Origin of the sequence: Paenibacillus sp. FSL A5-0031, assembly GCF_001956295.1 — a bacterium.
Taxonomy (GTDB): domain Bacteria; phylum Bacillota; class Bacilli; order Paenibacillales; family Paenibacillaceae; genus Pristimantibacillus.
Genome location: NZ_MRTD01000014.1, coordinates 115344 through 173014 on the forward strand (window position 1 = coordinate 115344; position 57671 = coordinate 173014).

A 57671-nucleotide genomic window follows, 5' to 3' on the forward strand; every position below is an offset into this window, starting at 1 on the left:
CGTTTCGAAAGAACAATTCGTCCTTTTCGCTTTCCTGACGTACTTTCAGCCAAATTTAGGCCAGCTTTCCGTAATACCTGACGTCCATGCGCATACTGGCTCAAATCTCCTGTGCCTGCTAGTATGGCCGCGGTGAAGATCTTCCCGAGACCTTTTATGGTGCGAAGCTGCTGCGCCATAGGAATCTCAGAAAGCAGAGCTTCGATGTCCTTTTCAATCTGTTCAAGCATGGTGGTAACTCGTTCATATTCTTCAATGAGCCGTATTAAATCTGCCTTCGATTCTTCTACAGCGGTTCGATCTCCGACACTGCGTTTAGCATGAGCGATGAGCTGTGCAGCCTTCTCAATCCCCGTAGAACCCCCAGCGCGCTGCATATGAGTTCTCCAAGCACGGATTACATCCGGTATTGCATACGTCTCCAAATCCTGTGGGCAAGGGAATGTCTTGAGGGTCGCCAGTGATCGCTTACAGGTCCAGTCTTTGAATACGGATGGATACTCAGGAAAGCGAATGTCCAGCCAGCGTATGATTCGATTCTGCAAGCGTACACTGTTCGACACCCAGAATTCGCGATCACTCATTATGGTCCGTAAGCGTTGAAACACAAGCGATTGACGCGTGTACTCGTAGTAGAAGCCCCGACTTACTGAATCTGCGATGATAAGTGCATCTTTGGGATCATTTTTTGATGGACTGTTATCCCGGTTTTCTTTGTTTCTCTTGGTCGTAGCAGGGTTAACCATAACTATGTGTAATCCCTTATCTGCTAACCAGTTGGCCAGGTTAAACCAGTAATGGCCGGTTGGCTCCATGCCGATGATGAGCTTCTTTAATCGGTGTTTCTGCTGTAACTCCGTCATCCAGCGGTTCAATTTTTCAAAGCCTTCAATGCTATTTGAGAATGAGAGATGTCGTTTGGAAACCACGATCCCTCGGAAATTCGTAGCTTGTGCTACATGCGTTTCTTTGGCCATGTCGATCCCTACGACGATATGCGAGGTGGTAATTCGTTCAATCCGTTGATTTTGTGCGTCTGATTGCTTAAACTTCATAGTAAGAGCGCCTCCTTGATGTGTTGTAGACAAATCCATCATACCGAGGCGCTCCTTTTTTGACAAAGGCTATTTCTTAGCCTTAACAGGAATGTTTAGTTGAACGAACAATTTCATTTATCTTTTCATTGAAAACTTTATTATAGAATTCATATTTCTCTGGAAGTCGATTTCTTAAGTAATCCCAAAACCATTTTTCATCAAATTCATCTGGTCTGTTAACAATCAAATCAGGTAAGTTATGAAAAACATCGGCAATATTGTTTATTTCAATCACATTATTTTTAGCCTGGACCCAAGATGCAGGATTCCACCATTTAATACGATGAGTATAAGAAGCGCTCCGAATATCTAGAAGAACACAATACAATAAATATACGTAGGCTCTTTCTTTGAAAGTCTCCGTCTTCAATCACTCCCCAACCGCGCGGCGACAGCTCCCTAGTTGTTGTGCTATCGTTCCTCGTTAGTTCAATTTTTTTTTGTAACGAAACCCTTTAGTTTTAAGTAATTGTTCGTTGGGAAATCATAGTTAACCCACTTTTCTTTGTAGCCTTCCTTACCATGTAGACTCAACAATAAATCAAGCGCTTGTACTACTGCCTCTGAAAATTCCAATATCGAACAAGACTCATTCAGTTCAATAACCAGTTGTTTTTTGTTTCGCAAATTCTCAAATGACATAATCTGAACGTGCAATAAATCATCAATCTTTCTGAATTTCCAAACGGTTCCACCAGGTTCTTCATTCCATTCAAATTGTGAATTTGAAACAGGGAATGGACTGAGCTCTGGATTAAGTAAAATCAGAGCCTTTAACATCTCATCAAGAGCATCCGTGATATAACTTGTTGCAAAATAAAAGGTATTTGAGTTCATTTCAATGAATCCACTAGCCCAACCTCTTCCGGTAAGTTCATATTTGAACCTCAAAACTCCACCTCGCCTTTAACAAGAAATTCCCCTTCATTATTTCGGGGTTTCCTCCACGCATTCCTGCCAGTTAGCTTAACACCATGCAATACATCAGTATCAATCGTTTTTATTAAGAAGTTTAGGGAGCCGGCGCGTGACCGGTTCGAATCCGTAATTAGAAAAGGAGACTAATATATACTCTTTGAATAATATTAGAACCCCATATATAACTGATAAAAGTAGCACCTGAGATGATTGGCCCAAAGGGTAGAGTAGAGGTAGGTACTTTTCGACGTATTACTAAAAAGAAAATCCCAATAATGGTGCCAACGAAACAGAAGATGAGGAATGACAGCAGTGTGAGTTTTAATCCGAGTACTAAGCCCGTTAACAATAATAGTTTAATATCGCCATCGCCGAGTGCGTCTTCGTTTATAAGAAATCCACCAATAATTTTAATAAGGTAGAAAATTCCACCGCCAATTAATGCAGCAAGCAAATAGTCCCAATATGGGAGTGGGCCAATAAATATCCGTAGACCTGCAGCTATTACAATACCCGGTAAAATAATTTTATCTGGAATAATCAAATGGCGCCAATCGCATATGGAAATTGTGAGAAGAGCGGTGACGAATGGGATGGCGATGAACCATTCACTAGAAAGATCCATGAATATTGCAATGCTGCTGAAAGCTAACGCAGCTAAGACCCTCACTAGAAGAAAAGAATATATAGATTCAATGCCTTCATTTCCATAACGCCTTGAAATAGAGCTCATCCATCCACCTAGCCAAAAACCAATAGCTGCTGAGAAAATGTATAGGACAGTTGTAATCATAATTGAATTCCTTTCTGTATCTATTCCCTTAGTAAGCCTATAAGGTCCTGTAGGTGAATATCGCACGCAATCTTAATTATTGAGGGTAGTACATCTATTTGTTGTTCGTACCCATTTGATGTATATCGACAATGGATACCTTCTTTGGTTACAAGTTCAAGAATTTTTATCTTATGATTTTGCATTTGTTGGCGTGTAATTCTTTGTTCTTCCTCGATTTTAATAATAGTCTCAAAGTAGAGAGATATTGTGTTCATAGAGCTTATCTCCCTTAAGAACTATCGGCAATAAGAAACCAACTATATGTCGGATTACAATTTCACGTTCATTGTTATTAGATCTCATATTTAGTCTCTATCCTCATAACCAGGAATATCAACAAATTCACTGACATCATTTTCTTTTTTTATATCACGTGCGAGATAATTATCTTCTGTAGTACGGCTCGTAGAATGATCAAGTGTTTTAGCAATCTTATCTACTGAAGCTCCGCTGTTATAAGCGGAGCGGGCAAAATAATGTCGAAAATAATGAGCTGTCGTTTTTTGATTTCGCTCCGTCAATAGATTGGCTGCAGCCAATTTTTTCGTCACGATGGCGGACAAGCTAGTAAGTAGGTAACGCTTCCCATTCCGGTTCGGGTAAAATGGGGTTTCGTCATACGGATCGATGATAATGCTTAATCCTAGTCTTTTTCGATATTCCAATAATGCTTGTAATACATATTTCTTGATATGTGCATGACGTTCACCGCCACGTTTTGTATTAGTTCGTACATAATATTTTTTTCTAATAGAGTCGAAGTAAAGGTCTTTCCAGTCTGGTGTAATGATCTCATTAATTCGTAATCCTGTAGTGGCCAGGAGCAGCAGAAGGCTTAAGAACTTCGGATCGTTTTCATAAAAATGAATAGCTGCCTGCAGAGAAGAAGGGGATATTTCACGATCAGGAATTTGATTCTTATCTATGATAATACATGTTAGCCCACGACTTAGATCTCGCTTTAAGTAGTTCTCATCAAAACACCAAGTGAGAAAGGAGGAAAGAATAGCAATTTTTTTCGATTGAGTTTTTTTCTTTGGGTATTTAATTTCAATCCACTCTTGGTATGCCTCGATCTGCGATCGTTTAAGATGACGAATATCAGATATTGAGTTCCCAATGACCTGCCTTAAAAACTGAAGGAGCTCTCGAGCATACTCAATTAAGGTTCTTTTCTTTCGGCTCCCATTCTTCCTATGTAGGAACATGTAGACCATACCTACATTTGAAAGAGGTTCGTAATTGTATTCTCCATGTTCATTTTCTGAGTCTGTGATGGATGAATGAATCAGTGAATAGAAGTTGTGGTCTGTTAGCTTATGTATGAGTTGTGGATCACTTTAAGATTCATGTATTGGCATATTAATATTCGAATACTTAAATAGAGAGGGAGTGTCATTCAAATGGTGCACATCCTTTATAGTAAAATTCATAAAGATAGTATATCAAAGTCGTTTTACAAAAGTATTAGTATAAACAATTTAATATAAAAACAACTGTAAAGAAAAAATAATAGATAATTAGTTTTTGTTTAAATAGGTTTTCATATTTAGTAGAATATATTATCTTAAGTTCGAATATGTATATTCATCCAAGAAGAATTCAATAACATTTCCAAGTTAATAGGTATGAAGATTAGACCTTATATGATACAATTGACGTATATATACTAATTAATATATTACTATATATGTATCAATGTTCAAACTCCATTAATAAATATTAGCAAGAAGTAGATGAAGAGCAACTGCTCTCGAAAAAGGATAGAATAACGAAATCAGTGAATAGGGGGCATTAGAGGATTGTGCATTAACATTGAAGCCCTTTTAAGGATGATACCAATGAATAGGAGCGACCATTAATGGGTGTTTGGATTGTAAATGGTTCACTTACGATTATCGCATTAATTGTTCTCTTTTTAATTATTAAGAAAAAGATCAATTATAAATCTAAGTTTCAAAAAATTATCATCGTTTCTGTACTTGGATTGTCTGCATTTATGAATCTCATAGCTATTGTTGGTTATGTTACAACAGGAGATCCGCATTTAATATTTCCGTAGCTGTTGCATACTTAATAGCTCTGGACGAACCGCGATGCAGCGTCGCGTTACTTGGTGATATGATACAATACATTAAAATTCGTATATTGCCTTGTTAAAACCCTCATTTGAAAGGGGCGATACCAGGTTGTGGGCCCCCCAGCCGGCTGATCCGAGCTCCTGCAGGAGACCAGCAGGGGAATCTGGAAAGTAAAACAAGAATTTAAAAGGGGGGATTATTTGATGAAATTCTTAATGTACTTACATGGTATAGCAATGTTCGTAGCTATAGTTGATTTAATTGTAAATAGACGTCTTTTTAGTCAAGGAGAATATAGTAAACTTTTTATAAGAATAGCTATTTTAATGACGTTAGTATTTTTAATACCATATATATGGTATTGATGCTGTACTCCAAACGATGCAGCATATTGAATATTGTATTACTTCACAACTTCAATATGCACTTTAGCAATTATCCATGCTGTTATAACACATAGATACCCAATTATATAGGAAATGAATGTCCAACCTATATTCCATCCGTTTCCGTATGCTACGAATCCAAATAGAAGGGCCGTATATTCAAGGATAGTAGTGAGTAAGCAGAAAATCAAAAAAATGATAAATGGGTGGAGTCGAAAAGTTCTTTTAGAAAGTGTGTAAATTAATAAAGAACCTAAAACAGCGTATAAGCCTAAATCCATTGGTAAATCGGAAATAGTTTCAATTCTTTTGAAAGTAGGTTTAAAGTTCCAAAAACCAAAATAGATGCCGATTGTATTGATCGTTATTGAAATTATTGCCGTTACAGGACTAATGACAATAAATAAGATAGGTTGTTTTCGAACCATGGACGATGCTAAAACCCAAGGAATTATGAAGCCAAAAATAATATTGTAAAGCATTTTTAGTTTCACTCCGTAATTAAAGTTATTATATGAAGTTTCGTCATAAAAGCGTGTAGATATTCAATTAACTTTATGTTCAAGTCTGAATACTATGTAGCCTGTAACCTTGCAAAGAAATAAAAAAACCTCCTGGAGGTTGGAGGGTAAGTGAATTGAGATGTCAGAGAGTATGTATCCCCCAATTATATATCCATGAATGAATTTTTGGGGGAGGAAGGTTTTGAAATAATGCACACTAAATTATATGCGACTCTAACAAGTAACGTGTTTAAATAGCCACACAACTTTTGATAAATATTAAGTAACTTGGGAAAAAGGAGGGAGGACATACCTTAGTCCTCCGGCGTGCGGTCAAGGCGTGTGACTGAAGTTGAGTCGCCCTCTAGTACTTCTTTGTTTGTTGCTTTTTCTTCGAGTTCATCATGTGTATTCATACCTGGGGCGATTGTTTCATCGTCAAACTGATTTTTATCCATCACCTTCACCTCTAAGGATAGTATTGTCCAAATGGCATTTAGAAATACATGGGAGGGTTTTATATGAGCGTAAGCGCAATTGCATTCAAAGCCAAGAACAAATTTTGTGTGATGGTATCTAGTGTGGCGATTGGGACGATGATTGGCTGGACACATTGGTCATTTCAGATGCCACACTGATTATCCGTAACGATTTGAGCAAACCGGATGAAAAGGACATTGAGGATTTTTACAAGTTTATAGCGCCTCTCCCAATGAGTAACGACGTGGTCTTCATCAAACATACGATCCAGTAGCAGTTGAATTGACCGAAGAACAGCTTAACATCGTCCGTGAGAGAAACGATTGTTTGAATCAAAACAAAAAGACCGGACAGTTTTTTGTCCGATCCTATGGGAAATTAGATTAAATCAATCCATAGTCCCATGTAACTGCCAATAAAGCTGAACCAATTGCTTTTCATACATGAAATGCTTTTGGTAGAAATAAATATGTTTTTCTGGGTCCATATGTTCATAAAACTTTGCCAATGTTCCATACAGACTAGTTAATTGAAGAAGTTGTGCCAATCGTGGATCCACAAGCATCTCTCCCTCTGAATAGGTTTGAAATCAGCATATGTGGAGTAGGCATTTGGGGTGCATAGGTGGTTTAGTAACGGGCCCACTTGAATTAAATTGTTGTTTTATAACGTTAACGAGCTTTAACGATAGAACATATGTAGCATTTATGTTTTCTTCCTTTTAGTCGCTTCAAATTTTCACAATAAACACATTTCATGGCGTAGCTCACCTCCGTGTGATATTATGCCCGATGGTCGTAAATGAATATTCTTGAATAATGAGGAACCTCGAATGAAGAGGTTTGTAAAATGAAAATGGAGGTCATAAACAGTATGTTTAATGAAATAAGGAGGCTGTTCAAAAAAAAGCAAAAGCCTGTAGAACAGACAAAGAATCCAGTGTATATTCCTCCACGAATGAAAATGGATTGCGATTGTTCGGGAAAAGTGGAAATAAGGGATTTTGATAAAGGTCTTGGCTGCTGGTATGTCACTCGAGAGTGTGAACCCTGTGAGTATTATTGGGAAGGCCCGATATATATGTATGATGATCCTGCCCGATTTGGATCGACACAGGAATAGAAGTGTTGTAGTTGAAGTTATGAAAAAATATACGATAGAATGGCTACATTGGACAACGAAGAAAATAATGTTCTAGAATGACTGTTGATTCTACAAGGTTTTAGGGTGAAAAACAAAGGGGAGTTTCTTATGCTTAGTAAGAAAGTGAAATAGGCAATGTTAATTTTGTCCACTATGCTTTTCGTTATTTTGCTTGTTTCACAAACGAATAATTGGTTTGCTCTCAGTTCTCCAAGCGGTGAGGTGTTATCTTCATTGTTGGCCTTAGCTGTTACAATTTTAATTATTGATTTGGCATTTAAGGAAAAAAATAAATCTGAATTTGGCAGTCTACATACATTGATAAAAAGCCAAAAGCAATTGCGTATGCAGGCGTAGGTTTGATTGTAAATCTATCAGCAGTTTGTCTATTGATTCCACAAGTCTAGTCGCATAATTAAGAATCAGCATGTGAATGCGTTTTCCATTGTTGTATATTAGTATACTAATATATATGCAACTATTGTAGACGTTAACCATAGGTGATATCAAGATAGCTAACTAATTTCGTTTACTGAATATACTAATCATATATTCAGTAAAGGGAATTAGTTCTCTCGGACCGTAAATGTATGGGTCTGTAATTAAAAACACAGGAGGAAGTACAAGTGAGGAAACTAGTAAACATGGTTTTAGCTTTAACTCTTTTTTTGGGAGGAGTATTTGGTAGTTTGTCTGGAGGAAGCCTTGTAAGTGCTGCCGAAAGTTTGAATTTGGTAAGTTTGGGATTACCACCTGAAGTAACTCTCAATGGAACATTTGATAAGAGGATAACTTCTTACACGGCTACAGTCCCGAATAGCTATAAAGTAATAACTATAGCACCAATAGCTGAAAGTGCTTCTTCGACTGTAAAGTTAATAGGATTCCCAGTTTTTGAAACACCTTACGACTACACTGGACCTGCTATTGGGGCATTATCAAAGTATCTAAACGTGGGAGTTACTAGACTTGATATTGATGTAATCAACGGATCGCAAAAGCAAACTTACACAATAGATGTGAAAAGAGAGATAGGTCCAGACAGTGATTTGATAACACATAAAGTACCTTCCCAGATCGGAGCCAGCGCTAGTGTAACTTACTTTATTAACGGAGAGGGTAAACTTTTTGGTTTGGGAGATAACATCAATTTGGAACTCGGTTCCCAACCATCTCGCGATGTCTTGATCCCTGTATATACGGGGTTAAAAGATGTGGTAGGAATAACAGGTGGAATATCGAATGGTGTTGGGTATGCAATTGCAATGCTTTCAGGTGGGAGAGTAGCCGGTCTTGGAAAAAATGTAAACCAAAAAGCGTTTTCTGAAATGGAAGGAGTAATTGATACCGACGGAAAGGTATTTAAGTATCGTGACGGATCTGTGTCTATAGCCAATGCAAATGGAGTTTACAGGACTTTATTTGAGGGAAATGTTCGTGATGTTGTTACTGCATCAGGAGCTGTGGCCATTATGGAAGACGGATCTGTTAGAGTCTACACTGATATAAATAAATACAAAGTACTAACTGGTATTACTAACGCGGTCAAACTACTAAAGATAAGTTCGAGTGCCGCACTTATCTTGACCTCTGATAATGAGCTCTATAGATGGTACTTTAATAGTGCACAAAATGCTTATATTCATGAAAGAATCCCTGGTTATTTTAAGGATATGGCTTCTGGAGGAGGTAAAGCAGATTCTACTGCTAATCTAGGGCTCGCTACGGTATTGCAATCATTTTCAGATACCTACAGCACAATGGTTAATTACGGATACAGTACTAGTGATTGGGGAAAAGACATCGTTTCCTTCGATGCTGGGAGCAATAATGCATTTTATGTTAATAACAAAAATGAATTATGGGGGGTAGGTACTACAACTCATGGTGAGTTGGGCCTCAAATCTACTGATGCTTACGCTCTTGTCATACCAAAATCAAGAAAGATAGTAGACGATATCTATAGCTATACTACAGTAGATTCTGGACCTTGGAGCCCACCTATATCGGCACCTACAAACCTAGCAGTTAAAGTAACATCAAGTTCTGCAGATCTTTCCTGGAATGCCGTACTAGATGTTACAGGTTATCAAATTAAGAGAAATGGTTCATTACTGACAACAGTTACGGGAACATCTTTTAAAGATACAAATTTGACTGCAAATACAAAGTATGATTATGTTGTAGCTGCTGTAAAGGATACTAATGTAGGAAAACCTTCTGCAATCTCTGCGACAACACTTTCCTTACTAGCAGCTCCAGCAAATTTTGATGGTTCTGATATTACTGGATCTTCTATTACCATGTCTTGGAATTCTGTAGTAGGGGCAGACGAATATGTGCTGAAGCGCAATGACACTATTGTTGCTAAAGATACCGCGTTATCCTTTGTTGATTCGGGACTAACCCTTAATACATCGTATACTTACTCGGTGGTAGCTCTGTTGGATGGGAAAGAAATATCTGAGAAAGCAATAAAAACTGTAAGCACTCTTAATAAACTCGATGCAGTTACTAATTTTAGATCAACAAGCAAAAGCAATAACAGTATTACTTTAGGTTGGAATTCAGTGCCAGGTGCCACTTCTTACGAAATATTTGTTGGCAATGGAACAACACCTATTTATGTAGGTAATGCTACATCTTTTGCTCATAACAATTTAATTTCAAACACGGTTTATGAGTACCATATTATAGCGAAGAAAACTGGACTTATTAGCCAAGAAACAAATCTTTCGGTTGCTACCGATCTATTGATAATTCCAGCTCCCGCAAAGATCACTGTTACAGGTGCTACATATAATTCAGCCTCATTTAATTGGACTCCGGTGGATGATGCTGAGATTTATGTTATTACCAGAAATGGAAATCAAATAGCTAGCGGTATAAGCACTTCTTATACAGATACTGGTCTTGAGGAGCAGGTAATCTACACTTACCGTGTGGTTGCAAAAATAGGTAACTCTGCAGGTGCTTACGCAGAAGCTATGATTGTGACCCCTGTGAAACCTAACCCTGAAGACTTGAAACCTCAGATGCCTTCGGCAGACGTGGTACAGTTTAAAGCGAGTTCAGCAGGTATTACTACTTCTTCTATATCACTGTTCTGGAATACTATAACTAGTGCGGATACTTATACTGTTAAACGTGATGGTGTCACTGTCTACACTGGATCAGACACAACATTTACCGATACCGTATTGGAAGCAGACCACACTTATATTTATACACTTACTGCAAGTAATGTGTATGGGGAAAGTGCTTCTGTAAGTACTGAAGCAACCACCAAAACATTAGCTCCGGCTAAAGTGGAAAACCTCCGTGTAGCTAGAATTTATTCGGATGCTGCATCTATGCAATGGGGCATGGTCCCTGGAGCAAAATCTTATACTCTTGTGCGTGATGGAGACATTATTGTTTACAGCGGACCAGCAACAACGTTCCGTGATACGACTCTAAGCCCAACTCAATCTTATGAGTATAAAGTTATTGCAAGTAATGATGGAGGATCTTCGGTTTCCGATTCCTTGACTGTTACTACTATTGCCGAAGTAGCCCCAGTAGCTATTTCTCCGGCACCTGCAGTTGAGGGTACCGTAACTTTTACTTTCAGAGTTATTGAAACTGCATCTGCTTACTATGTTGAGCGTAACCCTCAGTGGGTTTACACAAGACAAGCTGATGGAACTTTTAAATTAACTTATACGAACACCTCTACTGGTGTCGTAGAGGATCATGGGACTGTTACTCCAGTTAATGGTAAACTTCCATTCGCGGAATATGGTGTTGCGGGTGGTGCTAACTATCATTATGATGTGACAGCAGTGGTTACGAATCCAGACGGTTCTGAGACTTCTATTGGGAAAAGTGAGGTAGAGGTAGTTACGCCGGCGGATGGTTCGGGTGCAGTAGTTGCTCCTGAGAATGTTAATGGTGGTAATGGTGGGTTCGAAACTTCAACGCCCACAACACCGACAACCCCTCCAGTAACTCCAACCAAGCCTCCAGTATCACCTACTCCGACACCAACTGTTCCGACACCAACCCCTACTCCTGGTGGAGATACAGGCTCTTCTGGTGGTTCTAATGGTGAATCGGGTGAAGGAATTAATTTCCCTGATACTAAAGGTCATTGGTCAGAGGAAGCTGTTCTTGAGCTAAGCAAGCTCGGGGTTGTTTCTGGTGATGGTAAAGGAAATTTCAATCCTAATGCTAAGATAACTAGAGCGGAGTTTACAGCTATGGTTGTCAGAGCATTAACCTCAATAGAAGTTAAAATAGATCAAATTTACTCAGATGTTATCCCGTCTTCTTGGTATTTTGGTGTTGTTAATACGGGCACTAAGTTAGGATTTGTTACTGGTATTGGTGGAGGTTTATTTAAACCTCATGCAACAGTAACAAGACAAGAAATGGCGACTATTCTTTCAAGAGTTCTTCTTGAGTACGATGAAAGCTTAGGAGTTGATGGGCGGAAAGTGAACGATATTCTAACTAAGTTTATAGATAGCAATAAAATATCTATGTGGGCTTGGTATGGTACTGCTGTTATGTTAGAAAATAAGTTACTGAGCGGAATTAATGAAGATATTTTAGCACCCCGCAAGGAAGGCACTCGTGCGGAAGCTGCTGTTTTGATTTATCGTTCTCTGCTAATGATTAAGAACAAAGCTATTGTTGGATAAAAATTACTACAAACCGCACTTCACTAAAGGGGAAGTGCGGTTTGTAGGATTAGACAAAGACAAGTGTGTATACGAGTATAAGTCAAGGGGCTATACGGCGTAGTAGGTGGAGGAAATCGTTATTTTTGTGGAGATTGTTTAGAGAAAATAAAGTTGTAGACTAAAGACCTTGTTATTACAGATTTTTACCTACGAAAATGCGGTAGCCTGCACCAAATAAGTTTTGATATTTCAATAAGAGATTTTAAGAAATAAAGTGCTAGACTAGAATTATTAATTAAGTGAATAGAGTAAAAATTGTAAGGAGGTTATCAAGCGTGAATTGGTTCCCAACACATATATTTACAAAACAAATAGATCAGAAACATGAAAGCATAGTATTCTCTACGGATAATACAACTTTGAAATTATCGACATTCCAGTGGATAAAGCATTATATGGCTTCAAAGATCAGTACGAATGCTCCTTTCCGACTTAAAATGAACGAAAAAGACTTTTTGTCTGAGTTTGATAAGGATATACTCAACAGATTTGGTTTAAGCCTGAGTAATGTTACTATTGGAAATGGTTTTGCATGTATTGAATTTAATCCGGAAAATGCTTCAAGTGTAGAGACAGCAGATGTAAGTAATGATATAGAAGGAACAAAGCGCTATATCATGAATAAATTGAATGAAAACGGTCCACTCTCTGTGAAAATGAAGGAAAAGCACTATGATCAAAACTTCATGCTATTTATAGATTCCCTAAGATCATTCCCTGTTAAGGTGCTATTTGAAAACGGCACAGCAACAATTACTAATAAATGAATCTTCAATACAACAACTCCTAATGAGGATGTGCGTCTAACACTTTATTTACTCAGTCTAGAACTTTATTTCTCAGTTTAATACTTCTTCTAACAGAGATTTCTGAAAATTTTAAATGTGTCTTGGTTTAGATGCAATATGAAATTATGTTGTAAAAAAGATAACTTTATAGAAAGATGTGAAGTTTTGTGGATACTCCAAAAATAACAATATCATCTGAATCTGTCAGATCTATTCTTACTGATCTTATTAATGAATATATAAGAATTGAAAAATCAATAAAAGGTGTAGCTTATCAACAAAACTCACATTTCATAAGAGGGCAAATAACACTAATGACTTCTTTCATGTATGAAACATGGGATTTGAAAAATGGCCAAAGTTATTTTGCATTTCTCAAATATATTGTTGAAAAATATGAACTAAATGGTGTATGGAGAATTAATGATTTATGAGATGCTTCCAGTTCACTTTGATAAGTTATGAAGTAGTATAATACCGCTCGGCTGGGAGTCCTTCCAAGATCGATTACCTGATTCCTTGCGTCCTTAGGCACATTCGGGCTGCTGGTCCAATCACTGCGCGTGGAATTTACCAGGTACGAATCTACCTGCACCGAGTAGCTTTAATAAAGATTAACATATGTTTGTGAAAACTGGTTGTCAGCAAACGAGTGTTTGGTTACTTCTCTACAGGAAAAACATTGTTGACAATGAAAGGACAGAATATATATGAGTGAGTATTTAGATACAATTCAAGCTGCTAGTTTATTGAATATAACTGTTGCTTCGATCTATAAAATCGTTAACAACGCTGATCCAGCAAAACGCCTTGATCCTGTAAACCGAATGACACATAAAGGAGACGGTGGTTATCGATTTACACAGGAAGAAATCGATCGCATTAAACCCTTTTACGTGAAAGAAGACTTAACATCGTCACAAGCAGCTAAAAGAATAGGTAGATCAACGACTTATATCCATCAATTATTTAAAAAGGGTTTACCTTATTACGAGGGAGAGTTTCGTGGCAAAAAAACATTTTTTATTAAAGAAACCGATCTCGATTTGTATGGAACCAATAATCCGAATTCTGGAAAATACGACACGATTTACGACCGCAAATCACAGGTGTATTTATTTCAACTCTACCGCCTGGGTAATAGGCTGGCTCGAGTATGCAGTATGAAGCGGGTAAGTCGAAGTAAGGTAGAAGTCATGCTTCAGGTCGGCACAAGTGATCGTATACCACTCGAACATGCAATTAATGAGGGATGGAAGCCAGCTGCTGCAGCTATTACTGATCGTAAAGCTATTACAAGTCACGGATACGCAATATTTGAGTTTCCACTACCGATTACTTCAGATTCAGTGATTTACACAATAATAGATGAATTTTTTAAACTGATCGGTCCTGCAAATCTACGTATTCAAGTTGCTGATGTTATTCAGGTAGAAGTAAAGAAAGCAGTTCTAACGGGTGTATTACCATCAACTCATCCGGATATGATCGACAAGCTAAAAACCTTTATACGATCAGGCGAGATTACGCCAAAGTATGATGGGACGCTAATTGATACTGGACTTTCCCCTGTGACGTTATATTTACCGGAGAAAGAAAAAGAAAAAATGATTGTCAAAGCTAAAGAAACAAACAAATCACTTCAAGAATGGCTTGAAGCGACTATATCTAATGCCTTGGAGTAGGATAACAAAAATATATTACTGGAGGATTCTATGCACAATCCTTTAACATACCTCATTTCATTATTAGAAAGCTTCGATACATTTACTGATCATAAACTAAGTGAAATGCTCCTTAGATGGGCAAAGGACGAACGGAAAGGGAAGAAGAAAGCTGAGATACAGGAGCGGGGATTGAGAATTTATACTGATGAAGACTGTGAAGCTTTAATTGAAGAAGCTTTGAATCTACAGCTAATTGTCGTCACAGATATTACAGAACATGGCCGTAAACTGCAGTTGACACACGAAGGTCGTTTGACGCTGGATATTCATTTAACCGATAATTTTTCTGCTGCTTACAAAAAATATGAAGAAGAATTTAACTCCATATTCGTTTTAGCTAGACAACTCCCGCTTCCTAAGATATCCATTATGAAATTTTTCCACTCCCGCCAAGACATACATACCATTACAGAGCATTTCACTAAATGTACTACTTCTAAAAAAGTAGTGGTCGCTTATCATGAACATCTCCTAGAGGAAACTACAGGAGTAGAAATCAATTCGCTTAGTGATGAACACTATGTATTTCATTTGGCACCTCGCCTTTTCGTCCCTATCGATTTAATAGGAAAGAAAGTTACGTTGGATATATTAGGGCTAAAAGAGCCGGTTAAATTAGCAGTGTCTTCTCCATACCCCAACAAACGTTACTATATTGCTGGTATGAAGAAAGGTCGTATGAATACTGCTAGTGGTTTTTATTCGAATCGATCACCGTCTTGAGATTGATTTCAGATTCACCACACCTTTAGGTCGGCTTTTTTCTACAGAACAGCAATTTACTCGGAAACTCGCATCGATGGATGCATTTACCGTTGTAACATCAATAAACAGGGATAGTTATACTGAACCTAATGCAAAATTTATTGTTCATGATATTTACAATCATTTTGAGATTCACGAGAATATCACACTTACTAATTTTCCAATGGAGATCCACCATTTTAGCCATGCCGGCAGCTACTTTGATCGTTGGTACAGAGGATGGTCAACTAAATACATGAAAGGAGAGGGCGATTATGAAAACAAACTGCGAGTGTCTGGAAAAGAATGAGGAATGGCATTTTGAAGAACAACTCGAATGCTGGTATGCAATACGTGAATGTGCTTCATGCACATATTACTGGGAAGGTCCGGATCACTCCAAAACGAATAGATCCTCTCCACCTCTAACTGGAATAGTATATAAACCAAATGATGCTGCTGATAAGGTAGATTCGATTAGAAATAGGCCTGGTCAATTTCTTGTCTATTGTTACGACGAGCATGGACGATATGGATCACCCGTAGGATTTAATGAAGTAAAGGATATCTTTCAGTTTTGTGAGCTAAACAAATTTTCGCATAAAAAGATAAAGGTCATCTCTGACGATCAAATTAACGTTTTGGTTCAGTATGGGAGCTATGTATTTCCGAAAGAATGGACTCAGTATAATTAAAGATAACTAAAATCACTTAGAGAATAAACGATCTAATATGAGAGGAGCAGCGTGCGGTGTATAATTTATTAAACGGATCTCAAGGAGTAATTTACTATGCATCCTTGAATATTCTTGTTCTAACCCTAATGCTTATTTTAGCCGTTAGATTACTTATACATAGAAAGAAGCGGGCATATCTGACACTTGCAATTTGTATGGCAGTTGTACTGCTCGAACAGATTTGTTTGCTAGGAGCAGGAGTGCTTGGAAGTGGTGAAAGCCCAGGATTCTCATTCATTAAGAATTTGTTTAATGCAATCTCTTTCATATTGGCAACCACGGGAGTTTATCAGCTGTATGCGGAAACAAATAAAAAGCTCGTAAGAGGCGTATATGGACTGTTAGCTCTTGGAATTTTTATGTCCATTAATCCTATTATAGGAGGCATCTATCAGCTTTTACTGGCTATTCTTGCCTATTATTTGATATATCCTCTATTAAATCGTAGTCGAAAGTATCTTCTAGGGTTGAGCTTTTATGCAGCTGCTGTAGTTGCACATCTAATCAGTAGCATTGTGTTGGAACCGGTAGTGCTTCTACAAGCAATTGATAATCTCTTTCGTGTCGGATTCTACGTAATGCTTTTTGTTATTTTATTTGATCGAGTAATAGAGCTCATGGAAAACATATATCAGAAATCTACTCGGGATGCATTGACTGGCCTTTACAATCGATTCTATTTTTATACTACAGTTTCATTTATGATGAATGAAAAGGCACACATTTCTATTATTTTTCTCGATTTAGATAACTTCAAATTATTGAATGATACTCGTGGCCATGGAGAGGGCGATAAAGCTCTAAAGTTGGTTGCTACAATTATAAAGGAGGAAGGAGAAGGAATTGGAATTGTTGGGAGATATGGCGGGGAAGAAATGGTGATGATGGTTGAGGATATCGAAGTTGATGTTGCTGAATTAGCGGAGAAAATCCGATACAGGATTGAAAGCGAAACAATTGTTACGGTGAGTATTGGGCATGCCTCATTCGAGGAAGGTCTAACAACCGATCAAATTATCAAGAATGCTGATATTGCTATGTACAATGCGAAAAAATCAGGAAAAAACAAGGTTGTCTCTTTTCAGAACACTGATGAGAATCAAAATGAAAATGTGGATTTTTCATCTTTATCCGTGATGAGCTGAGCATTAATATAACTACGGACCGAAGAAACTGAATGAATAGCTTGCGTACTAAGGTGGTGATTGCAATTTCTACAAGAAATGAATTATTAGAAGTGGCGGCCAGCAAGTTTTGTACAGATAGCAGCTAGAGATCGTTGCAACATATTGAATTACCTAAGTGTATAAAAAGGAGTTGAATATGAAGTGGGGTACAGTGTCGATTGTTTTAAACGCTTCAATGTGGCAGAAAGCATGGGTGATTATGTTTTTGAAAAAATCGGATACGAAAATGGTGATTACATATATCCTTCATCATTAACGAAGCTCAATGAATTATTTTCAAGTCATGGAATGGAATTTGACCTTGTTCCTTCGTTTGGGGAAAAATACTATTTTGATTGTTTAACAAAAGAAGAAACAGAGTCTATTATATCTGAATTAAAGGAGCCAAGTGAATGTCTTCGCATTGTAGAATAGCATAACCTATTGAATTTGGTGAAAAATGAATTACCGAATTGTCTTCTATCATTCGAGAGTCTTATTAATAGATGGAAGTCAGGATTCTACGTTATAGAAACATATTGAATACGATTGTTATCAGAGAACGGAAAAAAAGTGGCGATACAACTTATTGAATAAGAATGTATGAAGAATGATCAGAGAAAATAAAGTTATAGGCTGACTATGTTGATTTGATGCTATTCTTGAGTCTGATAATCGTCTGCATTTGAAAAGTCTAGATTCACGAAGTCTTGATGTTTATAGGGATAAGACAAAAACAAGGTGTTAACACTATTAACAGTGTTAACACCTTGTTTTATTTAATAAAATTTGTTAACATGAAATAATAATTGGAAACGGGAGAGGTGTCATAGGCATGGGCGCTAAAGGTTTTAATAATATTGATGATGATACTAAAGCGAAGATTAATAATGCTATTTCAGCATCAGGATTAACAGATAAAGAATGGATTGACCGAGCGACAGATGTATGGCTTCAGCATGAAATGAAATCCACGTTTCCTGAACATCGTTTGGAGATTGAAGAAGTAGAAAGTCTAACCAATCGCATTAGAGGCGTTGTGGTCAATCTCGCAGAGAGAACTCATTTCGATAGAAAAGATATACAACAAAACCATGCAGATGCATTAGAAGAGTTGAACTTGCAAATTTCAAAACAGAACCTTGAAATTCAAGCTGCTGCACGTGATTTAAAAGCAGCACAAGAGGTTGTACTAAGAGAGAGAGAACTCCGCATTGAATCAGAAAAGTACGCTCAAAAGGCGCAAGAGACAAGTGATACGAATAAACAGCTGGTGGAATCATATAGAGAGAAAAATGACACACTCACGGGTCTTGTTAATCAATATAAAGAAGGTTATGAAGCGAGCAATCAGCTTCGTATAGAGCTGACAGCAGCCGGCCAACGCATAAATGAATTAGAGAGAGAACTAAAAACAGAACAGATAGCACGAGCTAGTGCTGAAAAAGGACATGAAGATGAAATTCAACGTGTTTCCGATCGTAAGGACCTGGAGAATGAACGCGAAGTGCTACGGATGCGCACCGAATTACAGAATCAATTAACTGAGTCTAGCACTCGAGGTGCAGCGGAAATAAGAGAGTTATACGAACGGTTAGAGACGCAAAGGAAGGAATATGAGCTGCTTTTACAAGATTCAAGGAGATCAATATCCACTGAAGCGGATAGTAGTCCCAGTAGTTAGACTATTCTTCTTCAGGGAAATAAAAATAAATGGCTGATGAAAGCATCGTCCGAATTGATAGGGATTAACCCCTTTTTCGGTACGATGTTTTTTTTGTGTTTCCAATGATAACAACCAGGAGCACGTGCCACAGCTTCGCGGCGCAGCTAGGTGCGCCGGTTAATCGATCGCGCTGAACCGGCGCTTCCGGAAGAACAACCATTTGCGCGAGCCACGGCTTCGTCGCTAAGCTAGCGGTCTACGGGACTTTTTGGACAGCAGTTTTACCGCTCAGGGGCTACAGATGTCACGAGTGTGTCGAACGCGCTGGCCCAGCGTTATGAATCAAGATTACAATCTGCAGTAAGCCAGAGTCGCCGTAGCTCACATCGAACTGAGCTCGCCGAACCGGTGATTTCGGAAGTATAAGCAGTTTTCGTGTTGCAGTTTCGCCATAAAGATAGCGAACCAGCTAGTACATGAAACAATATTCGACAAATTATATATCAAAGTCAAAAAAACTGTACTATCATTAGTACACAGAGAAGAGTATTATGCTATTATATACAAGAAATTAAATAAAAGGGCAAACTTGTTGAAAAGCAAGGACGCAAAGCTAAGGGTCTAAAGTTCTAGGACGAACTAAGATAGCCTGGTTACAATTGAAAAGGGCTTTCTCTATTTTGAGATAGCTTTTTTTTATAAGACGGTTTGTCAAGCTAAGTGCGACAGTTCGTCCATGAATGCTTCGTGAGCAGATTTCCAGCCTAGACATTTACGCGGTCGGTGGTTGATAAGGCGGACAGCATCCGCTAATTCCTCATCCGATACCATGGCGAAATCGTGTCCCTTAGGAAAAAATTCTCTTAACAGCCCGTTGGCGTTTTCATTAGAACCGCGCTGCCAAGAGGAATAGGGATCTGCGAAATAAACCTTAATGAGATGAACATTCTCCAATGCCGAGTAGCAGGCAAATTCTTTGCCTCGATCTGTTGTAGCAGTCTGAAAGCTCCCTTGCGGGTACTGGCTTGCCGCGACACCAAAGGCGATCTCCATGGAATGAGCAGTGCGATCAGGCATTTTTACAGCCAAGTAGAGACGTGTTTTACGCTCAATGAAGGTGGCTGCACAAGCCTTGCTCTTTCCTCGACTGGACACGACCGTATCAAGCTCCCAATGACCAAACGTCGTTCGTTTGCGGACTTCCTTTGGGCGCTGACAGATCGGAGCACCGACAAGGAAGCGTCCTCGTGTTTCCATAGGTTTGCGTCGCTTCCCTTTGTGACGCAGAACCCTCGTCTCGGAGACCGTTAGCCTACCGTCATAGAGCCAGCGGTAGATCGTCTTAAAGCAGACAAAAGGTAGCCCTTCATTACGCCGCTTCTCCGCGAGCTGCTCGGGGGACCAAGTCTGTTCCAGCTTCTCTCGCAATTCTGAAGCTAGCTTAGGCGTGAACTTACCTGCTGGCACACTCCACGCTCTTCGCTCCTGGTATGCTTCCTGTGCAGCCGCAGCTTTGTATTGCTGATTGATCTGCCCGCGTACGATTTCTCGTGCGATTGTAGCGTGATGACGACCGAGCTGTTGCGCGATGGCTCTCGTCGACCAGCCTAGCCGTCGCAAGGTCTCTAGTTGTCCACGTTCAATTATGCTAAGATGGGAGTAGCTCATGTTGGGTTCTCCTGTAGAATATGGTTGTGTGGTAACTTCCATTTTACACGAATCCATTCATGGGCCTCTTTGTTTTTATCTGTCGCACTTCATATTACAATCCGTCATAAAAAAAAACGCTCCCTGATAGCTACGGGAGCGTAATTTAACTATCCTTATACGGCTTTTTGAAGTTTCTCATTGTTCTCCGAATCTGTTTTTTCATTAACTTCAACGAAAAACACTTTGGATATGAACCTTGATTTTACGGGCTTTCTTTCTTGTTCCATTTCTATGAGATCCTTAGCAAGATCCAGAGCTTCTTCTTCGGTATCCCCAACTGCACTTAAACGTAGTTCAGGTACGTATGCAGTAAAATTATTTGATCCAAAATCCGCTTCAACCAATATTGTATATCGGGTCTTCATCATGAGATATTCCTCCTGGTGGGTGGTTTCGTAATTGAGATTATAGTCCTATTATATATCCGAATTTAGGGAAATTGGACTACATCCGTAAATGGTCTAAAGTTCGTCTTATGTGGTGAAAAGAATGTCGAAATGTGTCGTTAGAAATGAGGCTGACGCTTTGAATAGAAAATTATCCGTAATTATAGCTGAAGATCAGGAGGTAATTAGGAGACTTTTAGAAAATTATGCAAAACAGCTTGATTTGAGGGTTGTAAGTTCAATCGGATCAGGTGATTGGCTTGTTGAAGACTGCTTACAATTTGAACCCGATTTATTGTTTTTGGATATTGGGTTACATGGTATAGATGGTATTGCAGCTTATAAGAAAATTTTAGAGAGTGGTCTATCGCCGTATTTGATTATGATCTCTGGAACGCAAGATTTGAAATTAGTACTAGAGGGAATGGCAATGAATTGTGTTGATTTTGTCCCCAAACCCGTGACATTTGACAGGATTAAATCAGCCGTTGAAAAGGCACGAATAATGATTGAAAAAGATCTGGTCTATACGAAGACTCCTACAACCAAAATAATACAATTGAAAAGTAATTATCGAACGATTTTCATTAATGAAAACAATTTCTTATATGCAACGAAAATAAAAGGTGAGCATAAGACGATTGTTACTGTTGATGGTGGTAAAGATACAGGTATAGAAGCTAGTAACTCTCTAACAGACATTCAAAGTCAATGCTCAGAACATATTTTTTCACCGAACCAGTCTAGCTTGATTAACTTGAAGTTTATTAAATATGCATATGCAAGTGAGAATTTATTTGGGACGTATGTTATTCAAATGACTGCTAATAATGTTGAGTTTAATTTAACTCGTAGAAAAAGAAAAGAGTTTGAATCACTATACGCAAAATATCAATCTGAAATTAGATAATATTAAAAATGAACCATTTCATCATGTAAATCAGCATAGTGAAGACTAGGAGAATCCGCATGGAATTGACGAAGATATTAGAAAATACTAAAAGTGAAATACGTTCTGCATTTCTAGGAACATTGTTTCGGTTCGATTATTTTGATGATAATCTACATTGTTATTGGTACGATGGGCCAACCATTCAGCAAGTAGAATATTACTTAAATCATTTATTTCCTATGGATAAAGTGCTTAGTCCGTTCTTTATAGCTATCAAAGTAAATAAAGGGTTAGATTTGTTGAGCACTACGGATAAGTTGTCTATAAGATTATTCCGGAGTACTTCATTGGAAAGAAGAAACACTATCGAGATCGAATTAAAGAAACAGGGTATAGATACAGTCTTGGATTACGAGATGAATGGAATGGAGCAATTATTAATTGATCAAAATCAGTTAAGTGGCTACATTCTGCATCAAAAGGGAAAGCATTATTTTCTTAAAGAAAATACGAATAATGTATTATCTTTCTGGAGCAATTCTAACGTAGTCAGATATGGGAAATCTTATAAATCAATGACCTCTGATCAAAAATTAATCATTACTGTGCTATTTCAAATATACGGTCAATCACGTGTAATGGAATTATTGGCTGATGATGAGTTTACATTAAATGAAATATTCGAATCTGCTGCATACGTAATGTTTGGTGATGGATCATAGACAAATATCAATTACAACTATTACGAGATCGTGTACATAATGGAGGATCATTTCAGTGGGTACCCTACGTAAAGTGCAAAAATTCAAGGTGTCTCTTTCTGCTCTATTGATCTTTATGTTTCTGTTTATTATTACAAATATTTCTTATTTGTTCTTGACGAAAGATGCGTTAATCTCTGAAGCAAATAAAAGGTTAGATGTACAAGCTGAATATGTAAGGCAACATATAGGACAAATTAAAGAAAGCGATGCAATAATCCAACATGTTGAGAACTCACATATGACGAAAATAATGCAGATTATTGTGAAAAAATTAGGTACAAGTTTTAATCATATAAGTGAAGAGAAACTTGAAATGATAGCAGAAGAATTTGAAATTGATTTATTAGCAGTATACCGTCGAGATTTCTCTGATGGTATTTTTGTAAATATATCACCTGACCTCCCCAGGAATCTCCAACTTAATGAAGGTTTAACTGTAAGGAATATAAATGATCAATCACATTTTTATTATCGATCTAAGATGAATGACTATGTATTACAAATCAATTCAAAATCAAATGTACCTGCAGACGTTTCGGAAAGGGTTAGTGAGCATATTGCAAAGCTTCATAATAACCCTGTGAATTTGTATAAAGGTGAACCACTTACATTAGAGTTCATCTTAACTGAAACAACAAATAGGAATTTCACTGCTATCGAAAGGATGGTAGCGAAAGGATCTTATAAATTTGCAAACAAAGCTGATATTGATTATGTGAAAGATGTAACCAGTTCTGGCGAAAAAAAATTTTATGTTGAAGAAATTCAAGGCAATCAATATGAGAAGTATTTCATGCCGCTTGAATTCGATAATGGAAGCTATGTTCTTTTTTTAGTATCTGATTATGATCTATTGGAGCGGGTGACATATGACCAAGTGATTAAATATGTTTATGTAATAATTTTAAGTTCCGCCTTATTTCTAATTTTATGCTATATCGTTTATCGGGTATTCATATATGGAAGAGAGCAAGTATTAATTACAATTGAGTCATCATATAAGGGCAGCCTGGATAGTTTATTCCAGTCATTAAGATGGCAAAGACACGACTTTAACAATCATATGGCTACCGTACACGCGCTTGTCAGTATGAAGGAATATGACGATTTGATAAAGTACACATCAAATTTAGTAGACGAGGCCACAACGATTAACGATATTTTAAACATAAATTGTCCGCCGATAATGGGACTTATACAAGCAAAAGTTGCTTATGCAGCGACTAAAAAAATTGATTTCTCTTTTAATATGCTTGATTTTAGGGACATAAATATTAAGCATATTAAGGAGAGTGAGATTGTCTCAGTATTAGGAAATTTGATTGATAATGCTTTTGAGGCTGTACTTGAAAATACGAATTTAGAATTGTCAAAAGTAAAAGTTAGTGGCAGTACGGATGGGAGAACACTTACATTTAATGTGTTTAATAATGGACCAGAAATTTCGGATCGATTAAGACGTAGAATATTCGAACCAGGATTTACTACTAAGAAAACCGGTACAGGGCTTGGTTTGCAAATAATTGGCCAATTAACAAAGAAGTATGATGGGGAATTAACTTTAGATTATTCCAATGAGGAGGGAACTCAATTTACCGCTGAGTTTTCATTATAATCATTAGTTGTTACAACTGTTCATGTTACGATTCCAGGATTAGCCCTGGGAAGTAAGTATTGTGAGGGATGATACTGAGAAAAAAGTGCAGTCTGAAGGAATGGAATACGCAGAGCGCGTCAGTGGTACAAGTTCCTGCTCATATCAATGCGACAGTATAGGCACACAAATAAGAGATATCCGTTAACTCGGACATCTCTTATTTTGATTTTTTTGTTTTTCTTTTTTTAAGGGATAACCCAGCTTCTTTAGCATATGAAATTGCATCTTTACCGAAATTCTTTTTATCTGTTAGTGACCATTTAGAATATGGCTTGGTAATGGACATTGAAATACATCCTTCCATTTTTAAGAATATGTGTTTAGTATGGACAAACTTTCAGCATAATATCCGCCTCCCTCCACATAAAAATATATTAGTAGTCCTGGAACAGAGGAACTCCGTTCCTACGTTAATAATAGAAAGGGTGTCTGAGACCATGAAAGAGAATAGAGGAGGAGCAGAGCAAAAACGTAAAACTCGATCTGACAAGAAGGTCGCAGTCGCACCAAATATAAGTGATAATTACCGGGTTTGGATACATCGGTTAGCTCGCAGGTTAGAAATTCCAGAGGGTGAGGTTGGAACTAAACTGGTCAAAGCAGCGCTTGATGATGAGAAATGTATTGAGTTTTTTAGGACTTATTTCCATCGGTCGTATCGTATCCATGAGAATCATATTATGTATCCATTATTTAAGCCCGCTAATATATATGATTATTTGGATATGGATATGGATACGGATCGGCATAGTCGATTTAAGCTTAAATTTTCTAAATCAATTGCAGAGCAACTGACTGAGTTTCAAATAGCTCTGGGTATTTCATTTTTTGCTCATGGTGTAAAGGCATTACTTGAATATTCATTATCAGAGCCAAGGATTATACAAAAAGTTGTTCCAGGAGTCGAGTTCCCGGAACCAAAAAAAACGCTATCCTCAGAGAATGTTAATATTAATCCTAACCCTAATGTATGGAGCATTTTTAAATAAGAGAGGAGGGAGATTAAGGTGGGTATTATTCGTAAGTTTATTGATCCATATCTACATTATCGATCGCTTCTAATTGGTTTAAAACGAAATGATTATAATAAGCTCCAAATGATAGCGGATGATCTTAATGAGCATGTCAAAGGAGATTATGAGTTTACGCCTGAGATAATAGCATCTCGAGTCATGAAAACATTCATTGATGAAGCATATGCAGACAGCACGAAAAGGATAGTTAAAGCCATACTTCCAGAAACAGCAGCAGTTCGTCGTCGTCATTAAAAAAAATAAAAAGATATAAACATTCGAATCCGCGATTATCGCGGCTTTTTTGTTTTTAATGAGAGGTTAGGCCAACCATACTGTTCTCACCAGGTCAGGTATCCAAAGTCCTGCAGGTTGATGTATTATCATAGTTACGGGGGTTGAGAAATGTCAGATTGGTATCTTGAAGCAATTGACGGCACAGAGCATAAGGCTTCATTCGTGAAGGCTACAGCAGCCGATGCAAAAAATATGAAATGGACCTCAGGCCTGTCCTGGTTGAAGGAAGTGAAAAACATAACCCGCTCCGTCTACAAGTTGGTGGATAAAAGTGGGACAATCTTAGGTGGCTTATCAATTAGTGATGAGGACGATCACATATTCATTCATCTTGTAGAGTCCGCTCCTCATATGCGTAGTGGTGTAGTCCCTCCACGGTATTATGTTAATATTCCACGGCTGCTCATTGGATTTGCTGGTAAGACAAGCATTGATTTGGGATACGATGGATTCCTGGCTTTGACGCCTAAGACGAATAAGCGCGATTACTTCGCGACTCAGTTCAATGCGGTTCCTGTTTATGGACGTAACATGGGTATCTATGGTGTTGTTTCAAGTAACCTAGTTGGGTTATACTATAAGTAAAGGACGTGATCTTATGACAACTCGTAAAGTCTTGCCTGGTGTACAAAACGCTGATGGACAACTTATACGGGTAACCGTTGGAGCAACTGGTGTTAAAGAAGCTCGGATCATTGATCCTGACGGTTCACTCACAGTTCCCGGCGGTCATACTGATAATTCCAAAGCGGCAATGTCCGAGTTTATTCGTAAATGTAAAAGTGGCGAAATTGAAATGCCTATACCTCGATAGCATGACTAAGAAGCACTCACAATATGTGGGTGCTTTTTTATTTTGTCTTAATGAAGGCAATATCTATGTATCTAAATCTAACGGTAGTCGTTAAGACAGTGCGTCAGCTGCCCTACACCACTATGTCGGCGCGCGTTCGCGAGAAGATGGTTGCGAAAGCTGTCCGCCTGACAAGAGAGTTAGACGCTCCACTGCACGTAAGATGGCACAACTAAATAAATCATCTTACGATAAAATAAAATCTACAAATATTGGGGTCATTAAATTCCCGCTTCTCAATAATCCCCTATGCTTTACCTTGCACTTAATCAATGGCTGTATCCATACAATATCTTTCGATTCCTTGGTTATGATTGTTTTTGCAATTTGATAAAAAGCCTGTTTATGTTCAGGTGAAGCACCAAATTCCATCAAGCCTACATTCGCGAACTTACCATCATCCGTTGGTGTTGCAATGTACCATCCATTTTTATTTTTTCGATACCCAACAATATAACAAATATCGTAACGCCAGTTAATTATTTTTACCCATACGTCTTTTGGACGAGCGCTCGGCTGCCCGTCCATAGAATAATACCTTGAATCTTTGGACTTAGCCACCATACCTTCAAGTTCAAATTGTTTGATTTTTTGAAGAGATCAATACCTTTTTCTTGAATGTAAAATAATTGGTTTAAATGTGGTTGATTAACGATCACTTCATCTAACAGATGCTTTCTTTCTAAGAGAGGCATATTCATAACAGACTTTCCACGGTGCTTTAGTATATCGAAAACAATGTATGTAATCGGATTTGCACTAGCTGCAATTTCTGTTCTTTTCGAGGTATTAATTCTCTTCATTACAGCTTCGAAATCTTCTTTTAGAGGATCCTCTGGATAATAGCACACAATTTCACCATCAAGTAAGGTTCCTTTATTGATCTCTAACCTTTCAATCTCCGGTAATCGAATTAATGTCGTTAGAATGTCTGGTATATAAAACTTTTTTTGAGTCGGTGTAGTCATATAATAAACGAACACCATTTCCTTTAGGCTCAAATAGAAAATCAGGATCATCGAATGGATCAGATCGAACATCTAAAAGCATAGGTGGGGTAAACGTTTATATTCCTTCTTTCTTTCCTTTTTACTTAGGATTCACGTATTAATAATGAATATACTTAAAATGCGATAATGACTCTGACTCTGAATTGATCTTAATGATTAGGGGTGTCGATCTTCTAATGACTGCACCACACCAAACACCACACCCAACCCAACATCCACTTATCGTCTTGAACAGGGGTGTTGTGTTATGCTTCTCATAAATGGAATTGGAGGGAATAAACTGCCGGTCACACAAGCGAAGGAAGCTGCATAATCGTGATGCGTGATAGGAATGCCAGCAGCAGCGGCAGCGCCGATTGCAGATGTAATTCCTGGAATGATCTCGTAAGGAATTCCCTTTAGTGCAAGCTCCAACGCTTCTTCACCGCCTCGTCCGAAAACAAACGGGTCTCCGCCCTTTAGGCGGACAACCCTTTTACCTTCCAATGCATATTCAATTAGCTTCTCATTAATGAGATGCTGTGGCAACGCATGAATGCTAGGTGACTTGCCGCAATAGATTAATTCTGCATCAGGACGTGCGTATTCAAGTAATTTTTCATTTACAAGCCGATCGTACAAAATAATATCGGCTATCTGTATACGGCGCGTTGCTTTGACAGTAATAAGCTCGGGATCACCAGGACCAGCTCCAACAATATAGACGATTCCATTGGTAGTTTTATTCATTTGATACTTCTTTCCGAAGCGGCCACAACCGCTATTTTTGATGATTCCGTATGACGCTTCGTTACTGAAGCAGAGCTTTTTTTTCTATGAGATAGATATAAGAGAATACCAGTAAACATAGCACCGCCAATAAAGTTTCCGACCAATACCGGAATTTGATTCCAAAGCCACCAGTCTGCCATCGTTACGTCAGCACCAAGCATCATGCCCGCTGGGATCACAAACATGTTGATGACCGCATGCTCGAAACCTTGTGCAAAAAAGGTTAATATAGGCAACCACATTGCAAGTATTTTTCCGCCAGTAGATTTAGATGTCATCGCCATGACTACGCCAAGTGTCACCATCCAATTGCATAGCACAGCCTTAATGGTTACAAGAATGATACCGTCAAAACCCATCTTCTGGTAACCAAGAGTTTTTGACTCGCTTAACTGAATAAGCATTTGTGCTAGTGGGTTGCTCATATCAGTGCCCATCTTCGTTATAGTCATCCCATAGAGGATAGCGTATAATCCACAACCGATTAAATGGCCTAAGATAACCCAACCATAATTAGCTATCATGCGGGAGATCGTTGTTTTGCGTTCAAGGATGGATAATGGAATGAGTGCAAACGTGCCAGTTACGAGCTCAAGACCTAATAAAACGATAATGACGAAGCCGACTGGGAAAATAATTGCACCAGTGAGTCCGACAGTGGTCTGAGTAACAGCTGTGAAGGCAAGTGTTGTTGCAAAAGATAGAATCGCTCCCGCGAGAAAACCGCGAACGACCATTTGAAACGCGCTTAGGTTAGCTTTCGTTGTTCCGGCATCAATCATGCCATCCAGTACTTCCGCTGGCTTTACATATGACATATACCATTCCTCCTTATAGTTTTATATAAGTAGAGCCGCTTATGTGGTCGATTTCTGTTTTAAAGGTTCTAATGCATCCGTCATCGGGCTCTTGCACACTGCCGCTCCTTAGATCAATCTTCCAATCATGAAGCGGACAATGGATGGTTGAACCACAAACCATACCCTCAGACAGCAATCCGCCTTTATGAGGGCAGCTGTTTTCTACGGCGAGTACACTTCCGTCTGTTAGTCGGAACATGGCGATATCGATATCGTCTATTTTAATTCTGCGAGAGCCTTTCACATCAATATCGGAAAGGTTTGCTGCCAATAGCTTCATATTCATAGGTATACCCCTCCTATAGTTGTACGGGCTGCGCGCCAGGCAACTGCTCGAAATTTTTAAGTAAGTCTTCATTCTCGACGATTTGTTTCCAAGGGTCAGTCGTTAAACTGAGCGTTTTCTCAATGCGGCCTACAAGGGCGAGTCGTTCTTCACGGTTCTCGAGCGCTTTCTTAATCGGAGCAAGGCCTATACGCTCCACCCATTGTGCGGTACGCTCATTCCACGTCGCATTTTCACGGTAATATTGTAAAAATGCAGATGACCATTCCATAACCTCATCTTCGGTTTTTACAATGCAGAGAAGGTCAGTAGCTCTTACTTTCACGCCGCCGTTACCAGCGATATGAATTTCCCAGCCTCCGTCGATTGCCACGATACCGACATCCTTGATCGTAGCCTCCGCACAGTTGCGGGGACAGCCGGATACCGCAAGCTTCACTTTGGCAGGTGCCGTCAAACGCTCAAACGCTTTCTCCAACTGAATGCCCATACTCATAGCATCTTGTGTGCCAAATCGGCAAAAGGTTGATCCGACGCAGGTCTTTACGGTACGCAGCGTCTTGCCGTAAGCGTGACCGGATGGCATATCCAGCTCTTCCCATATTTTCGGGAGATCCTCTTTTTTGACGCCAAGCAGATCGAGCCTTTGTCCACCGGTGAATTTAACCTCTGTAGGAATGTCTGCTGAAGTAATTGGAGCCATAGGGACTGTAGGTAGTTGCATATTCATGAGGCATTATCCATGGTTAATTGTCATCCTTTTATGTTTCTGTGATATAAGTGGGGAACTGGTTTGTCTCTATTTTTTATAATCAAGCTTAATGGAACAGAGGAGGAGGAACATATAAGGAGATGCGTACGATCGAGTTTCTAAAAAAGATCAAAATCCTGAGAGTCGACTGGTTAAGTTGTAAGGATTTTAAACATCTTCAGTATCAGGTTATGCGTTTAAAGTTTCGAAACGGATAATTAATATACAATGATGCACTTAATCAACGAGATCGAGACTATACTGAATCGTATGCAAATGGAAATATAAAACTCACTCACTTGCTGATATTGTTTGTTTGGATGACGAGACGTTGTTTGATTTGAGAAAATCCTGTGTCCGACTTTGGTTAGTTTCAAAGATTGCTTGCTTATAAAGCCGAACAAGAGTAGAAAAAGAAAGCTGAGGAAGTAATAGGTTTTGGAGTTTACTCAATCTACTTTACAGTCTCCTAAAAGAGCTTTAGTTTTTATGGATTTTACAAATGCTCTTTTAGCTATATGATTAAAGTCAAATAGATGGGCTTGAGTTTTTTGACGAACGTGAACTATCTTCTAACCAAATATCCTGAATGACAGCTGCCAATACTTCTATTGTACGGTAACTCTCTTCCAAACTGTTTTCAACGCCGCCTATTTCAATTAATGCACTATTACTAGAGAGCGACTGATTGTATTCTCCGTTTCCGCTTGTTTTATCTTTTTGATAGATTCCTTTTGACAGATTAGGAACTTTTTTATTTAGTCCTTCTTGAATACGGCTTGCAAATTTCATGTTTTTTTCCCAGTTTAGGTGATCGGTTCCTACAACAAAATAGACTTGAGCATAATTCTGATTTTTATATTGGATGGTAGTTTTATCACGGTTTTGAGAATCACGATGTAAATCAAGCAAATACTTTGTATTTTCATGCATTTTTAGTTCTTGGATAATTGTTTTTTTTGAGTATGAATAAGATTTAGCATAATTGAAATTATTAATGCGGGTTGGATAATCTATTTTGGAATGAATTACTGGGATTTCACTTGACAACAATTTGTTTCGAAGATAACTACCTAATAGTGTAACATTTAATTTTTCATCAAAGGCTTCGTCTGCTGTTTTAATATTGTCTAATTCAGTTATCCAAGACTCACGATTATGGGAATGATAGATAATAATTTGCGGTAGATTTTCAAAGGAAGTAGACGAAAGTGTCTCTTTCTTTGTTATTGTAGTTCTCTTATTATCATTGATAATCATACTTACCTCTTTTTCACCTTTTACTATTTCATTCTTTATGCTCTTAATTTCTTGACGTGGTTGGATTTCTTCTATAGAGGGATTAGAAGCTTTAGTCGTCATTATTCCGTTGGATATAACATATGTAGCAGAGAAAAGGAAAGCAAATGAAATTAAGTATGATCGTATATGTGACATAAAGACCTCCTACTAAATCTATTTAAATTATGATAGAAGATATAGATATTAATAGGTTATAAAACGAGATAAAAAAGTAGAACAGCGTATGGAAAAAACAAATTCGATTAGCAGATAGCTTGAAACGAAATATAACTTTGGACACATATGGTTAGCCAAGTACCGACAATTTGAAAACGGGTCGCTTGCAAAATAGAGAAAGTCCGTCAATTAGAGTTGAAATTGAAAAATAAAAACTGAACGAATGCCGATCTTCAATAAGTAATTGGAACCATTAAATAGGAGTTGCACAACTTCAGCAAATAAGAGAACAAAGATCAAATTGTTGAAAATTATCTCTCCGAGGTTCGAATGGAGAAGATTGAAAAATCATGTATGTTTCTATGAGTAATTATTACAAATGGAAGCATGCTAAACCAAGCGAACAGGAACTACAAAAAGCCGTGGTGCCACAGAACAGCCCAATCAAGTATGGGTAGCAGACATCACCTACGTTCTCTGTCGCGAAGGATGGCTTTTCCTCATAATATAGTGCTCACTTTCATAAATGTGTTTAAAATCCTGCTTAATGGGTAATTACTACATAACGTAGTATTTAATTCTCTGTATATCATGGAGTTGCTACTACTAAGATTAAGTAAAATGAAGGAGGAAAGAAAATGTCTCATGAGAAATATCAGCAATGTATTGATGAATGCTTGAAATGTATGGTGACCTGTAACCATTGCTATGATGCTTGTTTAAACGAAAGCAACATTGACATGATGAAAAATTGTATCCGACTTGATCGCGAGTGTGCAGATATCTGTGCATATGCTGCCAAAGCAATGTCACAGAACAGTACGTTTGTTAAAGAAATTTGTAAACTATGTGCTGACATATGTGAAGCATGCGGACAAGAGTGTCAAAAGCATTCAAGTGATCATTGTAAGAAGTGTGCAGAAGCCTGCTTTAAGTGCGCCGAATCTTGTCGAAGAATGGCAGCATAGTTTTTTAATATAGAAAATAAAGGGGCTGTCCCAAAAGAACTGAATGAATAACCTAAGGGCCAGCTCTGTTTTTCGTTTAAAACAAAACAAATAGAAACCGTTCTTTGGTAAAATGGAGGTGCGACCCACCATTTACGAAAGGAACGGTTTCTTTCATTCAATATACTATGGACCAACTTTGCCTGCCAATGTATTTGGAGGAAGACAATTCAAAATCATCTCATTCGTATCGTTAACGCAGCTGTCAATCACAAAGGTTACAGAATTATTACGCTACCTATCCCGGTGGTGGTCGAAATGGCTACCATCCCAAAATGCTAACCAAAGTTATTATCTACGCGTACACGCAACGGAATTTCTCCTCCCGTCAAATCGCTAAGGCAGTTCGTGAAAATGTGATGTTCATGTGGATTTCAGGTCGGCAAGGACCAGACTTCCGTACCATTAACCGGTTCCGTTCTGAGCGAATGTAAGATGTATAGGAAACGCTCTTCACTGCCGTACTGCAGTTTCTAGCGGAAGAAAAATACGTGAAACTCGAGCATTACTTTGTCGATGGAACGAAAATCGAAGCAAATGCCAACGGCTTTACGTTTGTCTGAGGGAAAGCGGTGGTGAAACACAAGGCGAAGCTGCAGGAGAAAGTGAAAACGCTATTTGCTACCATCGAAAAAATAGAGAAAAAGAAGAGCAGGAACATCGCGGTCAGGATCTACGCGAGCTAGGCCAACATGCAGAAGTCACAAGTGACAAGCTGGAGAGCGCGGTCAAACAATTGGAAGAAAGACTACAAAATAAACCGAAAGACAAGTTCCTTAAGAAAGTGGTTCGCTTACTCCGCAAAGACTTGCTTCCTCGTCTTCAAAAATATGAAGAACACCCAGGCACGCTAGGAGATCGGAATACTTTAGCAAGACCGACAAAGATGTACCGTTCATGGTGATGAAAGAAGACCATATGCGTAACGGTCAGCTTAAGCCTGGTTACAATGTATAGATTGGGAAAGAAAATCAATTTATTGTTACAGCTTAACCAACGTCCTACGGACACTCAGTCTGAGATACTTGCGCTACAAGCAGCAGGTGCGGGAACAGCTGCGTAGCGAGGAAGGTTATGCTCTGTCGGTGAGACGAATGATTGAACCCGAAGGTGTATCTGAGGAGATGAAGAATAACCGGGGATTCCGGCGATTCCTGCTTCGCGGCTTGCCAAAAGTAAGCCTAGAGGTCGGGTGGCTTTCGCTTGCGCATAATCTACTTAAGCAAGCAGCCATAGATCAGAACAGAAAAATAGCGGTATAGGAATAGCCCCCTGTACCACTATTTTCTCATATTTTCGAACATTTATGTTCAAAGCTAGCTATCTTTCCAGCGAGCGTACTACTTTTGGGACAGCCCCTTTTTTGTCATAGGAGAACAACTATAATTTATTTATACATAAGAATAAAACTTTATACTTTAACTCACTGTATAATATACAACAAGAAAGCACTTATTCATTCAACAGAGTCGCTTTTTACAACCTTCAATATATCAGAGGAGTGTACATTCGAATTTTTTTGTTTTTTTCCCCCCTCTTAAATGCTCTATGACAGACGCTCACCTAACGAGTCAAAGACTAAATATCCTCATGAATCACTTTCACTGTTCGCCGACTGGATTTCGATACTGTAAATAGTTTTGCTGTGTCGGCTATCGATAATTCAGGAAATAAATGTGAGACCAATTAAGTAGAGAGACTTCATAACAAGGACAAGAAATAAATGCACAATACAAAACAGACTGTTCCGCTTTACTTACCTCGCATACAGACTTCGATATTATCATTTCTAAAAGAAGATCATCCAACAGTCCGCAAGGATGGATAACGGTGACTTTTTTCTATACCTATAATTTCATCAGATAAAATTTTTCTAATATTCAATACAGTTGCATCTTCAATTAATTAATACTACAATACGTAGTATTAGACAATAAACTACATGATGTAGCATTTAATTTTGTCTAAACTAGTAAGTTGTTAAGTATAATAATCGGGAAAGCCAGGGAAGAGGTAAACAATAATGTCCGGAATTGTAGGCATTTTATTTACTGACGAGAGTAAACCATTAAGACAAATGTTAAATGAAATTAGCAAAATGGCATATAAGGTTGAACACCGGGGTCCTGATGATTCTGGATTCTGGTCAGATGGAAAGGTAGCTTTGGGCATTCAGAGACAATCCATTATTGATTCATATGAAGGTAATCAACCTTTGAGTAACGAGAGTGGATCCAATTGGATTGTATTTGATGGTGAGATCTATAACTATAAGGAGATTCGACGTCATCTAGAATTTAAGAACCATCGATTTAAGACGCAATCCGATACTGAAGTAATAGTACATTTATATGAAGAATACGGTTCAGCAAGTATTTACATGCTTAGAGGAATGTTTAGTTTTGCCATTTGGGACTGTGAAAAGCAACTTTTGTTTGCAGCGAGAGATCATTTTGGGATAAAACCTTTCTATTACTTCCACAATGAAGAGAAATTTGTGTTTGCATCGGAAATTAAAAGTATTTTAACAGTCGATGGGATAAATACTGGTTTAAAGTATCACAGTTTATATAATTATCTTTCTTTTCAATGTCTTCCACAGCAGGATACGATGTTTGAAGGTATCAATAAACTAAATCCTGGGCATACGTTAACTGTTCATTGTGGTAGAGTGACACTAAACACATATTGGAACCCTATGTTTGAACCTTATGATAAACCAATTGATGTATATATAGAAGAAATTCATAGTAGATTATCAGATTCCGTTAAGCACCACATGCTTAGAGATGTTTCTATTGGAGGCTATCTATCTAGTGAAATTGAGTCTACAGCTTTAGCGGCGTATATGAGCATGACTAAGCCTATTAAAACCTTTTCTGTTGGTTATGAGGGGGGAAATACAGATTCCCAGCAGGTTTCCAATATAGCAAGACAGTTAGGTACACAACACTTTTCAAAAACAATAGATATGAAAGACTACTTTTCAACTGTTCCTGCTGCAATTTGGCATTTAGATGAGCCAATCGGAGATCCTACTGCAATATCTTTATTTCTTTCAGCGGAATTGGCGAAAGGGCATGTCAATGTAGTGTTATCCGGAGAAGGGGCAAATGAGCTATTTGGTGGTTTTGGTGTCTATAAAGAACCTTCAACTCTTCGTTATATCTCATGGTTGCCAATATCGTTTAAAAAGCATTTTAATAAGGCGATTAAGGCTGTGCCTTATAATTTCTATGGTAAGAATTATTTGCGAAAAGGAACAACGCCACTTGCAGAGAGATTTTTCGGGAATGGAGAATTGGTTTCAGATGATATGAAACGATATTTGGTTCATTCGAATTATTTTGAAAGTACCATTTCTTCTTTGACAAAACCATTTTATGATCAAACCGAACATTTGGATGATGTTACTCGAATGCAATATATAGATATGAATTTAATTTTGCCAGGTAACCGCTTAAACCAAATAGATAAACTTTCGATGGCTCATTCACTGGAAATAAGATTACCGTATCTCGATAAGGAAGTTTTTGAAATCGCAAGTATGATTCCTGTTAATTACCGGATTTCTAAAGGGATGACCAAATATGTATTAAGAAAAGCTATGAAAAACGTCGTTCCTGGTTCCATAGATCGTCCCCAATTGGAAGATCAGGTTCCTTTAAGCCAATGGCTAAAAACGAATCAAATCCATTCTATGTTGGATCAAATACGGGATAGTGGTATACACCCTTTTCTAAATATGGATGAAATTGAACATATAATGCTGAAACATAAAAATAACCAGGGTGACTATTCACGGATGATTTGGTTACTATACAATTTTGCTTTGTGGCATAAGATGTATATGGTCGATCTTCCTAAAAGTTGACACATACATCATGTTCATAGGAGGAACATTTTTGCGTATTAAACTTATCTTAGTTTCTATTATGTCTATCACTATTGGCTTAAACATTCACCTAAGTTCGATTGAGGCTTTATCGCAAATGGATAAGTTAAATCAAGAAATTAAAGAGATACAAGAACAATTGAAGGTTGAAGAAAAAAAAGCTCAGAACAACCAAATGAAAATAGATAAAATTCAAGAAGAGAAAGAACGTACTAACCAAGATATCCAAGATTTAATAACCCAGATGAATGCAACTGGCGATGAGGTTATAAAATACAATAAAAAAATTATAGACTTACAAGAAAAAAGTCAAAATGCAGCCATACAATTGGAAGCAGTTAAAGAACGTTTAGCAGATAGAAAAATGCTAATGGATAACCGTGTCAGAGCTATGTATACCAATGGTTTTGTCTCCTATATGGATGTTCTACTTAATTCAACAAGCTTTTTTGATTTTATTAGCCGAGTGGATTCGATTAAAATGATAATTGAACAAGACAAAAATATGATTGAGAGTATTAGAGATGATGAACTTACAATCATTCACAAGAGGTCAGAGATGAAAGAACAATTGAACGAAGTCGCGGAATTATATACAAAATCGGAAAAAACGATGAAAGATTTGCAACAGCAAGAAGAAGAAAAACAGCTTCTATTAATAAACCTAGATGAAGATCAACAGAAAATGTTTGATATAACTGAAGATCAAGAAAGAGTACTAATGAAATTGGCTAAAGAATCATCCGAACATAAAAATAAGAAAAAATTACTTGAAGCCGAAAAGAAAGAAAGAGAAAAAGTAAAAGAAAAAAAATCGTATAACCAGATTAAACCATCAATTAACGAAAATGAATTGATGTGGCCACTTGAGAAAAAATATACAATAACGTCTAAATTCGGTTATCGGACACATCCTATAACCGGAGAGAAGGAATCCTTACACAATGGTATTGATATAGGAGCACCTGGTGGGACACCTATATTGGCTGCTGAATCCGGTACCGTTTTATTTGCCCAATGGACAAACGGTTATGGAAATGCAGTCATTATTGATCATGGGAATGGTTTGTGGACAGTATATGCACATATACGAATGAATGGTATCAAAGTAAAAGAAGGAGAAGATGTTAGGAAGGGTCAAAAAATAGCAGAGGTTGGTTCAACGGGTAATTCAACAGGAAACCATCTACATTTTGAGGTTAGGATTAATGAGGAAGCCCAAAATCCATTGAACTTTGTATAAAAGATAGATACTATTGTAAAGGATGGGGAAGTGATTAGTTTGAAGTCATAATAATAATCTTAAATGAATCAAGTAAGAAGTAAATTTAAGTATTAAAAAAGCCAATAATCTACAATTATTGATATTAATTTTTTTTAATATTCAAAATGCAGAATATGGGTAGAAAAAAAAGAACTATATAGTGTAGTATGAATTTAGAAATAAAAATTTACTATCGCCGAATTCCAATTAAGGAAACGGGGGATCCACTCGGGTGAATTAATCTGAATGTCAAAGATTATAGGGAAACCCTCTTCCGAACCCTTAGCTAACCTCGTAGGCATCGAAGGGAGAAAGTTTTTTTGAAGAAGATATTTACATCGTTATTAGTAAGTGTAATGTGTTTTACATTTGCAAGTAGTGCCTTTGCAAATGGTATGGAACTTAAACACGCCGTGGATGAGGTAATTGGAACTCCATATAAATGGGGAGGAACAACTGTAAAGGGTTTTGATTGCTCTGGATTTATTTTATACATATTTAATCAATATAAAGTGGATCTTCCAAGAACATCAAAATCACAAGCCCAAGAAGGAACGAAAGTAGATCAAGCTGATTTACAGCCAGGAGATCTCGTGTTTTTTAATACAAATGGTCGAGATATTTCACACGCTGGTATTTTCATAGGTAACGGACAGTTCGCTCATGCCTCTAGCAGTAAAGGTGTGCGTGTCAGTAAACTATCTGATGATTATTATGAAAAAAGATATGTAACTGCTCGCCGTATTATTTCTGAAGAAGTATATGTAGAAATGACGAAAAAAGAACATTAAAATATCATAAAAGAACAAGCCCACTTTTCGTAAGATGGGAGCTTGTTCTTTTTATGTAATTAACGGCTATAATTAAGCCGTTTTTTTAAAACTATTAAAACTACACATAGTAGTGTTTTAGTGACATGAGGCATGTATGTATTTACTTCAAACTTACGGATATGGAGAGTATCGGAATGAAGAGAAAACATAATAACCACAACGAACATGAAGAACACGTTGATGAGTCTTGGTTAATTCCGTATGCTGATCTACTAACTTTGTTACTGGCGCTTTTTATCGTTCTGTATTCTATGAATACTGTCGATGAAAAAAAGTTTGAAGAGATGAGTAGGGCATTCAACATTACATTTAATTCCGGTACTGGGGAATTGGATCAAAACAGTATTGTATTAAATAAGTTCGAGAACAACGAAATTAATGCAGGTAAGAGGAGAAAAAGCGAACAACAAGTACAAGAACAACAAGTACAACAAGTACAACAAGTACAAGAACAACAGTTACAAGGTTTAATGGAAATAGAGCAAGAAGAATTAGAAGAGATTAAAAATCAAATCGATCAGTTTATTAAAATTGAAAATCTACAATCCCAACTTGAAACAAAGCTAAATCAATCAGAATTGATGATTACGATCAGCAATACTGCATTATTTGAGCCAGGCAAAGATAGAATTATACCAGAAGTTAAAAAACTGGCAAATACCATTTCGAGTGTACTACAGCAGTACCCTGAATATGAAATTATGGTTTCAGGTCACACAGATAATATACCCATTTCTACATCTGAATTTCGATCAAACTGGGATCTTAGTTCCAAACGAGCACTTAGATTTATGGACATTATATTACTTAATAAAAAACTAAATCCTAAAAAGTTTAGCACTGCAGGCTACGGAGAATATCGTCCAATAGCATCAAACTCAACAATGGATGGCAGATCTAAAAATAGACGGGTAGAGGTATCTATTATTAGAAAATATATAAACCATAATTTTGATAGTATAAAAATCAATCCATAATGTATGGTTTGTGTACATAAGTGAGATTTTTTTTGCGTCGAATGAGCTCATTTATTGATGATTTGGTATTCAAGGAGAAATGAGGTTCATTAAATGATAAGTAGGCTGCAATGACGTCAATTATTGAAAATATGCTCATTACTCTTTTGCTGCTAACAAGGTGCAGAAGGGGGATCTGCTTGGTTTTATGAGTACAAAAGGCAGTTCGGCAGTCGTACACATCTGCACTTTGAAATTCGCAAAGGAAACATTGCTGAACCATATTGATTCTGGCCTATCTGCACATATTATTGGGTCAACCCTAATCTGTATGTATGATCGAATTTAAGAGGAGTATACATAAGTAGATGGGGAGTAATGAATATAATGAATAAACTATATATAAAATGGGATAACTAATGGCAGCAGAAATGCTACTTTTTTCTGAATACCTTCTAAATTTAAAATATTGACCGGAATATGATTAAGTCAAATCTAACAAAGGAGCGAAAAGATTCATGAATAAATTAACAAGGAATGAGCTGTCAATATTGCGTTAACTCGATTGAGGAAGCACTAACCAAGATAGGAGTTACAGGTATTACAGGTAACGTTAATCTGACAAATGGAACAGTAGATATAACGTATGATGAAAATAAGCTTAAGCTTGACCATTGGAGTAGTTAAAATGCGAAATACTTTAGATGATCTATGTCGGGAGCACAAAGGAATTAAATCCGCTGCCGCACAACTTCTTTTCACAGGTTTAATGGAAGAAAAGCTTGTGCCAGGCAAATAAAATTAATTCAAAACTATAAGCATAACTCAATGGAATAGATAAGTTTTGTAAGTGTGTTAATAGAGTAACATTAGTACAACTTAAGGTAGCAACTGCATCATAAGCGAGAAAGGGGCATTTTCTGAATACGGAAATGCCTCTTATTATGTTTTAGATACGAAAACGTAGAAAAAAATCTGAATCTGCAACTAAACAAATTGAGAGATTTAACATGAAGACCATGTATCCAATTATATATTTAATATTTGAAAAGAGGTTGTAAATGAGTAGAATATTGGTTGTAGAAGATGAAGAAAAGATTCGTGAGGTAATAGTTGCTTATTTATCGAAGGCCGGCTATGAAACCTGTGAAGCCATTGATGGACGGACAGCTCTAAATGGTATGATAAAGCACAATATTGATTTGGTACTTCTTGATTTAATGCTTCCAGATATGAATGGAGAGGAATTGTGTGCTAAAATTCGAGCTACAAATCCAGTACCCATAATTATGCTTACAGCAAAGTCTTCCATGAATCATCGAATTCAGGGGTTATCAATCGGAGCTGATGATTATATCGTTAAACCTTTTGACCCTCATGAATTAATAGCTCGGATTCGTGCTGTTTTGCGTAGAACAAATCAGCAAGATTTACTTGCGGAACGTATGGAATATGGTAATGGTTCATTAATAGTGGATAGTTATTCAAAACAGGTATTCGTTAAAAAAAAACCTGTTAATTTAACACCAAATGAATATAAGCTGCTGCTTGTTATGGCTAGGAATGCAGATAGAACGTTCACAAGGGAGGAGCTAATTGAAAAAATTATAGGGTTCGATTTTGAAGGAGATGCTCGAGCTATAGATCAGCATGTAAAGAATTTACGACAAAAAATCGAAGAGGATCCAAAGAACCCATTCTTTATCAGAACGGTGTTTGGTTCAGGATATCGATTTCATGGGGGAATAAAATGAAAAAGTCGCTCTCCTTTCGCTTAAGCGTTCTATTGATGCTTTATACAGGGATAATCTTTGTAATTGCTTCAATTGCTATCATTAATGCTACACATTATCATTTTCAGTTATATGGAAATGAGCTGAAACAAGATCCAAATAACACTGATTTACTAAATATTCATCTGGAACAAGCCATCATCCAATCTATTGGGTGGACGATTGGGGGAGCAATGCTAATTGCGTTTATTCTCAGCATCTATATTGCAAGAAGAATCTCCTCACCAATGATTCAAATGAAGAAATTGACCTTACTAATGGCAAGTGGAAAGAGAGATGTTCGCTTACCATTATTAGGACTACCCAAAGATGAAGTTGATCAATTGGCAGCATCCATTAATCATTTAGCGGAACAACTTCAAGAACAAGAACAATTAAAAGTTACGATGACTGAAAACATTGCACATGAGCTTCGTACCCCACTAACTACTATTAACAGTTATTTATTTGCCATTCAAGATGGCATATGGGAGGCCACACCACAACGAATGAAATCAATTCGGGAAGAGATTGATCGACTTATTCAACTGGTAAGCGATTTAGAGGAACTGAATTCGCTTACCTCTCCCGAATTTCATCTTTCCTTGAAAGACATCCGAATATCCAAGACAATTGATCAAGTCTTTGATTTAATTCAGCCTTCTTATTCGGAAAGGGGAATTATATTGAAAAAAGGAAAGATACCAGATGTTATAGTTCATGCGGACGAAAATCGACTCATTCAAATTTGGAATAATCTTTTATCAAACGCACTTAAGTTTACTCCGACTGGAGGTAAAGTATGGATAGAAGGAAAGGAAAGTGAAAACGGCGTTGAGATTATAGTTCAAGATACTGGAATTGGAATTCCAAATGAAGAGCTGCCTCACGTATTTGAACGTTTCTATAGAGTGGATAAATCAAGAAACCGAAAAACAGGAGGAGGCGGTTTAGGATTAGCTATTACAAAAACGCTTGTTGAACGGCACGAAGGACGTATTTGGGCAGAGAGTGATGGGGGAACATCTTTTCATATATACCTGATGAGATCTTCCCACAATGATGGTGCGATTTAATGATTGATTTGAGCCATCGAAGAGGTGGCTCTTTTTTCACTTATGTATAAATAATAACCAAGAAATATGTACATCTATACTAAGATTTGAAAAAAGAGCTATTACTTTGTTTTAATTGTATTTTCATCATCAGACCATGTAAATTCAGATTTGGTTTAAACAAAAAGGAACGATTATGATCTCGTTCCTTTTTGTTCAGTGATTTTTATTCAGGCTTATTTCCTGCTTTTGGATCTGGTACAAAGTCCGTTTTATAATCAGTGTAAAGTAATTGCGTAACCATTCCGCTTGCTGCATGATGAAGATCGTGACAATGGAACATCCAGTTTCCTTCATTATCAGCTTTGAAAGCTACAACATACTCTTCTCCAGGCTTAAGGTTTAAAGTATCCTTCATAAGTGGGGCACCGGTTATTGCTTTTCCGTTTTTACTTAATACTTGGAAAAAGTGTCCGTGTAAGTGCATCGGATGGTCATCGGATTTTGAATTATTAATCATTTTGACTTTTACAGTATCACCTTTTTTCACTTTTATTGCTTCTGTTTCCGGGAAAGTAGCTCCATTTATGGTATAAACCGTTTTATTATTTTTCAATTCAGTATTTAAATTCATTGTATAATCTAACGTATACTTTTGCTCTAAAGAAAATGTTCTTTGTCCATTCTCTCCGTATTGGGTCATGTCAACTACAGGCAGTGCTTCCAAATCATTTGCTTTATCCGAATTTTCTGAAATACCCTCATAGGTAATTAGAGCTTTCATACCTTTAACAGCTGCATTATCCCCGTGATCTTCAATATACCATTGGCCTGGGTTGTTGGCTTCGAATTCTATGTCATACCGTTCCCCAGGTGCTATTGCTATTACGCTTTCCTTCACAATACCAGGCTTATTGACCGGCTGACCATCGGTTGCAGTAATTCTGAATTCGTGACCATGTAAATGAATTTGATGTGAAATAAACCCAGCGTTAGTCAGTCGAATGCGAACTTTTTCTCCTTCTTTGACATTAAGATTACTCACAAGTGAGCTTGATTTTCCATTAATCGTGAATAGATCGTACATACTCATGTCATGTTTCATGTCCATTGTATTGCTTTCTTCACTCATGTTCATTTGGCTGTGATCCATGCCTTCCATGCTATTGTCAGACATATTCACTTCGTCCATATCCATTGTTCCTTTGCTATTCCACTCATCGAGGATAAGGGAATAATCTCGGTCAACCTTCTCGTTTTCGCTATCCTCAACGATGAATGATCCATATAAACCTCGATCAAGTTGGTTTGCACTATCCTGATGAGAGTGATACCAGTACGTACCGGGGACATCGGCTTTGAATTTATATACAAACGATTCACCAGGTTGAACTGCGTTTTGCGTTACTCCCGGAATACCGTCCATGTCATTTGGGAGAGGAACTCCATGCCAATGAATAGATACGGGATCCGGTAATTCATTAACTAAGTTTATGTTTACCATTTCTCCTTGTTTGATTCTAAGTTCTGGACCTGGAACCGAATTATTGAATGTCCAAACAGGAAGTGTGACACCAGGTGCTATCTCTTGGTTACTGACTTGTGCCTTCAGTGTTAGTGATTTGCCTGTTAGAACTGTAGCGGACAATTCACTTGTTTTCGTATTTTCAGACGTTGACTCTTCTTTATTTCCTCCCATGTTCATTTTTGAATGATCCATTCCCCCCATCCCACCTGAATTCATACAACCTGTTAAGAAAACAGTTAAAGCTGCCACAGAGACAACTGCTTTTAATTTCCAATTCATTTTCATAATGGCCCTCCATACATTTTATAAATTTTATATAATGATGATACAACATGATTGTGTAGAACTTATGAGGACATGAAAATTAGGAAAAGCCATTCCTACTAAAAGTACCGTTGTTCTTTCTATTACACATTGTAGAGAATTATTTATTTGACCTAAGTAAGGTTATCATACTACAATTTGTAGTGTGATTTCGATTATAGTTTTCTCTATTGGTGGTGTGAGAATTCAAAGAATGATTAATTAGGAGGAATAATAAGTGTGAAAAGAAAATATACAGTTTCTGTATTAGTTGGTCTTGTTGTGCTCTTAACAACCATTATTTTATTTGGAACCAAAAAGGAAAATGCTATATTACAACTAGTAGATACCGAAATATTAACTGAAATGATGAAGTCAAAAGAGGATATCTTGATTATTGATGTTCGTGAGGAAGAATTATTCAAGTCGGGACGTGTTCCAGATTCAATTAATATACCCTTTGAACAAATAAAATCACGATATAGACAACTCCCCGCAGATAAAAAAATTGTGTTTGTATGTCATGTAGGAATAATGGGAACAGAAAGTGGAGATTTGCTAATAAAAAATGGATATAAACAGGTATTTAATCTGAAGGGTGGAATGGATGCTTGGATAGGTGAATTGGAAGCAGACTAGAATATAAGCCGAGTTACTATTAGACTATTATCGTCAATTGCGAAAATAGCCTACTAAATTTTGTGATGTTATGGTAGGAAAATTCGATTTCAACCTTAAAAATTAACATGATTTACTTATTTCAACAAGGGAGCTTTACGGACATCTAAGTTAAACACATGTATTCAATCCTAAAAATGGGAGCGAAAGTAATGAAAGTGATATTGTTTACGATTGGTGATTTTCCTATTCGATCATATGGGATTATAGTTATGCTTGCTGTTTTCTTATCAATGGGTGTTGCCCATTATTTAACTAGAAACACGATCTACCAAAAGCATATTATGAATATGATGTTTTTTGTCATTATTGGGGCACTCATTGGAGCAAGAATTTGGCATGTTTTCTTTTTTCAATGGGGGTATTATTCGCAAAATATATCTCAGATATTTGCGATTTGGAATGGTGGTATCGCGATTCAAGGTGCATTAATGGGAGGTCTTGCAACTGTTTTCATCTATACTCGAGTCTACAAAATCTCATTTTTTGAATTTGCAGATTACTTAGCGCCAGCAGTTATATTTGGTCAAGCAATAGGCAGAATAGCTTGTTTTTTAAATGGTGATGCTTATGGATCTCCGACAAATGCAGGTTTTGGAATTGTATATCCTCCAGGTACAATGGCTTTTGATCAATATGGCTCGCAGCCATTGTGGCCAGCAGAAATATGGGAGGGGCAATGGGATCTTGTTGTTTTTGCCATACTAATTATGATAAGAAACAAGACACTCCCAGTAGGATATCATTTTGTAACGTACAGCATTATGTACGCAATAGGTCGTTTTTTTCTCGAGTTTTTGAGAGGAGATTCTCCACGATATTCTTTTAATTGGACAGCAGGTCAATGGACTAGTGCGTTTGTAGTGCTCGGTAGTGCAGCAGCATTGTTGTATTTATTTAATAAAGCAAGAAAAAAAGGGAAATGAGTATGATTTGGTTTTCTTACCTACAAAACCTATATTAAAGAGCTTTATTCTGCAAATTAGTGAATTTAAAGGTAAATAAATAACTTGGATTATATTAAATATTGGGAAGGACCTATCATGAATCGGAAAAAGAAAATAAGTTCAAAAAATAAGTTATGGCTGTGGGCAGTCCCAATAGCCGTTGTAGTCATTATTGCCGTAATTGTTTCAGTAAATTTTCTTTCAAGAGAGAACGACATTACTTTAAAGCATATTCATGGATTAGGATTTACAAATGACGGTACTCAATTGTTAATACCTGCCCATGAAGGGCTTATAAGTTTTTCAGAAGACCACTGGAAAGCCTTAAACGGAAAAAAACATGATTATATGGGTTTAAATATGACAGATAACGGGTTTTACAGCAGTGGACACCCAGAATTTGGATCCGGTCTAAGAAACCCATTAGGTATTGTGAAAAGCAATGACTATGGGGAAAATCTTGAGATTTTAGATCTATATGGGGTCGAAGATTTTCACGGAATGGCAGTTGGTTATCAAACGCATACGATATATGTAATCAACGCTCAACCAAATGAGAGAATGAGTGAGCCCGGCTTATACGTAACAACGGACGAAACAAAGTCTTGGAGGAAGAGTGAAATAAATGGTATAAATAGTGCCGTTTCGTCAATCTCTGCGCATCCTACTAACCCTGGGACGGTCGCAGTAGGCACAAGCAGTGGTGTTTTCTTATCAAACGATTATGGTGATCAATTTAAAAAGCTTGCTTCAGATCAAGAAGTAACAGCGTTAGCTTTTGGCAAGAATGGGGATTTGTTTATCGGAGGAAGAGGGACTCTGCAACAGCAGACTGGAAATACATTGAAAAATTTATCTTTAACATCATCAGATTTAGAGAGTGTAATTGTTTATATCGCACAAAACCCACAAAATGATAATGAAATTGCCTATGCCACTTCAAATATGGATGTATTTGTGAGCAAGGATTCTGGTTTGAACTGGAATCAGATTACGGAGAAGGGAAGCGCAATGTAAAAAAAAAGAAATTATTCAGCTGTCAAATAAGATGTATAACATGCTGTTTTCAGTCTTGGAATCAATGGATTTGCTCATTTTTTGAAAATAGAGAATGAAATTCAATAAATTTCCAGAAGTATTTCGCGGAAAGAGTTTTTTAACAGCAAGTCTAACAATATTACAATGCAGGATAATCTAAAATGAAAACAAAGCATGGAGAAAGAACAAGCACAAATCATTTTAATATGGGCTTGTTCTTTCTTTGTCTTTAAATGTAATAATTAAAAAAATTCTTACAAGTCTTACTTTGTTCTCAAGACATTTGAGCAACCATTCTTCAGATTTTACCTTTATTAATTGAAGGGAGATGATCAAGATTCACCAAATACTCAAGAAATGCAGTTTGTTATTCGGAGTATCAATAATTATATCTATTGTCTTTTTGTGGCCATCAAATGAGGAAAAGACCTATCCCATAGAATATACACAAATCGAACCACTCATGGAAGAAGAATCGAATGAAGCTGCTAACTCCAAAGCTCAAGAATCAAATATCAATGAACAAGAAGCCATTATTAAGGAAACTCTTTACGTAGTTGACATCGTTTTTAATGCAGATCGACGACAACTTACAGGTAAGACCTTAGTTGAGGTATGGAACAGAAAAGAACTTCCAACGGATGAAATTAAATTTCAACTGTATTTAAATGCATTTAAAGAAGGAAAGGAGGCGCCTGTCCTGGATTCATTTCTATTAAAAACCTATCCAAATGGAATCAAGCCCGGCGGAATAGAAATAAGAAATGTATATGTAGATGACGAGCTGCAAATTTTCAGTGCGGAAGAAGTTGTTATGGTAGTCAAACTTAATTCAGGATGGGCACCGAAAACGAAAAAGATTATTTCATTTGAATGGACGGCGACAATACCTGAGATACACCATCGCGTTGGTGGAAGAAATAGTGACTTTTGGTTTGGGAATGTTATTCCTACACTAGCGGTTTATGATAATGATTGGCAAACGAATCAATATGAATTAATTGGTGATCCATTCAACAGTGACATAGCGAACTTTACGGTTAATATAAGCATCCCTGATGATTATCAGATTATAGCAACAGGTTATGAGGAAGTAGGAGTTCAAGGAGCAGATACTCGGACGATTCGTGTGGTGGCCAATAAGGTTCGCGATTTTACTTTTGCGCTTATAAAGAATCCTAAGAAAATCTCATTAATAACAAACTCTGGGGTCCATGTTAATCTCTATTATAAAAAAACCGAGGATTCGACAGCTCAAAAAGCATTGAAACAAGCGGTAGCGTTTCTTGCTTTTCTTGAGAATAAACTCATAGATTATCCTTATGATGAATTAGATATTGTGGAAAATGAAATGTTTATTACTGGGATGGAGTATCCTTCTATGGTCTACATAGATAGTGATCGTTTAAACGATCTTGAAGGAGTTCAGACCGTAATGCACGAAATTGCCCATCAGTGGTTTTATAATTTGCTTGGTAACGATCAAATTATCGAACCATGGTTAGACGAAGCTTTCTCAACATTTTATACGAGTAGATACTTACAGTCACAGGGACAAATGCATTCGGTTACACAAGAGTTATTAACCGCTGAGAGAAAAAATAAATCAACAACAATTGGTAGTGTTAAGAACTATACTACTTGGAACAGCTACTGGAAAAGTGTGTATCAACGTGGTAGTTACATGCTCTTTGATCTTCAGCATTTGATGGGTCAAAACTTATTTGATCAAATGATGAAAACCTATGTGGAAAAATATGCTTATAATACAGTATCAACAATCGACTTTCGAGGTATTGTGCGACAATACTATACTATTGAACTGGATTCATTTTGGAATGATTGGTTTAATTCCGAGTAGTAAGTATAATTCGATTAAAGAAAAGCAGGTGCTGAAGGTTGACGGAACGGGTCAGATTCATCGGGTAGAAGTAGAGGCACTCGTAGAGACACGGATTTGTTTCCTTTCCGAGATTGCTGGAAGCTTCTCTGAAGGAAAGATCGTATTGATTCTAAACAAAAGCCGCATTCATGATGCCAAAATCGGTTCTTATCTCTGGAGTATCCGAGGCTGCAGTAAGTTTTTCTTCCTCTCCCCTGAAAAACCTGATGGAAGGTATCTGGAAATGGGATAGTGATATCATCAATAATGTTTTTTTACGCTATTTGTATCACGTCCGTCTTATATCATTTCCTTTATAATACGTCTTAAGAAGCTCTCAGCAAACTAATGATCGATTGCATGTTCGGTTATTTAAGTACATTTTATATAATTGTAAATGTTTTTGTAATATCTATATTAACAACATCAACGTATGAATATTTACCATTGTAACTTTTCAGCAATCGTCTTTAATTTAATGAGTGTTGTGATACATAGGTTTTGTATCATCCGCTTAATATAAATTTGACACGGATATCGAAGTTGTGACACTTAACAAGAAGATCTACGAGTATCAGTTTTATTTAGGAATGTTAAGTATTCAATTTTTTTGAATTTTTCCAAGTGTGTTGCGAGAAAAGAATTTTAACCTCTTGGAAAAAATATCACACTAACGATATGAATGTAAAAAAAATTTATTGTTTGTGGTTTTCAATAATGCCCTACATGGATAGAATGTTGAATATGAACTATTGAGAATTCGGAGGTGTCATTGAAATGAAAAAAAAACTGATTTTTATTGTGCTTGCTGCAACTATTGTTTTAAGTGCATGTGGAAATGACAAAAGTCAGGAGAAGCCTTCAAAGGGTACAGAAATGGACCACAGTTCGCATTCGAGTACAGGCCAAATTCCTAAAGAATTAAAGGTTGCAGAGAATCCAATTTATAAAGTCGGAAATGAAGTAATAATCAAAGCTGATCATATGGAAGGTATGGATGGTGCTAAAGCAAAGATTGTGGGAGCATTTGTTACAACAGCCTATGCGGTTTCGTATACCCCGACAACCGGTGGTGTACGAGTAACAAATCATAAATGGATTATTCATGAAGAGATAAAAAAATTCAGTAAAAAGCCTTATGAACCTGGAACGGATGTTATCTTGGAAGCAGAACATATGGCAGGAATGTTAGGTGCAACTGCTCAAATTGACTCAGCTGAACAAACTACAGTGTACATGATAGATTTCATGCCTACTACTGGTGGGGAGAAAGTCAAAAATCATAAATGGGTAATAGAAGAGGAACTATCGGCTGCCAAATGATAAATATTTCGAATATACTCAACAAAAAAAGGGTAATTTCCTATTCATATGCAAATATGGTTTTAGACATTACGAAAAACTATAGTTCGTAATGTTAGCTGTAGTCTAGGGCTTTATTTTCAAGTTCTAGACTTCTGCTGCGTTTTTATTTTGATAAGTCTATTTAGGTGGGCTGTCTTAGAAACTTATAGGAATTTGAAATCATTATACGATTAGCGAAAGCAGGATTTTCATTTAATAACTACTTCTCTTAGACTGAATTATTTAATTATAAGAATTACTAAGAATAATATGGATAAATGCACCGGATAAAAACTTCGATAGACCCATTTCGTAATATTCCACGATTGATTCGGAATCGTAATGGAATATGAAATAATAACCGTTCCTATAATACTAAATAATTGATTCCAGTACCCTGGTCCAAATGCGAAAAAAAATAAGAAATTTAAAAACATGTGCAAACCAACCATAGTGAGGCCATTAGAATAACGGAGTATGAAAATCAACATAAAACCATATATTCCATAATCCATGGGGACTACGATGGCCATAGTGAATACTCCGATAATGATGAGCGTTTTTAGACTGAGATTTGATACTTGATCAATGGCATAAAAGGCAATTAGGGAAATTAAAAGTGTGTATATCACATTTAATTCCCACTGTTGTAAGGCAAGGGTATAGGGTATTTGAGAGATGCATGCTAACCCAAGAAGCCTCAACATATATTTCTTATGATCACTAGTAAATTTATACCCCTGCACCAAAAACCAACTATATAGCGGAAACGCGATACGACCGACAAGTCGGAATATTTCTTCTCCAGGGAAAAGGATTAGTCCTATATGGTCAATTAGCATAGTAACCATTGCAATTAATTGCATCATCTGGAAGCTCCCTTCTATTGCATTACCGATACTATTGGGTTAACTTTGAATTGAATCTTTCCTTTTTGATACATAGCAGGTAAGCCACGAAGATTGAAACAATACTTAACCAAAATGTAAAATAACCAATGGATATTGTGTATTGGTCCAACATATGATATCGAGGCATCATTTTAAACAAATAATCGATTATATCGTTGTGAATTGTCCATATTGCTACGACAATTAAATGCCAAGCTTTGATCCGATAAAAAGGAGAATATAACATTCCTTGTAGGGCCATCGCGGCATGGGATGTAATTAACATAATTGCCACCCCTGAAATCTCACCAGTTACGACAAGTACAAGTATATTCATTACAACAGCCCAAATTCCGTATTTAATTAGTGTTACAATAGCTAATGCCTCAATTAGTGGCCAATTCTTCTTAAGTAAAAAGGCAATAACCACAAGTGCGAAAAAGAGACTTGCTGTGGGGCTATCTGGAACAAATATAAGAAATATTGCGGGAGTATCACTCAATTGTTCACCATACCATATATATCCATATATTGTTCCGAAAGCGTTAAGCAGAAGTACTAAATATAAAAACCAACGTTTATTTAAGATCTGAAACAAAATTGTCATATCGAATGTCGTCTCCTATTTATTCGTTTGTAATCAGTATAACATTGACTTTTTTGATTTAACACTACAAATTGTAGTATATTGAAAGATAAATATGAAGCCAGTGATTACCTTTTGAGTTTCGAGAGATAGTTAATTTGTTGAAAGTAAATAAAGTAATAGATTAACGAATTGTCATTAAGTTAACTTGTATATTTCTGAAAAAAATTGTATTGATTGTATGTCTAGTACGGGGTCAATATTGATAAGAGGATGGAATAGAATGAACGGTTTGACCATAGGTCAAGTGTCAAAAGTGTTTAACGTGAACATTGAAACCATTCAGTACTACGAAAGGCGTGACTTGACTTTGGAATTTCCTCGCACCAATTCAGGTTGCAGAATGTTTTCTAATCAAGTGGTTCAGAACATTGAGTTTATCAAACGGGCTTAGGATCTCGGCTTTACATTTGAGTAAATAAAAGATCTTTTAAAGCAGCTAATGGGAATGAAGAATTTCATTCTGAGATGTACACACCCGGTTTCTTGAATTCTTTAAGATCAGTGTCCAATAATGAAAAAATTGCAATAAGTAAAAGACCTTGCTGGAATCGTGAAGTTGTGAAGTATGACTTCAACAAACAACGAGATAATAACGAATGGGAAGCGAAAGTAAAAGTATAAGGTGTAAAATCCATTCCAGCGGTTGCGATCAATGGACAATTGGTGGAATGCTACAGCGATGGTGGTTTTAACATCTAAGCATTGAACCAGCTGGTTTGGGCTAAGGCAACCATCGAAGATTTTCATGGTATCATCTATTACAGTTTTTATAGGTTTTGCGATTAATCAGTTACCTATTACTTAGTGAACTCATCATGCTGTTTTTGCGACTCGTTCAATCGAACTTAGCGATTTCAACCGATAATGCAAGTGAATGGGTGTTTATGTTATCGGGTTTTCATTTTCAACTTGATATTAATGTTAGAGATTTTGGTATTTGGACTCAATAAAGGACTTGATTAAAAAAGAGAAGATTCAGTACAAGTATATGCTCGTATTCTTAATTATAAATTTCGTATTAGCCGTTCATACAAATATAGATAAGGAATGATATTATATGGATTGTTACGCACCATCCAATAAGGAGAGACGGAGAAAAAGGTAAAAGTGTAACCGTGATTACGCTAAAATGGGACTGACCCCATAACGTGAGACAAATCAAAACACCTTCAAGAAAATGCAACCATGTCGTAAGATATGGAGACAACCTTGGAGGTGTTTTTACGTTGGCAACAAGAGTAAGTTACCCAGTGGAAACAAAAATGAAAGCCATTGAATTGAGAATAACAGGAGTCCCAGTGAAAGAGGTCATGGAGCAACTCAGCATACGAAATAAGACGCAATTGGAAACCTGGATGCGATGGTACCGCAAAGGCGAATTAAACCGCTTGGAGCAGCCTGTAGGCAAACAATACAGCTATGGTAAAGGACCTGAGTTTACCTCGGAACTGGAGCAAATAAAGGCGGAGAATCGGTTCTTAAAGCAACAAATAGATGTGCTAAAAAAGTACAAGGAAATGGAAAGGAGTTGTCACCAAAAATCATAGTTGAACTGGTTGAGTTGATTCACGGGGAAGTTACGATCACCAAAGCTTGTGCATGGCTGGGTGTGCCACGTGCTACCTATTACCGATGGAGAGCAAAAAACGAAACTCGGCCATTGGACAGCATGGTTGAAGAGATTCGAGAACTCTGCACTGAGCATAAATTCCGTTACGGATACCGAAAGATTACTGCACTGCTTCGAAAAAAGTACAAGATTAATCACAAGCGCGTACAACGAATCATGCAATGTGAGCAGCTTCAATGTCGAGTCAGAGTAAAGAAACGAAAGCATACAGGGCAGCCTGCTTATGTAGCTGAGTACCTGTTAAAGCGGAAATTTCAAGCTGAAGCACCGATGCATAAACTCGTCACGGATATTACGCATTTACCATTCGGCGGAAAAATGATGTACCTATCGAGTATCCTCGATTTATATAACGGAGAGATCGTAGTTAGCAGTCTATCCGATACGCAAGATACGGACTTTGTACTGGATACACTTAATCAATTGCCAGCTGTGCCTGGTGCGATCCTGCATAGCGATCAGGGCAGCGTCTACACGTCGCTGGGGTATCAGGAAGCTGTAAAAGGAAAAGGCATTACCATGAGCATGTCCCGCAAGGGAACGCCCGCTGATAATGCCCCCATTGAATCGTTTCATTCCACACTAAAGTCTGAAACGTTCTACCTCGAAGGGTTGACCCATACAACGACGGCAATCGTTGAACAGACCGTTCGAGACTACATCACTTTCTATAACGCAATTCGTATTCAAATGAAACTAAACAACCAGTCGCCGATTGATTACAGGCGACTGGCCGTTTAAACTTGAAAGGTGTTTTGATCCCTGTCTCATAAATGGGGGTCAGTCCCAATCATTGCTCCTACCTTCTTTTTTAGAAACTCTTGTGCCGGATAATTCATATTCTTTCTGTTGTATCATGGTTTATTTCTGCGGTACTCGTTCACAAACATTTGAAGAGAAAGCCCTGAAAGTCCCCGTTTTCCAAAAGAACTCCAAATTGGATGTAGCTGTATGCTATTGCTCTGAATGGACGAGAGAGAGCCTTGTTCATGAGGCTAGGGATAACCAGCATCCTATTGACCAGATGATGGGTCATGACCTATCGAACCGTTGTGGTTGCGAGGTAAACAATCCTCAAGGGGCTTGCTGTTTGGGCAATGTTACAGCGTTTGTAAGGAGTTTGGATAGAAATTTTTCATTACAGGGAACTTTACTGCAATAACTTCAAAGTAGTTAATATTATTAGCTGTCTTTTCCCCGCTAAATGTTTGAAGTATACGTTATCTTGGTTGACTGATAAAAAAGCTCGCTAAAAATGGGGGGTAGGTCAGGATTTAATTCATAAAAACCCATCATAAACGTCGTTAGCACATCCTAAAAAAAATGGTGGGCTAACGACACTCTCTTATGACTTTCCTGCAACATACCTAAAGCGAAATGGTGGATCCTTAGTGGAACCACCTTTTTGACTACAATGAATAAGTTGTTACTTCGCATCCAGTTTAACTTCTGTAAACGAACCGTTAATTTCAGAATCTGAAGATTCTGTTAAAGTTAATTCTAACTCAGATTTCTCTATAGATTTCATTGCTAATAAATATCCAAATGTCTTGAGTTTAAATGACAATTCAAGAAGTTCTCTTGATGTCATAGAGTTAAAATCTTTATCATCACTTAACATCACTTAACATCACTCACTTTCGATTAGTTCTATAGATTATGGTATTTCTCGCAAAATGTGAAGAGTTAATTTAGATAACAGTTTCTTTTACTCCACACTTTTAAAAAAGTTAATTGTGCACCTTATGTACTTTTGGTTCAATTATGTTGTTACTCCACCAGTCATCATTGTTAAAGCAATGTGCTCACTTTTATTATTTTAATTCAATAATAGATTCTAAACTCTATACAAGTACATCATAAATAGATGATAAAAAATGAATGATTAAGGAGTGACGTATAAGGCGAAAATTTCATTTAGTGGCATTACTGTTAGTTATGCCTGGTTCGTTAACGCTGTGGATAGCGATATTTGCCAATATGGGAGCAACATTACTTGTAACGCTAAACAGTTTAAGGTTAAAGAATAAAAAGGATTTTTAAGACAAAGGAGATATAAGTAAAAATGAAGGATTGTTGTGCCAAGTCGAATGAAAAGGTAAAGTCTTATGTTTGCCCCTCTTGTAAAAATAAAGGGATACAGATGAAATTAATAACGCTTAAAAGTTTACTTCTTCCTAAAGCTTTAGCAAATTTGCAACCAGATACCAGTTATCAATTTTGCTCTTTTTCAGAATGTGGTGTTGTGTATTTTAACGAAAAAAACAGATATTTACTAAAAGTGATTTAAAAATACCAGTTTTTCAAAAAGACAAGAACGAAAATACGCCAATTTGTTCTGTTTTGGATGGACAAGAAAAATTGTGACTGAAGAAATTAATAAAACCGAGGAAAATACCATTGTAAAGAACATCTCAATGCACATAAAGGCAAATCGCTGTGGAGTGGATGCGAAGTAAACAATCCTCAAGGTTCTTGTTGTCTTGATAATGTAACTGATTTTGTAAATAGAAATGACACGAAAAAATAGTAACTAAAAAGACGATGATTCCTTAGCGTAGGAAAAATCGGCTTTCTTTATGTCGAAATTTGCTTAGCGTATGTTTTCCGCGTTTCGTTGGTAGGCCCGAATTAGCTTGGAGGATTTTCCCTATCATCTTACAATCAAGAATAATAAAGTTATAAAAATCGTTCAACAATACATTCCATAACAACGTTGAAAAAAATAAAATCTGTAAAAGACCCACTATTATCAAATGATTTTAACTGCTCCAAAAATGACTTGTGCGTCTTTAACGCAGGTAAATTTGTACATTTTACACGAATTTCTCTGCACAATTCGTGCATTTGAAGCCTTGTACTCTGTAGAAACTCTTATCTTCGGTGCTTTCAACTTTATTTAGCATTGATGATCAACACCTGTGATTGAGTGTAAGCTAATTGCACCAGTTGGCGAACATGATCGTTCTCCAAAGTAAAAAACTAGTTGCCATCCTTTCCTTTCGGTATTTAGCTAGACCAAGTTGCTATAATGAGCGAAGATGGTGTGATGCCGTTGCCATAGAAGAACCGAAAACAGTAAATCTCACTAAGTACTTGAAATTGTCAGATGAACTTAATTCAACTAAACATAAAAGTTATTTAAGAAGATATTTAAACTAACAATCATATAGAGATAAGTATTTTACCAAATTTAACCAACATTCCTAAGGGCAGGTCTTTATCTATCAAGACAAGGTTCTAGGTCCACTGGAAAGTCAGAAGTTACAGTCCCCTTACGGAACCTTTCCCCAAAGATTCAAGCATCAGGTGCTATCGCAAACACCAATTAAAACGTCTTGCGGAATCGTGCGAATGGATTCCTCTAACATTCCTATTTCAAAAACCATCGCTGCAGCGCTGGTTGAGATTGAACCCGGTGTGATGAGAGAAATTCATAGGCATCCTAATAACGACGAGTGGCAATATTACCTTACAGGACAGGGACGAATGACGGTATTTGCGGAAAATGGTACAGCTCGTACATTTGCTTATAGAGTGAGTGGTGTTGGCTCTGTACCATTTTCTAATTGGCACTATATTCAAAATACGTGTAACTAAACGTTATGGTTTTTGTAGATGTGCAAGAGCGACCGGTTTGTTGATGTGTCGTAAAACAAATGCATGGCGCTTATGATCTGGTTGGGGGGTAATTTGCATGTCAGTGCGGAATTGCTGGATGCACTGCGCAAAGTTAAATGACCATACGTCAAAAACCAGGGGTTTTCTTACTATCTTTAATAACGACTGTAATAGTCTTCTTCACCAAGGTTTATTGACCAATGGTATAACACATGATATGTGTGAAAATGAGCTAATCACCTCTTGGTTTTTAGGACTGTCTGTTTTTGCTACGGTTGGCTCTGTCGTTAACTCCTGCAATAACTTGTAGCGCATTTCCCAGGGATTGAAGTAAGTTGCCTACAACCATTAAATCGTTGGATTCCTTATTAGCTGCGGTCCTCTGAAGTTCTGCAGTCAATTCAGCCTGTGCCGCATTAGCTATGGATTGCATCGCATTTCCAATAATGGACAGCTTTTCAGCTTCTTCCTGCTGCCGTTTGTTTTTGGACAGATTTTTAGTTTGACCGACTGCTGCAACGTTAGTTCCTAAAGCTTGCAGCCAAGCAAAGGCGGCTAGTTGCTCATCAATACTTATTTGCTTGGCCAATAATATCATCCCCTCTTTCTCTTACTAATATAAGGTATGTACAATATACGACTGTTGTTTAGTTTTGGTGAAAACATTCTTGGT

59 protein-coding genes, 4 pseudogenes and 2 riboswitches (1 of these 65 only partly in view) are annotated in these 57671 nt (G+C 37.3%); of the genes and pseudogenes, 39 read left to right on the forward strand and 24 right to left on the reverse strand.

All coding sequences use genetic code 11. The annotated features are described in order from the left end of the window. From BK120_RS23270 to BK120_RS23295, 6 genes are all read right to left on the reverse strand, one after another. A protein-coding gene (locus tag BK120_RS23270; RefSeq protein WP_076269994.1) for an IS110 family RNA-guided transposase crosses the window boundary here: on the reverse strand, nucleotides 1–1055 show its 5' portion. Its footprint begins 232 nt before the window's first position; 1055 of the gene's 1287 nt are visible here — the first part of the coding sequence; the start codon lies at nucleotides 1053–1055; its stop codon lies beyond the left edge, outside the window. An 82-nt stretch (nucleotides 1056–1137) separates the two neighbouring features. Further along, complete coding sequence (locus tag BK120_RS23275; protein ID WP_076269897.1) at nucleotides 1138–1467, reverse strand: hypothetical protein; 330 nt, start codon at nucleotides 1465–1467, stop codon at nucleotides 1138–1140. Nucleotides 1468–1526: 59 nt separating this feature from the next. Further along, a complete protein-coding gene (locus BK120_RS23280; protein WP_076269898.1) occupies nucleotides 1527–1988 on the reverse strand; it encodes a hypothetical protein in 462 nt (153 codons plus the stop codon). 157 nt (nucleotides 1989–2145) lie between these two features. Continuing rightward, a complete protein-coding gene (locus tag BK120_RS23285) occupies nucleotides 2146–2808 on the reverse strand; it encodes a prepilin peptidase (protein WP_076269899.1) in 663 nt (220 codons plus the stop codon). A gap of 20 nt (nucleotides 2809–2828) precedes the next feature. Beyond that, entirely contained in the window at nucleotides 2829–3065 is a 237-nt protein-coding gene (locus BK120_RS36515; protein WP_076269900.1) for a YhjD family protein, read from the reverse strand. Nucleotides 3066–3155: 90 nt separating this feature from the next. Beyond that, nucleotides 3156–4058: a tyrosine-type recombinase/integrase gene (locus BK120_RS23295; RefSeq protein WP_179089876.1), complete on the reverse strand. Its 903-nt coding sequence runs from the start codon at nucleotides 4056–4058 to the stop codon at nucleotides 3156–3158. 653 nt (nucleotides 4059–4711) lie between these two features. Here BK120_RS23295 and BK120_RS23300 point away from each other — a divergent pair. Continuing rightward, nucleotides 4712–4912: a hypothetical protein gene (locus BK120_RS23300; RefSeq protein WP_076269902.1), complete on the forward strand. Its 201-nt coding sequence runs from the start codon at nucleotides 4712–4714 to the stop codon at nucleotides 4910–4912. A 422-nt stretch (nucleotides 4913–5334) separates the two neighbouring features. Here the strand turns inward: BK120_RS23300 and BK120_RS36450 are convergent, their stop codons facing one another. From BK120_RS36450 to BK120_RS35490, 3 genes are all read right to left on the reverse strand, one after another. Then, nucleotides 5335–5799 (reverse strand): CBO0543 family protein, encoded by a 465-nt coding sequence (locus BK120_RS36450; protein WP_076269903.1) that lies wholly within the window; start codon nucleotides 5797–5799, stop codon nucleotides 5335–5337. 335 nt (nucleotides 5800–6134) lie between these two features. Continuing rightward, entirely contained in the window at nucleotides 6135–6278 is a 144-nt protein-coding gene (locus BK120_RS35485; RefSeq protein WP_179089877.1) for a hypothetical protein, read from the reverse strand. Between the two features lie 410 nt (nucleotides 6279–6688). Further along, nucleotides 6689–6859 carry a hypothetical protein gene (locus tag BK120_RS35490; protein ID WP_179089878.1) on the reverse strand — a complete coding sequence of 57 codons (171 nt, stop codon included), beginning with the start codon at nucleotides 6857–6859 and terminating at the stop codon, nucleotides 6689–6691. Between the two features lie 290 nt (nucleotides 6860–7149). Here BK120_RS35490 and BK120_RS23310 point away from each other — a divergent pair, with 290 nt between their 5' ends. From BK120_RS23310 to BK120_RS23360, 11 genes are all read left to right on the forward strand, one after another. Beyond that, entirely contained in the window at nucleotides 7150–7422 is a 273-nt protein-coding gene (locus BK120_RS23310; RefSeq protein WP_076269904.1) for a hypothetical protein, read from the forward strand. Between the two features lie 156 nt (nucleotides 7423–7578). Next, nucleotides 7579–7800, forward strand: a complete 222-nt coding sequence (locus BK120_RS23315; RefSeq protein ID WP_076269905.1) for a hypothetical protein — start codon at nucleotides 7579–7581, stop codon at nucleotides 7798–7800. 269 nt (nucleotides 7801–8069) lie between these two features. Then, nucleotides 8070–12128, forward strand: coding sequence for an S-layer homology domain-containing protein (locus tag BK120_RS23320; RefSeq protein WP_076269906.1), 4059 nt, complete (start codon nucleotides 8070–8072; stop codon nucleotides 12126–12128). Between the two features lie 317 nt (nucleotides 12129–12445). Then, nucleotides 12446–12937, forward strand: a complete 492-nt coding sequence (locus BK120_RS23325) for a hypothetical protein (protein WP_076269907.1) — start codon at nucleotides 12446–12448, stop codon at nucleotides 12935–12937. A 188-nt stretch (nucleotides 12938–13125) separates the two neighbouring features. Beyond that, nucleotides 13126–13392: a hypothetical protein gene (locus BK120_RS23330; RefSeq protein ID WP_076269908.1), complete on the forward strand. Its 267-nt coding sequence runs from the start codon at nucleotides 13126–13128 to the stop codon at nucleotides 13390–13392. 276 nt (nucleotides 13393–13668) lie between these two features. After that, nucleotides 13669–14643, forward strand: coding sequence for a hypothetical protein (locus tag BK120_RS23335; RefSeq protein ID WP_076269909.1), 975 nt, complete (start codon nucleotides 13669–13671; stop codon nucleotides 14641–14643). 30 nt (nucleotides 14644–14673) lie between these two features. After that, a complete protein-coding gene (locus tag BK120_RS23340; protein ID WP_076269910.1) occupies nucleotides 14674–15408 on the forward strand; it encodes a hypothetical protein in 735 nt (244 codons plus the stop codon). 296 nt (nucleotides 15409–15704) lie between these two features. After that, nucleotides 15705–16124 carry a hypothetical protein gene (locus BK120_RS35495; protein ID WP_076269911.1) on the forward strand — a complete coding sequence of 140 codons (420 nt, stop codon included), beginning with the start codon at nucleotides 15705–15707 and terminating at the stop codon, nucleotides 16122–16124. A 56-nt stretch (nucleotides 16125–16180) separates the two neighbouring features. Further along, complete coding sequence (locus BK120_RS23350; RefSeq protein WP_076269912.1) at nucleotides 16181–17311, forward strand: GGDEF domain-containing protein; 1131 nt, start codon at nucleotides 16181–16183, stop codon at nucleotides 17309–17311. 183 nt (nucleotides 17312–17494) lie between these two features. Next, the gene (locus tag BK120_RS23355; protein WP_076269913.1) at nucleotides 17495–17767 is read left to right on the forward strand and encodes a hypothetical protein; all 273 of its coding nucleotides are present in this window, start codon (nucleotides 17495–17497) and stop codon (nucleotides 17765–17767) included. 400 nt (nucleotides 17768–18167) lie between these two features. Further along, nucleotides 18168–19016 (forward strand): coiled-coil domain-containing protein, encoded by an 849-nt coding sequence (locus BK120_RS23360; RefSeq protein ID WP_076269914.1) that lies wholly within the window; start codon nucleotides 18168–18170, stop codon nucleotides 19014–19016. Between the two features lie 554 nt (nucleotides 19017–19570). Beyond that, nucleotides 19571–19659: riboswitch (cyclic di-GMP riboswitch) on the forward strand. 50 nt (nucleotides 19660–19709) lie between these two features. Here the strand turns inward: BK120_RS23360 and BK120_RS23365 are convergent. Both BK120_RS23365 and BK120_RS23370 read right to left on the reverse strand, forming a co-directional pair. Beyond that, nucleotides 19710–20666 carry an IS30 family transposase gene (locus BK120_RS23365; protein WP_076269915.1) on the reverse strand — a complete coding sequence of 319 codons (957 nt, stop codon included), beginning with the start codon at nucleotides 20664–20666 and terminating at the stop codon, nucleotides 19710–19712. A gap of 155 nt (nucleotides 20667–20821) precedes the next feature. Beyond that, on the reverse strand, nucleotides 20822–21076 hold the full coding sequence (locus BK120_RS23370) for a type II toxin-antitoxin system HicB family antitoxin (protein WP_076269916.1): 255 nt from the start codon (nucleotides 21074–21076) through the stop codon (nucleotides 20822–20824). A gap of 157 nt (nucleotides 21077–21233) precedes the next feature. Between BK120_RS23370 and BK120_RS23375 the strand changes: the two genes are divergently transcribed. Genes BK120_RS23375 through BK120_RS23385 form a run of 3 tightly spaced genes read left to right on the forward strand, consistent with a single transcriptional unit; the run spans nucleotide 21234 to nucleotide 24365 of the window. After that, nucleotides 21234–22004 carry a LytR/AlgR family response regulator transcription factor gene (locus tag BK120_RS23375; protein WP_179089879.1) on the forward strand — a complete coding sequence of 257 codons (771 nt, stop codon included), beginning with the start codon at nucleotides 21234–21236 and terminating at the stop codon, nucleotides 22002–22004. Between the two features lie 59 nt (nucleotides 22005–22063). Further along, a complete protein-coding gene (locus BK120_RS23380; protein WP_076269918.1) occupies nucleotides 22064–22708 on the forward strand; it encodes a hypothetical protein in 645 nt (214 codons plus the stop codon). Between the two features lie 55 nt (nucleotides 22709–22763). Next, the gene (locus tag BK120_RS23385; protein ID WP_076269919.1) at nucleotides 22764–24365 is read left to right on the forward strand and encodes a sensor histidine kinase; all 1602 of its coding nucleotides are present in this window, start codon (nucleotides 22764–22766) and stop codon (nucleotides 24363–24365) included. Nucleotides 24366–24564: 199 nt separating this feature from the next. Here BK120_RS23385 and BK120_RS36070 read toward each other — a convergent pair whose 3' ends face one another. Next, nucleotides 24565–24693: a hypothetical protein gene (locus BK120_RS36070; RefSeq protein WP_256710996.1), complete on the reverse strand. Its 129-nt coding sequence runs from the start codon at nucleotides 24691–24693 to the stop codon at nucleotides 24565–24567. A gap of 151 nt (nucleotides 24694–24844) precedes the next feature. Between BK120_RS36070 and BK120_RS23390 the strand changes: the two genes are divergently transcribed. From BK120_RS23390 to BK120_RS35500, 5 genes are all read left to right on the forward strand, one after another. Next, a complete protein-coding gene (locus BK120_RS23390) occupies nucleotides 24845–25396 on the forward strand; it encodes a hypothetical protein (protein WP_076269920.1) in 552 nt (183 codons plus the stop codon). 18 nt (nucleotides 25397–25414) lie between these two features. Then, entirely contained in the window at nucleotides 25415–25675 is a 261-nt protein-coding gene (locus BK120_RS23395) for a hypothetical protein (protein ID WP_083682352.1), read from the forward strand. A gap of 150 nt (nucleotides 25676–25825) precedes the next feature. Next, on the forward strand, nucleotides 25826–26302 hold the full coding sequence (locus BK120_RS23400; protein ID WP_076269922.1) for a hypothetical protein: 477 nt from the start codon (nucleotides 25826–25828) through the stop codon (nucleotides 26300–26302). 13 nt (nucleotides 26303–26315) lie between these two features. Further along, a complete protein-coding gene (locus BK120_RS23405; protein WP_076269923.1) occupies nucleotides 26316–26531 on the forward strand; it encodes a hypothetical protein in 216 nt (71 codons plus the stop codon). A gap of 65 nt (nucleotides 26532–26596) precedes the next feature. Further along, nucleotides 26597–26746: a hypothetical protein gene (locus BK120_RS35500; protein ID WP_179089880.1), complete on the forward strand. Its 150-nt coding sequence runs from the start codon at nucleotides 26597–26599 to the stop codon at nucleotides 26744–26746. A 10-nt stretch (nucleotides 26747–26756) separates the two neighbouring features. Here the strand turns inward: BK120_RS35500 and BK120_RS23415 are convergent, their stop codons facing one another. The 7 genes and pseudogenes from BK120_RS23415 to BK120_RS23445 all read right to left on the reverse strand — a co-directional run bounded on the left by BK120_RS23415 (nucleotide 26757) and on the right by BK120_RS23445 (nucleotide 31685). Beyond that, nucleotides 26757–27098 carry a hypothetical protein gene (locus BK120_RS23415; protein ID WP_076269925.1) on the reverse strand — a complete coding sequence of 114 codons (342 nt, stop codon included), beginning with the start codon at nucleotides 27096–27098 and terminating at the stop codon, nucleotides 26757–26759. Then, the gene (locus tag BK120_RS23420) at nucleotides 27056–27538 is read right to left on the reverse strand and encodes an ATP-dependent DNA ligase (protein WP_179089881.1); all 483 of its coding nucleotides are present in this window, start codon (nucleotides 27536–27538) and stop codon (nucleotides 27056–27058) included. Before BK120_RS23420 ends, BK120_RS23415 begins: the two co-directional genes overlap by 43 nt. Before the next feature lie 324 nt (nucleotides 27539–27862). Beyond that, nucleotides 27863–28309: pseudogene (gene cobA, locus BK120_RS23425) on the reverse strand (uroporphyrinogen-III C-methyltransferase); the annotation flags it as partial. Next, the gene (locus BK120_RS23430; protein ID WP_076269927.1) at nucleotides 28306–29169 is read right to left on the reverse strand and encodes a formate/nitrite transporter family protein; all 864 of its coding nucleotides are present in this window, start codon (nucleotides 29167–29169) and stop codon (nucleotides 28306–28308) included. The gene BK120_RS23430 and the pseudogene cobA, both read right to left, overlap by 4 nt. 13 nt (nucleotides 29170–29182) lie before the next feature. Further along, nucleotides 29183–29497, reverse strand: coding sequence for a nitrite reductase small subunit NirD (gene nirD, locus BK120_RS23435; RefSeq protein ID WP_076269928.1), 315 nt, complete (start codon nucleotides 29495–29497; stop codon nucleotides 29183–29185). A 13-nt stretch (nucleotides 29498–29510) separates the two neighbouring features. Then, nucleotides 29511–30164 (reverse strand): annotated as a pseudogene (locus tag BK120_RS23440) (nitrite reductase large subunit); the annotation flags it as partial. A gap of 612 nt (nucleotides 30165–30776) precedes the next feature. After that, a complete protein-coding gene (locus tag BK120_RS23445) occupies nucleotides 30777–31685 on the reverse strand; it encodes a stage II sporulation protein P (RefSeq protein ID WP_076269929.1) in 909 nt (302 codons plus the stop codon). A 659-nt stretch (nucleotides 31686–32344) separates the two neighbouring features. Between BK120_RS23445 and BK120_RS23450 the strand changes: the two genes are divergently transcribed. The 9 genes and pseudogenes from BK120_RS23450 (at nucleotide 32345) to BK120_RS23490 (ending at nucleotide 42509) form a co-directional block, all read left to right on the forward strand. Continuing rightward, nucleotides 32345–32674, forward strand: a complete 330-nt coding sequence (locus BK120_RS23450) for a four-helix bundle copper-binding protein (RefSeq protein WP_076269930.1) — start codon at nucleotides 32345–32347, stop codon at nucleotides 32672–32674. Between the two features lie 167 nt (nucleotides 32675–32841). Beyond that, nucleotides 32842–33975, forward strand: a pseudogene (locus tag BK120_RS36520) (transposase). A 761-nt stretch (nucleotides 33976–34736) separates the two neighbouring features. After that, the gene (asnB, locus tag BK120_RS23460) at nucleotides 34737–36587 is read left to right on the forward strand and encodes an asparagine synthase (glutamine-hydrolyzing) (RefSeq protein ID WP_076269931.1); all 1851 of its coding nucleotides are present in this window, start codon (nucleotides 34737–34739) and stop codon (nucleotides 36585–36587) included. Between the two features lie 31 nt (nucleotides 36588–36618). After that, complete coding sequence (locus tag BK120_RS23465) at nucleotides 36619–37851, forward strand: murein hydrolase activator EnvC family protein (RefSeq protein ID WP_076269932.1); 1233 nt, start codon at nucleotides 36619–36621, stop codon at nucleotides 37849–37851. A gap of 205 nt (nucleotides 37852–38056) precedes the next feature. Then, nucleotides 38057–38188: riboswitch (cyclic di-AMP (ydaO/yuaA leader) on the forward strand. A 4-nt stretch (nucleotides 38189–38192) separates the two neighbouring features. Continuing rightward, nucleotides 38193–38663, forward strand: coding sequence for a C40 family peptidase (locus BK120_RS23470; RefSeq protein ID WP_076269933.1), 471 nt, complete (start codon nucleotides 38193–38195; stop codon nucleotides 38661–38663). A 176-nt stretch (nucleotides 38664–38839) separates the two neighbouring features. Beyond that, on the forward strand, nucleotides 38840–39682 hold the full coding sequence (locus BK120_RS23475) for a flagellar motor protein MotB (RefSeq protein ID WP_076269934.1): 843 nt from the start codon (nucleotides 38840–38842) through the stop codon (nucleotides 39680–39682). Between the two features lie 516 nt (nucleotides 39683–40198). Continuing rightward, a complete protein-coding gene (locus BK120_RS23480; RefSeq protein ID WP_076269935.1) occupies nucleotides 40199–40348 on the forward strand; it encodes a cation transporter in 150 nt (49 codons plus the stop codon). Between the two features lie 374 nt (nucleotides 40349–40722). After that, complete coding sequence (locus BK120_RS23485) at nucleotides 40723–41415, forward strand: response regulator transcription factor (protein WP_076269936.1); 693 nt, start codon at nucleotides 40723–40725, stop codon at nucleotides 41413–41415. Then, entirely contained in the window at nucleotides 41412–42509 is a 1098-nt protein-coding gene (locus BK120_RS23490) for a sensor histidine kinase (RefSeq protein WP_076269937.1), read from the forward strand. Before BK120_RS23485 ends, BK120_RS23490 begins: the two co-directional genes overlap by 4 nt. A 205-nt stretch (nucleotides 42510–42714) precedes the next feature. Here the strand turns inward: BK120_RS23490 and BK120_RS23495 are convergent, their stop codons facing one another. Beyond that, nucleotides 42715–44232, reverse strand: a complete 1518-nt coding sequence (locus BK120_RS23495; RefSeq protein WP_372239021.1) for a multicopper oxidase family protein — start codon at nucleotides 44230–44232, stop codon at nucleotides 42715–42717. 327 nt (nucleotides 44233–44559) lie between these two features. On the opposite strand from BK120_RS23495, the gene BK120_RS23500 reads away from it, so the two are divergent. The 6 genes from BK120_RS23500 to BK120_RS23525 all read left to right on the forward strand — a co-directional run bounded on the left by BK120_RS23500 (nucleotide 44560) and on the right by BK120_RS23525 (nucleotide 50187). Then, entirely contained in the window at nucleotides 44560–44958 is a 399-nt protein-coding gene (locus BK120_RS23500; RefSeq protein WP_076269938.1) for a rhodanese-like domain-containing protein, read from the forward strand. Between the two features lie 191 nt (nucleotides 44959–45149). Continuing rightward, nucleotides 45150–45923: a prolipoprotein diacylglyceryl transferase gene (gene lgt / locus BK120_RS23505; protein WP_076269939.1), complete on the forward strand. Its 774-nt coding sequence runs from the start codon at nucleotides 45150–45152 to the stop codon at nucleotides 45921–45923. Between the two features lie 117 nt (nucleotides 45924–46040). Then, nucleotides 46041–46961 carry a F510_1955 family glycosylhydrolase gene (locus tag BK120_RS23510; RefSeq protein WP_076269940.1) on the forward strand — a complete coding sequence of 307 codons (921 nt, stop codon included), beginning with the start codon at nucleotides 46041–46043 and terminating at the stop codon, nucleotides 46959–46961. A gap of 349 nt (nucleotides 46962–47310) precedes the next feature. Continuing rightward, nucleotides 47311–48843 (forward strand): M1 family metallopeptidase, encoded by a 1533-nt coding sequence (locus BK120_RS23515; RefSeq protein ID WP_076269941.1) that lies wholly within the window; start codon nucleotides 47311–47313, stop codon nucleotides 48841–48843. Beyond that, entirely contained in the window at nucleotides 48821–49117 is a 297-nt protein-coding gene (locus BK120_RS23520) for a hypothetical protein (protein WP_076269942.1), read from the forward strand. The genes BK120_RS23515 and BK120_RS23520 overlap by 23 nt, the downstream gene beginning before the upstream one ends. 524 nt (nucleotides 49118–49641) lie before the next feature. Next, nucleotides 49642–50187 (forward strand): YdhK family protein, encoded by a 546-nt coding sequence (locus BK120_RS23525; protein ID WP_076269943.1) that lies wholly within the window; start codon nucleotides 49642–49644, stop codon nucleotides 50185–50187. Nucleotides 50188–50447: 260 nt separating this feature from the next. On the opposite strand, the gene BK120_RS23530 is transcribed toward BK120_RS23525, so the two are convergent. Together BK120_RS23530 and lhaT are read right to left on the reverse strand one after the other, a co-directional pair. After that, nucleotides 50448–51077: a TraX family protein gene (locus BK120_RS23530; RefSeq protein WP_083682360.1), complete on the reverse strand. Its 630-nt coding sequence runs from the start codon at nucleotides 51075–51077 to the stop codon at nucleotides 50448–50450. Nucleotides 51078–51108: 31 nt separating this feature from the next. After that, complete coding sequence (gene lhaT / locus BK120_RS23535) at nucleotides 51109–51705, reverse strand: lipoprotein heptaprenylglyceryl N-acetyltransferase LhaT (protein ID WP_076269944.1); 597 nt, start codon at nucleotides 51703–51705, stop codon at nucleotides 51109–51111. A 262-nt stretch (nucleotides 51706–51967) separates the two neighbouring features. Between lhaT and BK120_RS36455 the strand changes: the two genes are divergently transcribed. Next, complete coding sequence (locus BK120_RS36455; protein ID WP_179089882.1) at nucleotides 51968–52138, forward strand: MerR family transcriptional regulator; 171 nt, start codon at nucleotides 51968–51970, stop codon at nucleotides 52136–52138. 835 nt (nucleotides 52139–52973) lie between these two features. Continuing rightward, nucleotides 52974–54118 (forward strand): IS3 family transposase gene (locus tag BK120_RS23550; RefSeq protein WP_144376833.1). Its coding sequence is split into 2 segments (ribosomal slippage): nucleotides 52974–53247 and nucleotides 53247–54118, totalling 1146 coding nucleotides; the frame shifts between segments, so codons are not numbered across the junction. A 685-nt stretch (nucleotides 54119–54803) separates the two neighbouring features. On the opposite strand, the gene BK120_RS23560 is transcribed toward BK120_RS23550, so the two are convergent. Beyond that, nucleotides 54804–55001 (reverse strand): hypothetical protein, encoded by a 198-nt coding sequence (locus BK120_RS23560; RefSeq protein WP_144376834.1) that lies wholly within the window; start codon nucleotides 54999–55001, stop codon nucleotides 54804–54806. Between the two features lie 441 nt (nucleotides 55002–55442). Here BK120_RS23560 and BK120_RS36085 point away from each other — a divergent pair, with 441 nt between their 5' ends. Next, nucleotides 55443–55667: a hypothetical protein gene (locus tag BK120_RS36085; protein ID WP_256710997.1), complete on the forward strand. Its 225-nt coding sequence runs from the start codon at nucleotides 55443–55445 to the stop codon at nucleotides 55665–55667. A gap of 923 nt (nucleotides 55668–56590) precedes the next feature. Continuing rightward, nucleotides 56591–57118, forward strand: a pseudogene (locus BK120_RS34675) (cupin domain-containing protein); the annotation flags it as partial. Nucleotides 57119–57248: 130 nt separating this feature from the next. On the opposite strand, the gene BK120_RS23575 reads toward BK120_RS34675, so the two are convergent. After that, the gene (locus tag BK120_RS23575) at nucleotides 57249–57596 is read right to left on the reverse strand and encodes a DUF6944 family repetitive protein (RefSeq protein ID WP_076269949.1); all 348 of its coding nucleotides are present in this window, start codon (nucleotides 57594–57596) and stop codon (nucleotides 57249–57251) included. Between the last annotated feature and the right edge of the window lie 75 nt (nucleotides 57597–57671).

Coding starts and splice junctions, on each gene's coding strand:
- BK120_RS23285 (WP_076269899.1), bottom strand. CDS start 2,808: ATGATTACAACTGTCCTATACATTTTCTCAGCAGCTATTGGTTTTTGG.
- BK120_RS36515 (WP_076269900.1), bottom strand. CDS start 3,065: ATGAACACAATATCTCTCTACTTTGAGACTATTATTAAAATCGAGGAA.
- BK120_RS23295 (WP_179089876.1), bottom strand. CDS start 4,058: ATGTTCCTACATAGGAAGAATGGGAGCCGAAAGAAAAGAACCTTAATT.
- BK120_RS23300 (WP_076269902.1), top strand. CDS start 4,712: ATGGGTGTTTGGATTGTAAATGGTTCACTTACGATTATCGCATTAATT.
- BK120_RS36450 (WP_076269903.1), bottom strand. CDS start 5,799: ATGCTTTACAATATTATTTTTGGCTTCATAATTCCTTGGGTTTTAGCA.
- BK120_RS35485 (WP_179089877.1), bottom strand. CDS start 6,278: ATGGATAAAAATCAGTTTGACGATGAAACAATCGCCCCAGGTATGAAT.
- BK120_RS23310 (WP_076269904.1), top strand. CDS start 7,150: ATGAAAATGGAGGTCATAAACAGTATGTTTAATGAAATAAGGAGGCTG.
- BK120_RS23315 (WP_076269905.1), top strand. CDS start 7,579: ATGTTAATTTTGTCCACTATGCTTTTCGTTATTTTGCTTGTTTCACAA.
- BK120_RS23335 (WP_076269909.1), top strand. CDS start 13,669: ATGAGTGAGTATTTAGATACAATTCAAGCTGCTAGTTTATTGAATATA.
- BK120_RS23340 (WP_076269910.1), top strand. CDS start 14,674: ATGCACAATCCTTTAACATACCTCATTTCATTATTAGAAAGCTTCGAT.
- BK120_RS35495 (WP_076269911.1), top strand. CDS start 15,705: ATGAAAACAAACTGCGAGTGTCTGGAAAAGAATGAGGAATGGCATTTT.
- BK120_RS23360 (WP_076269914.1), top strand. CDS start 18,168: ATGGGCGCTAAAGGTTTTAATAATATTGATGATGATACTAAAGCGAAG.
- BK120_RS23365 (WP_076269915.1), bottom strand. CDS start 20,666: ATGAGCTACTCCCATCTTAGCATAATTGAACGTGGACAACTAGAGACC.
- BK120_RS23370 (WP_076269916.1), bottom strand. CDS start 21,076: ATGATGAAGACCCGATATACAATATTGGTTGAAGCGGATTTTGGATCA.
- BK120_RS23380 (WP_076269918.1), top strand. CDS start 22,064: ATGGAATTGACGAAGATATTAGAAAATACTAAAAGTGAAATACGTTCT.
- BK120_RS36070 (WP_256710996.1), bottom strand. CDS start 24,693: ATGTCCATTACCAAGCCATATTCTAAATGGTCACTAACAGATAAAAAG.
- BK120_RS23390 (WP_076269920.1), top strand. CDS start 24,845: ATGAAAGAGAATAGAGGAGGAGCAGAGCAAAAACGTAAAACTCGATCT.
- BK120_RS23400 (WP_076269922.1), top strand. CDS start 25,826: ATGTCAGATTGGTATCTTGAAGCAATTGACGGCACAGAGCATAAGGCT.
- BK120_RS23405 (WP_076269923.1), top strand. CDS start 26,316: ATGACAACTCGTAAAGTCTTGCCTGGTGTACAAAACGCTGATGGACAA.
- BK120_RS35500 (WP_179089880.1), top strand. CDS start 26,597: ATGTATCTAAATCTAACGGTAGTCGTTAAGACAGTGCGTCAGCTGCCC.
- BK120_RS23415 (WP_076269925.1), bottom strand. CDS start 27,098: ATGGACGGGCAGCCGAGCGCTCGTCCAAAAGACGTATGGGTAAAAATA.
- BK120_RS23420 (WP_179089881.1), bottom strand. CDS start 27,538: ATGACTACACCGACTCAAAAAAAGTTTTATATACCAGACATTCTAACG.
- BK120_RS23430 (WP_076269927.1), bottom strand. CDS start 29,169: ATGTCATATGTAAAGCCAGCGGAAGTACTGGATGGCATGATTGATGCC.
- nirD (WP_076269928.1), bottom strand. CDS start 29,497: ATGAATATGAAGCTATTGGCAGCAAACCTTTCCGATATTGATGTGAAA.
- BK120_RS23445 (WP_076269929.1), bottom strand. CDS start 31,685: ATGTCACATATACGATCATACTTAATTTCATTTGCTTTCCTTTTCTCT.
- BK120_RS23450 (WP_076269930.1), top strand. CDS start 32,345: ATGTCTCATGAGAAATATCAGCAATGTATTGATGAATGCTTGAAATGT.
- asnB (WP_076269931.1), top strand. CDS start 34,737: ATGTCCGGAATTGTAGGCATTTTATTTACTGACGAGAGTAAACCATTA.
- BK120_RS23475 (WP_076269934.1), top strand. CDS start 38,840: ATGAAGAGAAAACATAATAACCACAACGAACATGAAGAACACGTTGAT.
- BK120_RS23480 (WP_076269935.1), top strand. CDS start 40,199: ATGAGCTGTCAATATTGCGTTAACTCGATTGAGGAAGCACTAACCAAG.
- BK120_RS23485 (WP_076269936.1), top strand. CDS start 40,723: ATGAGTAGAATATTGGTTGTAGAAGATGAAGAAAAGATTCGTGAGGTA.
- BK120_RS23490 (WP_076269937.1), top strand. CDS start 41,412: ATGAAAAAGTCGCTCTCCTTTCGCTTAAGCGTTCTATTGATGCTTTAT.
- BK120_RS23495 (WP_372239021.1), bottom strand. CDS start 44,232: ATGAATTCAGGTGGGATGGGGGGAATGGATCATTCAAAAATGAACATG.
- lgt (WP_076269939.1), top strand. CDS start 45,150: ATGAAAGTGATATTGTTTACGATTGGTGATTTTCCTATTCGATCATAT.
- BK120_RS23510 (WP_076269940.1), top strand. CDS start 46,041: ATGAATCGGAAAAAGAAAATAAGTTCAAAAAATAAGTTATGGCTGTGG.
- BK120_RS23515 (WP_076269941.1), top strand. CDS start 47,311: ATGATCAAGATTCACCAAATACTCAAGAAATGCAGTTTGTTATTCGGA.
- BK120_RS23520 (WP_076269942.1), top strand. CDS start 48,821: ATGATTGGTTTAATTCCGAGTAGTAAGTATAATTCGATTAAAGAAAAG.
- BK120_RS23525 (WP_076269943.1), top strand. CDS start 49,642: ATGAAAAAAAAACTGATTTTTATTGTGCTTGCTGCAACTATTGTTTTA.
- BK120_RS23530 (WP_083682360.1), bottom strand. CDS start 51,077: ATGATGCAATTAATTGCAATGGTTACTATGCTAATTGACCATATAGGA.
- lhaT (WP_076269944.1), bottom strand. CDS start 51,705: ATGACAATTTTGTTTCAGATCTTAAATAAACGTTGGTTTTTATATTTA.
- BK120_RS36455 (WP_179089882.1), top strand. CDS start 51,968: ATGAACGGTTTGACCATAGGTCAAGTGTCAAAAGTGTTTAACGTGAAC.
- BK120_RS36085 (WP_256710997.1), top strand. CDS start 55,443: ATGAAGGATTGTTGTGCCAAGTCGAATGAAAAGGTAAAGTCTTATGTT.
- BK120_RS23575 (WP_076269949.1), bottom strand. CDS start 57,596: ATGATATTATTGGCCAAGCAAATAAGTATTGATGAGCAACTAGCCGCC.